Source organism: Aeromonas sp. 25-248, assembly GCF_053005425.1.
On sequence record NZ_JBRKTB010000011.1, the window covers coordinates 1 to 55,807 of the forward strand.

Annotated in this window: 50 protein-coding genes and 1 riboswitch (1 of these 51 cut by a window edge); of the genes, 28 read left to right on the plus strand and 22 right to left on the minus strand. The window is 62.3% G+C overall.

Annotation, left to right across the window (positions count from 1 at the left end; translation table 11 throughout):
• Positions 1-376: 376 nt before the first annotated feature.
• The 4 genes from ACVDHI_RS14995 (at position 377) to ACVDHI_RS15010 (ending at position 5,451) form a co-directional block, all read left to right on the plus strand.
• The gene (locus tag ACVDHI_RS14995) at positions 377-829 is read left to right on the plus strand and encodes a pullulanase (protein ID WP_324063701.1); all 453 of its coding nucleotides are present in this window, start codon (positions 377-379) and stop codon (positions 827-829) included.
• A 204-nt stretch (positions 830-1,033) separates the two neighbouring features.
• Positions 1,034-3,181, plus strand: a complete 2,148-nt coding sequence (locus ACVDHI_RS15000; RefSeq protein WP_447212232.1) for an adenosylcobalamin-dependent ribonucleoside-diphosphate reductase — start codon at positions 1,034-1,036, stop codon at positions 3,179-3,181.
• Positions 3,182-3,190: 9 nt separating this feature from the next.
• Positions 3,191-3,874 (plus strand): TSCPD domain-containing protein, encoded by a 684-nt coding sequence (locus ACVDHI_RS15005; protein WP_010673144.1) that lies wholly within the window; start codon positions 3,191-3,193, stop codon positions 3,872-3,874.
• A gap of 206 nt (positions 3,875-4,080) precedes the next feature.
• Positions 4,081-5,451: a PhoH family protein gene (locus tag ACVDHI_RS15010; RefSeq protein ID WP_041214576.1), complete on the plus strand. Its 1,371-nt coding sequence runs from the start codon at positions 4,081-4,083 to the stop codon at positions 5,449-5,451.
• Positions 5,452-5,517: 66 nt separating this feature from the next.
• Here ACVDHI_RS15010 and ACVDHI_RS15015 read toward each other — a convergent pair whose 3' ends face one another.
• From ACVDHI_RS15015 to thiB, 4 genes are all read right to left on the minus strand, one after another.
• Complete coding sequence (locus tag ACVDHI_RS15015; RefSeq protein ID WP_447212233.1) at positions 5,518-5,679, minus strand: hypothetical protein; 162 nt, start codon at positions 5,677-5,679, stop codon at positions 5,518-5,520.
• Between the two features lie 15 nt (positions 5,680-5,694).
• On the minus strand, positions 5,695-6,405 hold the full coding sequence (gene thiQ, locus ACVDHI_RS15020; protein ID WP_039041185.1) for a thiamine ABC transporter ATP-binding protein: 711 nt from the start codon (positions 6,403-6,405) through the stop codon (positions 5,695-5,697).
• 141 nt (positions 6,406-6,546) lie between these two features.
• Positions 6,547-8,175: a thiamine/thiamine pyrophosphate ABC transporter permease gene (gene thiP / locus ACVDHI_RS15025; protein WP_319893479.1), complete on the minus strand. Its 1,629-nt coding sequence runs from the start codon at positions 8,173-8,175 to the stop codon at positions 6,547-6,549.
• Positions 8,151-9,131: a thiamine ABC transporter substrate binding subunit gene (gene thiB / locus ACVDHI_RS15030; protein ID WP_253585495.1), complete on the minus strand. Its 981-nt coding sequence runs from the start codon at positions 9,129-9,131 to the stop codon at positions 8,151-8,153. Before thiB ends, thiP begins: the two co-directional genes overlap by 25 nt.
• 83 nt (positions 9,132-9,214) lie before the next feature.
• Positions 9,215-9,305: riboswitch (TPP riboswitch) on the minus strand.
• A 91-nt stretch (positions 9,306-9,396) separates the two neighbouring features.
• Between thiB and ACVDHI_RS15035 the strand changes: the two genes are divergently transcribed.
• Positions 9,397-9,687: a PilZ domain-containing protein gene (locus ACVDHI_RS15035; protein WP_103857803.1), complete on the plus strand. Its 291-nt coding sequence runs from the start codon at positions 9,397-9,399 to the stop codon at positions 9,685-9,687.
• A gap of 51 nt (positions 9,688-9,738) precedes the next feature.
• On the opposite strand, the gene ACVDHI_RS15040 is transcribed toward ACVDHI_RS15035, so the two are convergent.
• The 5 genes from ACVDHI_RS15040 to leuA all read right to left on the minus strand — a co-directional run bounded on the left by ACVDHI_RS15040 (position 9,739) and on the right by leuA (position 15,580).
• Positions 9,739-10,668 carry a hypothetical protein gene (locus tag ACVDHI_RS15040; protein WP_103261504.1) on the minus strand — a complete coding sequence of 310 codons (930 nt, stop codon included), beginning with the start codon at positions 10,666-10,668 and terminating at the stop codon, positions 9,739-9,741.
• Between the two features lie 112 nt (positions 10,669-10,780).
• Positions 10,781-11,380, minus strand: a complete 600-nt coding sequence (leuD, locus tag ACVDHI_RS15045; protein WP_219603987.1) for a 3-isopropylmalate dehydratase small subunit — start codon at positions 11,378-11,380, stop codon at positions 10,781-10,783.
• Positions 11,381-11,392: 12 nt separating this feature from the next.
• On the minus strand, positions 11,393-12,790 hold the full coding sequence (leuC, locus tag ACVDHI_RS15050; protein WP_041211113.1) for a 3-isopropylmalate dehydratase large subunit: 1,398 nt from the start codon (positions 12,788-12,790) through the stop codon (positions 11,393-11,395).
• Positions 12,791-12,822: 32 nt separating this feature from the next.
• Positions 12,823-13,908 (minus strand): 3-isopropylmalate dehydrogenase, encoded by a 1,086-nt coding sequence (leuB, locus tag ACVDHI_RS15055; protein WP_041211114.1) that lies wholly within the window; start codon positions 13,906-13,908, stop codon positions 12,823-12,825.
• Between the two features lie 109 nt (positions 13,909-14,017).
• Positions 14,018-15,580: a 2-isopropylmalate synthase gene (gene leuA, locus ACVDHI_RS15060; protein ID WP_103260766.1), complete on the minus strand. Its 1,563-nt coding sequence runs from the start codon at positions 15,578-15,580 to the stop codon at positions 14,018-14,020.
• Positions 15,581-15,985: 405 nt separating this feature from the next.
• Here leuA and ACVDHI_RS15065 point away from each other — a divergent pair, with 405 nt between their 5' ends.
• The 6 genes from ACVDHI_RS15065 to ilvN all read left to right on the plus strand — a co-directional run bounded on the left by ACVDHI_RS15065 (position 15,986) and on the right by ilvN (position 21,135).
• Complete coding sequence (locus tag ACVDHI_RS15065) at positions 15,986-16,609, plus strand: TetR/AcrR family transcriptional regulator (RefSeq protein WP_010673155.1); 624 nt, start codon at positions 15,986-15,988, stop codon at positions 16,607-16,609.
• A 125-nt stretch (positions 16,610-16,734) separates the two neighbouring features.
• A complete protein-coding gene (locus ACVDHI_RS15070; protein ID WP_039041177.1) occupies positions 16,735-17,238 on the plus strand; it encodes a phosphatase PAP2 family protein in 504 nt (167 codons plus the stop codon).
• A complete protein-coding gene (locus ACVDHI_RS15075) occupies positions 17,235-18,344 on the plus strand; it encodes an MJ1255/VC2487 family glycosyltransferase (protein WP_324062718.1) in 1,110 nt (369 codons plus the stop codon). Before ACVDHI_RS15070 ends, ACVDHI_RS15075 begins: the two co-directional genes overlap by 4 nt.
• A 35-nt stretch (positions 18,345-18,379) precedes the next feature.
• Positions 18,380-18,532: a hypothetical protein gene (locus tag ACVDHI_RS15080; RefSeq protein WP_010673158.1), complete on the plus strand. Its 153-nt coding sequence runs from the start codon at positions 18,380-18,382 to the stop codon at positions 18,530-18,532.
• A gap of 390 nt (positions 18,533-18,922) precedes the next feature.
• Positions 18,923-20,641 (plus strand): acetolactate synthase 3 large subunit, encoded by a 1,719-nt coding sequence (locus tag ACVDHI_RS15085; protein WP_182935841.1) that lies wholly within the window; start codon positions 18,923-18,925, stop codon positions 20,639-20,641.
• Entirely contained in the window at positions 20,641-21,135 is a 495-nt protein-coding gene (ilvN, locus tag ACVDHI_RS15090) for an acetolactate synthase small subunit (protein ID WP_010673160.1), read from the plus strand. Before ACVDHI_RS15085 ends, ilvN begins: the two co-directional genes overlap by 1 nt.
• A gap of 478 nt (positions 21,136-21,613) precedes the next feature.
• Here ilvN and pta read toward each other — a convergent pair whose 3' ends face one another.
• Positions 21,614-23,767: a phosphate acetyltransferase gene (gene pta / locus ACVDHI_RS15095; protein WP_041211116.1), complete on the minus strand. Its 2,154-nt coding sequence runs from the start codon at positions 23,765-23,767 to the stop codon at positions 21,614-21,616.
• A 70-nt stretch (positions 23,768-23,837) separates the two neighbouring features.
• Entirely contained in the window at positions 23,838-25,040 is a 1,203-nt protein-coding gene (locus tag ACVDHI_RS15100; RefSeq protein WP_010673162.1) for an acetate kinase, read from the minus strand.
• A gap of 301 nt (positions 25,041-25,341) precedes the next feature.
• On the opposite strand from ACVDHI_RS15100, the gene yfbV reads away from it, so the two are divergent.
• Positions 25,342-25,782 carry a terminus macrodomain insulation protein YfbV gene (gene yfbV, locus ACVDHI_RS15105; RefSeq protein ID WP_039040944.1) on the plus strand — a complete coding sequence of 147 codons (441 nt, stop codon included), beginning with the start codon at positions 25,342-25,344 and terminating at the stop codon, positions 25,780-25,782.
• A 52-nt stretch (positions 25,783-25,834) separates the two neighbouring features.
• Here yfbV and ACVDHI_RS15110 read toward each other — a convergent pair whose 3' ends face one another.
• The 3 genes from ACVDHI_RS15110 to ACVDHI_RS15120 form a co-directional block, all read right to left on the minus strand.
• A complete protein-coding gene (locus ACVDHI_RS15110) occupies positions 25,835-26,335 on the minus strand; it encodes a YfbU family protein (RefSeq protein ID WP_039040945.1) in 501 nt (166 codons plus the stop codon).
• A 195-nt stretch (positions 26,336-26,530) separates the two neighbouring features.
• Positions 26,531-26,995, minus strand: a complete 465-nt coding sequence (bcp, locus tag ACVDHI_RS15115) for a thioredoxin-dependent thiol peroxidase (protein WP_010673165.1) — start codon at positions 26,993-26,995, stop codon at positions 26,531-26,533.
• Between the two features lie 23 nt (positions 26,996-27,018).
• Positions 27,019-27,552, minus strand: a complete 534-nt coding sequence (locus tag ACVDHI_RS15120; protein WP_010673166.1) for a glycine cleavage system protein R — start codon at positions 27,550-27,552, stop codon at positions 27,019-27,021.
• Between the two features lie 188 nt (positions 27,553-27,740).
• Between ACVDHI_RS15120 and dapA the strand changes: the two genes are divergently transcribed.
• From dapA to ACVDHI_RS15135, 3 genes are all read left to right on the plus strand, one after another.
• Entirely contained in the window at positions 27,741-28,628 is an 888-nt protein-coding gene (gene dapA, locus ACVDHI_RS15125) for a 4-hydroxy-tetrahydrodipicolinate synthase (protein WP_029313831.1), read from the plus strand.
• Complete coding sequence (gene bamC, locus ACVDHI_RS15130) at positions 28,621-29,739, plus strand: outer membrane protein assembly factor BamC (RefSeq protein ID WP_029313833.1); 1,119 nt, start codon at positions 28,621-28,623, stop codon at positions 29,737-29,739. The genes dapA and bamC overlap by 8 nt, the downstream gene beginning before the upstream one ends.
• Before the next feature lie 169 nt (positions 29,740-29,908).
• Positions 29,909-31,012: a phosphoribosylaminoimidazolesuccinocarboxamide synthase gene (locus tag ACVDHI_RS15135; RefSeq protein ID WP_447212234.1), complete on the plus strand. Its 1,104-nt coding sequence runs from the start codon at positions 29,909-29,911 to the stop codon at positions 31,010-31,012.
• 123 nt (positions 31,013-31,135) lie between these two features.
• Here the strand turns inward: ACVDHI_RS15135 and ACVDHI_RS15140 are convergent, their stop codons facing one another.
• Entirely contained in the window at positions 31,136-31,738 is a 603-nt protein-coding gene (locus ACVDHI_RS15140; RefSeq protein WP_041211120.1) for a short chain dehydrogenase, read from the minus strand.
• Positions 31,739-31,835: 97 nt separating this feature from the next.
• Here ACVDHI_RS15140 and ACVDHI_RS15145 point away from each other — a divergent pair, with 97 nt between their 5' ends.
• The 4 genes from ACVDHI_RS15145 (at position 31,836) to ACVDHI_RS15160 (ending at position 34,767) form a co-directional block, all read left to right on the plus strand.
• Complete coding sequence (locus ACVDHI_RS15145) at positions 31,836-32,738, plus strand: LysR family transcriptional regulator (RefSeq protein ID WP_042016837.1); 903 nt, start codon at positions 31,836-31,838, stop codon at positions 32,736-32,738.
• A 74-nt stretch (positions 32,739-32,812) separates the two neighbouring features.
• Positions 32,813-33,436, plus strand: a complete 624-nt coding sequence (locus ACVDHI_RS15150) for a DUF2057 domain-containing protein (RefSeq protein WP_324062725.1) — start codon at positions 32,813-32,815, stop codon at positions 33,434-33,436.
• Between the two features lie 73 nt (positions 33,437-33,509).
• Positions 33,510-33,956, plus strand: a complete 447-nt coding sequence (locus ACVDHI_RS15155) for an HIT domain-containing protein (RefSeq protein WP_039040966.1) — start codon at positions 33,510-33,512, stop codon at positions 33,954-33,956.
• Between the two features lie 118 nt (positions 33,957-34,074).
• Entirely contained in the window at positions 34,075-34,767 is a 693-nt protein-coding gene (locus tag ACVDHI_RS15160) for a DUF3334 family protein (protein WP_029313837.1), read from the plus strand.
• Between the two features lie 61 nt (positions 34,768-34,828).
• On the opposite strand, the gene ACVDHI_RS15165 is transcribed toward ACVDHI_RS15160, so the two are convergent.
• Positions 34,829-35,827 carry a DUF2860 family protein gene (locus ACVDHI_RS15165; protein WP_039040951.1) on the minus strand — a complete coding sequence of 333 codons (999 nt, stop codon included), beginning with the start codon at positions 35,825-35,827 and terminating at the stop codon, positions 34,829-34,831.
• 202 nt (positions 35,828-36,029) lie between these two features.
• On the opposite strand from ACVDHI_RS15165, the gene arcB reads away from it, so the two are divergent.
• The 6 genes from arcB to ACVDHI_RS15195 all read left to right on the plus strand — a co-directional run bounded on the left by arcB (position 36,030) and on the right by ACVDHI_RS15195 (position 47,882).
• On the plus strand, positions 36,030-38,342 hold the full coding sequence (arcB, locus tag ACVDHI_RS15170; protein WP_447212235.1) for an aerobic respiration two-component sensor histidine kinase ArcB: 2,313 nt from the start codon (positions 36,030-36,032) through the stop codon (positions 38,340-38,342).
• Positions 38,343-38,371: 29 nt separating this feature from the next.
• Complete coding sequence (dgt, locus tag ACVDHI_RS15175) at positions 38,372-39,748, plus strand: dGTPase (RefSeq protein ID WP_447212236.1); 1,377 nt, start codon at positions 38,372-38,374, stop codon at positions 39,746-39,748.
• Between the two features lie 293 nt (positions 39,749-40,041).
• Positions 40,042-40,245: a hypothetical protein gene (locus ACVDHI_RS15180; protein WP_041211124.1), complete on the plus strand. Its 204-nt coding sequence runs from the start codon at positions 40,042-40,044 to the stop codon at positions 40,243-40,245.
• 144 nt (positions 40,246-40,389) lie between these two features.
• Entirely contained in the window at positions 40,390-44,664 is a 4,275-nt protein-coding gene (locus ACVDHI_RS15185; protein ID WP_447212237.1) for a transporter substrate-binding domain-containing protein, read from the plus strand.
• Positions 44,657-45,868 (plus strand): EAL domain-containing response regulator, encoded by a 1,212-nt coding sequence (locus tag ACVDHI_RS15190; protein ID WP_041214588.1) that lies wholly within the window; start codon positions 44,657-44,659, stop codon positions 45,866-45,868. The genes ACVDHI_RS15185 and ACVDHI_RS15190 overlap by 8 nt, the downstream gene beginning before the upstream one ends.
• Before the next feature lie 37 nt (positions 45,869-45,905).
• A complete protein-coding gene (locus tag ACVDHI_RS15195) occupies positions 45,906-47,882 on the plus strand; it encodes a methyl-accepting chemotaxis protein (protein WP_447212238.1) in 1,977 nt (658 codons plus the stop codon).
• Positions 47,883-48,049: 167 nt separating this feature from the next.
• On the opposite strand, the gene rfaH is transcribed toward ACVDHI_RS15195, so the two are convergent.
• The 4 genes from rfaH to metN form a co-directional block, all read right to left on the minus strand.
• The gene (gene rfaH / locus ACVDHI_RS15200; RefSeq protein ID WP_010673182.1) at positions 48,050-48,550 is read right to left on the minus strand and encodes a transcription/translation regulatory transformer protein RfaH; all 501 of its coding nucleotides are present in this window, start codon (positions 48,548-48,550) and stop codon (positions 48,050-48,052) included.
• A gap of 97 nt (positions 48,551-48,647) precedes the next feature.
• Entirely contained in the window at positions 48,648-49,448 is an 801-nt protein-coding gene (gene metQ, locus ACVDHI_RS15205; protein ID WP_010673183.1) for a methionine ABC transporter substrate-binding lipoprotein MetQ, read from the minus strand.
• 26 nt (positions 49,449-49,474) lie between these two features.
• Complete coding sequence (locus tag ACVDHI_RS15210; protein WP_029313844.1) at positions 49,475-50,128, minus strand: methionine ABC transporter permease; 654 nt, start codon at positions 50,126-50,128, stop codon at positions 49,475-49,477.
• Complete coding sequence (gene metN / locus ACVDHI_RS15215) at positions 50,109-51,152, minus strand: methionine ABC transporter ATP-binding protein MetN (protein ID WP_039040957.1); 1,044 nt, start codon at positions 51,150-51,152, stop codon at positions 50,109-50,111. Before metN ends, ACVDHI_RS15210 begins: the two co-directional genes overlap by 20 nt.
• A gap of 471 nt (positions 51,153-51,623) precedes the next feature.
• On the opposite strand from metN, the gene ACVDHI_RS15220 reads away from it, so the two are divergent.
• Positions 51,624-52,079, plus strand: a complete 456-nt coding sequence (locus ACVDHI_RS15220; RefSeq protein ID WP_039040959.1) for a hypothetical protein — start codon at positions 51,624-51,626, stop codon at positions 52,077-52,079.
• Positions 52,080-52,131: 52 nt separating this feature from the next.
• Here the strand turns inward: ACVDHI_RS15220 and ppgK are convergent, their stop codons facing one another.
• Together ppgK and queG are read right to left on the minus strand one after the other, a co-directional pair.
• Positions 52,132-52,875: a polyphosphate--glucose phosphotransferase gene (gene ppgK, locus ACVDHI_RS15225; protein ID WP_010673187.1), complete on the minus strand. Its 744-nt coding sequence runs from the start codon at positions 52,873-52,875 to the stop codon at positions 52,132-52,134.
• 83 nt (positions 52,876-52,958) lie between these two features.
• Positions 52,959-54,113, minus strand: a complete 1,155-nt coding sequence (gene queG / locus ACVDHI_RS15230; RefSeq protein ID WP_447212239.1) for a tRNA epoxyqueuosine(34) reductase QueG — start codon at positions 54,111-54,113, stop codon at positions 52,959-52,961.
• A gap of 99 nt (positions 54,114-54,212) precedes the next feature.
• Here queG and ACVDHI_RS15235 point away from each other — a divergent pair, with 99 nt between their 5' ends.
• On the plus strand, positions 54,213-55,715 hold the full coding sequence (locus tag ACVDHI_RS15235; protein WP_439838251.1) for an NAD(P)H-hydrate dehydratase: 1,503 nt from the start codon (positions 54,213-54,215) through the stop codon (positions 55,713-55,715).
• Between the two features lie 17 nt (positions 55,716-55,732).
• A protein-coding gene (gene tsaE, locus ACVDHI_RS15240; RefSeq protein WP_029313846.1) for a tRNA (adenosine(37)-N6)-threonylcarbamoyltransferase complex ATPase subunit type 1 TsaE crosses the window boundary here: on the plus strand, positions 55,733-55,807 show its 5' portion. The gene runs 399 nt beyond the window's last position; only the first 75 of its 474 coding nucleotides appear in the window; it begins with the start codon at positions 55,733-55,735; its stop codon lies off the right edge, out of view.

A 55,807-nucleotide genomic window follows, 5' to 3' on the forward strand; every position in this document is an offset into this window, starting at 1 on the left:
GAAGTGAAACGCTGTAGCGCCGATGGTAGTGTGGCATTCGCCATGCGAGAGTAGGACACTGCCAGGCACCCAATACATGAAACCCCGCTCACTCGAGCGGGGTTTTTTATTGCCTGAAATTCAGCCCTCACTGGAGGGCAAACGGGCACTATGGTGCTGTTTCCCGCCGTGTTTTCTGATACTCGCATTCATCATCCCAGCCAATATCGACTTGTTTGCGGCCTGTATCTGTTCAATATCTATTCGAAAGCCTGCATTCTGGATATAAAAAGCACAGAATGTGATGCTTCTACCTTTCTTGTCATGCCTGCTCTGGTTTAATTCCCGGGTCCACATCGATGGACCAAGGAATCACAATAATTTGAGGAATGGACACATGTTCAAAAGAACAGTAACGATGATGCTGGCGGCGGGAACCCTGGTATTAGGCGGTTGCGCATCCAATGGTGGTGCAGAGCAGGCAGCGGCGGACAACAGTGACTTCGGCGGCAAGTCCATCTACCTGCGTGGTGAGATGAACGACTGGATGGCCACCGACGAAAGCAAGGCCGTCAAGGTTGCCGACAAGCTCTACATGGCCAAGGGGACGCTCAAGAAAGAGTGGGCTCCTTACAAGTTCAAGTTTGCCGACTCCGGCTGGAGTTGTGGCACCAACTTCGGTTACAAGAGCCCGAGCGATGGCGTTGCCGTGCTCGGCGGGGAACCTGTACCAGTCAACCCGTGCTCCAAGTATGAGGACATGAAGTTCTCGCCCGAGGCGGATGGCGTCTATGAGTTCTATCTGAATATGGCGGGTGAGACACCGAGCGTATACGTCAAGAAACCCTGAGATAGTCTCTCGCTTTAAATCTCTCGGAAATTGAACCGGTTAAATGCCCTGGCCCAGAAATCTGCTGGCCGGGGCATTTTTTTAGGATAAAATCGGCGCCCTTACGACGGATAAATCACAATATATTGTGTTTTAAGTTCTTAAATTTACTACTGGTAGTATTCTTGTCACGATATTGTCCCATTCACAGGAGGTTGATTGACCATGGCTAAATCCATTCCGGTACTGGAGGGCGTCACCGCCAGCCGCCAGATCCCTCTGCAGGAGACGTCTCTCGAGATCTGGGACAGCAAGTATCGTCTCAAGAGCAAGGATGGCGCCCCCATCGACGGAACCATCGACGAGACCTACCAGCGTGTCGCTCGCGCGCTGGCTGCGCAGGAGCGCGAACCCGACACCTGGTATGAACCCTTCCTGTGGGCCCTGCGCAATGGTGCCATTCCGGCGGGCCGTATCACCTCCAACGCCGGGGCGTTTGAGCACAAGCCGGCGACCTCCACCATCAACTGCACCGTCTCCGGCACCATCGAGGATTCGATGGACGATATCCTCGGCAAGGTGCACGAGGCGGGGCTGACCCTGAAGGCAGGTTGCGGCATCGGTTACGACTTCTCGACCCTGCGACCGCGCGGGGCCTTCGTCTCGGGAGCGGGGGCCTATACCTCCGGGCCGCTCTCCTTCATGGATATCTACGACAAGATGTGTTTTACCGTCTCCTCTGCCGGTGGCCGTCGCGGCGCCCAGATGGGCACCATGGATATCCGTCACCCCGATGTCGTCGAGTTCATCCAGGCCAAGCGGGAGGATGGTCGCCTGCGTCAATTCAACCTCTCCCTGCTCATCACCGAAGAGTTCGTCAGTGCGGTGAAGGAGGATGCCCCCTGGCAACTGATCTTCCCCTACACCGCCAAGGAGGTGGAGCAGGATGGCATCGCGCTGGATGACCCAGCGAGGGTGGTCTGGGCGGACTGGCCCAACAAGGAGGGGGTGGTGATCAACGAGCTGGGCCAGGTGGCCTGCAAGGTCTACAAGACCCTGCCCGCGCGCAAGCTGTGGAACGTCATCATGACCTCTACCTACGACTATGCGGAGCCCGGTTTCATCCTGATCGACAAGGTGAACCAGATGAACAACAACTGGTTCTGCGAAGAGATCCGTGCCACCAACCCCTGCGGTGAACAGCCTCTGCCGCCCTATGGGGCCTGTCTGCTGGGCTCGGTCAACCTGACCACCTTCGTGCGCGATCCCTTCACCGAGCAGGCCGCCTTCGACTGGCCCGCGTTTCGCAAGGTGGTGGCCATCTTCACCCGTATGCTCGACAACGTGGTGGAGATAAACCAGCTGCCGCTGGCCAAGCAGCGCGAGGAGATTACCGCCAAGCGTCGCCACGGCATGGGCTTCCTGGGGCTGGGCTCGACCCTCACCATGCTGCGCATCAAGTACGGCTCTGCGGCCTCCGTCGCCTTCACCGAACAGGTCTCCCAGGAGCTGGCGATGACCGGCTGGCAGGAGTCTCTGCGTCTGGCGAAGGAGAAGGGGCCGGCCCCCATCATGGAGCAGGAGTTCGAAGTCACCGGCAAGATGCTGCGTCTGCGCCCCGAAATGGCGGCAGATGGCATCAAGCTCGGCGACAAGGTGAAGGGCAAGGTGTTGCATGCCCGCTACAGCCGCTACATGCAGCAGGTGGCCGAGGTGGATCCCGCTCTGGTGGCCGAGCTGGCTGAGGTGGGTGGACGCTTCACCCATCACAGCAGCATAGCGCCGACCGGTACCATCTCCCTGTCGCTCGCCAACAACGCCAGCAACGGCATCGAGCCGAGCTTTGCCCACCACTACAGCCGCAATGTCATCAAGCCGGGCAAGAAGAGCAAGGAGAGCGTGGATGTCTACTCCTTCGAGCTGCTGGCCTATCGCGAGCTGGTGAACCCGGCCGCCATGCCCTATGCCGAGGAGGAGGGTAGCCGCCTGCCGGATTACTTCATCACCGCGGACGACGTCACGCCGACCGGGCACGTGGAGATCCAGGCGGCGGCCCAGCGCTGGATCGACTCCTCCATCTCCAAGACCGCCAACGTGCCGACCGATTTTCCGTTCGAGCAGTTCAAGGATATCTACCTCTATGCCTCGGACTCCGGCCTCAAGGGCTGTACCACCTTCCGCTTCAACCCGGCCGCCTTCCAGGGCGTGCTGGTGAAGGAGAAGGATCTGGAGAACACCAGTTACGAGTTTACCCTGGAAGATGGCACCGTCATCACGGCGAAGGGGAACGAGGAGATCGAATACGATGGCGAGCTGCACACCGCCGCCAACCTCTATGACGCCTTGAAAGAAGGCTATTACGGCAAGTTCTGAGGACGAGACATGGTCAAGAAGATCGACAGAAAAATCGTCGCCTACAAGGTAAAAACCCGGGATGAGCCGCAAGATGCGCCGACGCCCCAGGATGACGTGGTGCACATGCATGAAACCGTGCTGCGCCCGGAACGGTTGATGGGCACCACCTACAAGCTGAAGACGCCGGAGCACGTCTCCGAGCACTCGCTGTTCATCACCATCAACGACATCATTCTCAACGAGGGCACGGTGCACGAGACCCGGCGCCCGTTCGAGATTTTCATCAACTCCAAGAGCCTGGAGCACTATCAGTGGATAGTGGCGCTGACCCGCATCATCTCGGCGGTGTTTCGCAAGGGAGGGGACGTCACCTTTCTGGTGGAGGAGTTGCGCTCCGTGTTCGATCCCAAGGGGGGCTACTGGAACAAGGGCAAGTACGTGCCTTCGCTCATCGCCGAAATTGGCAACGTGATCGAAACCCATCTCACCGAGATCGGCATGCTCAAGGTGCCCGGGCTGGACGAGCACCAGCAGGCGTTCCTGGCCGAGAAGCAGGCGCAATTGCAGGCACAGCAACAGGCAGAAGAGCAGCCGGCGGGCAGCGGTTTCCCACCCAGTGCCGCGCTCTGCTACAAGTGCCACACCAAGGCGCTGGTGCAAAAGGATGGCTGCATGACCTGTCTCAACTGCGGGGATTCCAAGTGCGGTTGAGGGGCTGATTGCCACCAAAGGCCGGCGACATGCCGGCCTTTTCGTTGCTGATTTTATGTTCGAACGACGCCCATGATGGCAGCGATTTGTTGCGCACCGGTAAATTCGGGCGTAGCGTTGGGGGTAATAAAACTGTCACGGCCGTGTGGTTTCAATGACATCTGAGATTCACACACGTGGCACCTTCAGTGCCAAGGAGGATGCTTATGGACAACACGGACCGAAAGCTGTTTATCCTGGATACCAACGTTCTGCTTCACGAACCCCTCGCCATCTACTCCTTCAAAGAGCACGACGTGCTCATCCCCATGACGGTGCTCGAAGAGCTCGACAACATCAAGGATCGCCAGAAGGACGTCAGCCGTGATGCCCGCATCGCCATCCGTGCCCTGGAAGATGTGTTCCGCGATGCGACTCCGGAGCAGATAGTGCAAGGAGTGGCGCTGGCCGGCGAGGCGAGCGGCCATATCTCCATCTTCAGCGACCACCATCTGCCCCAGGATGCCGAGGTGTTCACCGACAAGGAGGCGGACAACCGCATCATCAACGCCGCCCTCTACCTGCAAAAGCACGAGATGAAGCGTCAGGTGGTGCTGGTCACCAAAGACATCAACATGCGCCTCAAGGCCAAGGGAGCAGGTCTTGCCCATGTGGAGGATTACCGCAGCGACCAGCTCATCGACGACATCCGCCTGCTCGCCAAGGGCTTCCAGGTGGTGCCCGGCAGCTTCTGGGAGCGGGTCGGTGAGTGCGACAGCGAAACCCATGGCCGCGATACGGTCCACGTCATCGATGCCAACCTGCTGGAGGGAGTCCACGTCAACCAGTACCTGCTGGACGAGGAGAACTTCTTTGCCGCGCGGGTGCTGAGCCACGACGGCAACAAGATCCGCCTGAAAGATCTCGGCCGCGAGCGGCTGATGTCCCGCAAGGCCTGGGGGGTGCATCCCAAGAACGTCTATCAGGGCATGGCGTTGGATGCCCTGCTGGATCCGCACATCGACCTGGTGATCCTGACCGGCCCGGCGGGCTGCGGCAAGACCCTGCTCGCCATGGCGGCGGCGCTGGAGCTGGTGATCGAGAAGGGGATCTACGAGAAGGTGATCGTCACCCGCAATACCCCGGAAATCGCCGAGAGCATCGGCTTCCTGCCCGGCACCGAAGAAGAGAAGATGATGCCCTGGCTGGCGGCGGTCACCGACACCCTGGAGGTGCTGCACAAGCAGGACGAGAACATGAGCGGGTCCCTCAGCTACATCATGGAGAAGGCCAACATCCAGTTCAAATCGGTCAACTTCATGCGCGGGCGCAGCATCCAGAACACCTTCGTGCTGCTGGATGAGTGCCAGAACCTGACCGCCTCCCAGATCAAGACCATCATCACCCGCTGCGGGGAGGGGACCAAGATCGTCTGCTCCGGCAACCTGGCTCAAATAGACTCCAACTACCTGAGCCCGGTGACCTCGGGTCTGACCTACATCGTCGAGCGGTTCAAGGACTTCGACGGCAGTGCCAACATCTTCCTGAACGGGGTGGTGCGCAGCCGGCTGGCTTCGTTCGCCGAGGAAAATCTCTGATTTGACGTGACCTCTGAATGAGAAAGGGGAAGCCGGACGGCTTCCCCTTTTTTGATCCAGCCTATCTCATGCCTCTCTCGGTCGGCCCAGGTAGCGCAGCAGCCCGGGGTGATCGCTGCTGTGCAGGATATCCGGCTTGCCCTGCAAGGCGATGGGTCCCGTGTCGATGAAGAGCACCTGATCGGCGATGAGCTGGGCATCGTCCTGGGAACGACAGGGAGAGACCATCAGCTTGTCAGCCCTTCACTGTGGCGCCAGAGCGCGGCCCAGGTAGCGCAGCAGCCCGGGGTGATCGCTGCTGTGCAGGATATCCGGCTTGCCCTGCAAGGCGATGCGTCCCGCGTCGATGAAGAGCACCTGATCGGCGATGAGCTGGGCATCCTCGGGGTTGTGAGAGACCATCAGCACGGTGATGCCCTGCTCGCAGGCGAGGCGGGCGACCTCCGCCAGCATCTCCCGCCGCAGGGCCGGATCGAGGGCCGAGAAGGGCTCGTCCAGCAGCAGCAGCGGCCTGCCCCGCACCAGGGCGCGGGCCAGCCCCACCCGCTGCTGCTGGCCGCCGGAGAGCTGCTCCGGCAGGCGCGTCAGCATCTCCCCCAGGCCCACCTTGTCAGCGGCCTCCTGCACCAGCCTTTTTTGGGCCGGATTCAAGCGCAGGCCGGGATGCAGGCCGATGGCGATGTTGTCGAACACCGACAGGTGCAGGAAGAGGTTGTGATCCTGGAACAGGGTGGTGACCGGGCGCTCGGCGGGGCCCAGTGACAGCAGATCCTGGCCGTCGAAGGTGAGGGTGCCCGACTCCACCGGCACGAAGCCCGCGATCATGCCGAGCAGGGTGGACTTGCCGGCGCCGCTCGGACCGATGAGGGCGGTGATCTCCCCTTTGGGCAAGGTCGCACTGAAGGTCACCTGCCAGTCGGGATAACTGGTGACCAGTTCCTCAATTACCAGCATGTTTGGCTCCTGAATGTCGTTTTATAGAACAACAAGTAAGAAAAATTGATGAAAGGCAGCGTGAGTGACTGCCCCAAGGGGCGCCCCAGGGACGTGCCCAGCCGGATCCTGGGGGCGGGGTGGCGGCAATGCCGCCGGGGATCAGTGATCCACATGCCTGCCTCCCAGTCCCCGCTCCACCAGCCAGAACAGGGAGAAGCAGAGGGTGAGCAGCAGCAGGGCGGTGGCGGCCGCCTCGGTCAGCCGGTAGCTGCCGAGCTGCTGATAGAGCAGCCAGGGCAGGGTAGTGAGGGTCTGGCTGCCGAACATGGCGATGGCCCCGAGATCCCCTAGGGACAATATCATCGAGAGCGCCATGGCCAGGGCCAGCGGACGGCGCAGCAGGGGCCACTCCACCAGGCGCAGGCGATGCAGGCCGCGCACCCCCAGGCTGTCCGCCAGCCTATCGTACTGGCGCACCACCAGTTGCATGGGGGCCGAGAGGGTGCGCAGCACATAGGGCAGCGCCATCAGGGCGTTGACCAGCACCACCAGCCAGGGGCCCAGGGCAAAGACGTCGGTGAAAGGCATGAACAGGATGAAGAGGCCGGTGGAGAGCACCACCGCCGGGATCATCAGGATCATGGAGCCGCTGGCCTCCCACAGGGCGGCGGCCCGCCGTTTGCGATCCCGCACCCTCAGATGTCGGCTGGTGAGCAGCAGCCCGGCGCCGAGCAAAGTGGCCAGGGAGCCCGCCGCCAGGGCTATGCCCAGGGACTGCCCCCCTGCCTGCCACAGCCGGGGTGAGCCGAGCGCCGCCAGCAGACCGGGGTTGAACCCGGCGACCACGATGGCCAGCAGGGGCGGCAGGAAGATGGCGAGCCCCATGGTCAGGGCCAGTCCATCCACCAGCGCGCTGCCCTTCTGGTGTCTGTCGGGACGCAGGCAGGGGCGACGGCTGGTGAGGCGACTGGCCGGGGTGGTCTGCAGCTTGTGTTGCAGCAGGAGCAGGGCCAGGGTCAGCAGCAGTTGCACCAGGGCGAGCCCGCCAGCGGTGGCGAGATCGAAGTCAAAGCGCAGCGCCTGGTAGACAGCCACCTCCAGTGTGGTGGACTTGGGGCCGCCCCCGAGCGCCAGCACTGTGGTGAAGCTGGTGAAGCAGAGCATGAAGATGAGGCTGGCGAGCCCCGGCAAGATGCTGCGGATGAGCGGCCACTCCAGCAGCCGGAAGATGTGGGAGGAGCGCATGCCGAGCTGGCTGGCGAGGCGCCAGGAGGACTCGGGGATGCTCTCTATGCTCTGCAGGATGAGGCGGGCGGCCAGCGGCATGTTGAAGAAGACATGGGCCAGCAGGATGCCGAACAGGCCGTAGAGATAGTTGCCGGGATCCAGGCCCAGGCCGTGCAGCAGTTGCGGCAGCCAGCCCTGACGACCGTGCACCGCCACCATGCCGAAGATGGCGATGATGACCGGCAACACCAGGGAGAGACCGAACAGCTTGAGCAGCAGGCGGCGTCCGGTGAAACGGCGTCGCGCCAGGGCTCTGGCCACCGGGATGGCAAGCCCCAGGCTCAGCAGGGTGGAGAGCAGTGCCTGCCAGAGGCTGAAACCCAGCACGTGGCGCAGGTAGGGATCGCCTAGCAGGGCGCGGGGGGAGAGGGCCCCCGCCTGCCACAACAGGGCGACCAGCGGCCCAATGGAGAGCAGCAGGATGACCAGGGTGGCTGCACTGCCGGGCAGCCACCAGAGGGTGCGACGACCTGAACTCACTGGGTGACGGCTTGCAGCCATTCGCGGATCCACCCCTTGCGGTTGGCGGCTACCTCGTCAGAGCTGAAGGTGAGTGGCTTAGCTACGGTGATCATCTGTTCGAACCCCTTGGGCAGCGCCACGTTTGTCACCGGATACATCCAGTTGCCGCCGGGGATCTCGTTCTGGAAGGCGGGGCTCACCATGAATTGCAGGAACTGGTCAGCCAGTTTGCCCTGTGTGGCGCCCTTGAGCTTGGCTGCTACTTCCACCTGGCGGTAGTGACCCTCCTCGAACGCGGCCGCCCGGTACTGGGGTTTGCTCTCGGCAATCAGGTGATAGGCGGGGGAGGTGGTGTAGGAGAGCACCATGTCCGCCTCGCCGTCGAGGAACATGCCGTAGGCCTCTGACCACCCCTTGGTGACGGTGACCGTCTTTTTGGCCAGTTGCGCCCAGGCGGTCGGTGCCTCATCCCCGTAGACCGACTTCATCCAGAGCATCAGCCCCTGACCCGGGGTGGAGGTGCGGGGATCCTGATAGATCACCTTGATATCGGGGCGAGCCACCAGCTCCTTCAGGCTCTTGGGGGGCTGCTTGAGCTTGTTGCTGTCATAGACGAAGGCGAAGTAGCCGTAGTCATAGGGGACAAAGGTGTCGTCTTGCCAGCCACCCGGTACCTTGAGGCCATCGAGCCTGGTGGAATGAGGGGCGAACAGGCCGCTCTGTTTGGCCTCGCTGATGAGGGCATCGTCCAGCCCCAGCACCATGTCGGCCTTGCTGTGCTGGCCTTCCAGCCGCAGCCGGTTGAGGATGGCGACGCCATCCTCGAGGGGCACCAGATTGAGGGTGCAGCCGCACTCCTTCTCGAAGGCCTGCTTGATCTTGGGGCCCGGCCCCCATTCGGCGGCGAAGGAGCCGTAGGTGTAGACGGTGAGGGTGTCGGCGGCAAACGCCTGGGCAGAGAGCAGGCTGGTGGCGATCAGCAGCAGGGTCTTCATCAATGGCACTCCTGTGGGTGTCGGGGTGCTCATCAATGGCACCTCGCGTGTGGTGAGCGCCGGCGGATGAGGGCACAAAAAACGCGCGCCATGCCTCAAATTCCTCCGCCAGCATTATCTGGATCAGGTTCACGGGTATAATCTCAGCGGTAAACCGCACCCCGTTTGAGTAACGCATCGCATTGTATTGGCGTTCCTGGGGGGAGGCCAGCACTATGTTTCACGGGCCGCATCGTGCGAGCCACCACCAAGGAGGAAGTCCCCAGTGATCACCAGCACCAAGGAAAGACGTGCCTTCCAGCGCATGGTCATCAATGCCCCCGTCACCCTGTTCCAGCATCAGCAGGTGCTGGAGGGGATCTGCCGGGATCTCAGCGCCAACGGCATGGGCGTCGAGGTGAACAAGCACGCGTTCGATCTGGCCCAGCCCATCCGGGTGAGCCTGGCGACCAGCAGCAATCTTCTGCCTCCCTTCGAGGCCCAGGCTCGCATCGTGCGGGTGCTGGAGGAAGAAGACGGTCTCCTGCTGGCGCTGGAGTTTCTCTCCCTCACCTGAGACCCGGGCGCCCGTCCTCCTCGAGACAGGCCAGCCATGGGCTGGCCTGTCTCATTTCCCCTCATCCTGCACCGGTTGCACGCTCAACTGGCCGCTGTCGACCAGCGTCTTGCTGGTGGGCGCGAGCTGGCCCATGGGCAGCTGGGCCGGGCCGGTCGGCTCCATCAGGAGGTAGGTCTCCCCCGCCCGGCTCAAGGTGGCCTCCCCCGGTTTGGCTGGCAGGGCCACCCCCAGCAGGGCATGTCCCGGCACGAACACCATGGCCTGCTTGAGATCGGGATACCCCTGGGCCAGCAGGGCGGCCATCAGGGTCACCTTGCTGTCGCAATCCCCCCGGTTCTGCTCCAGCACCTGGCGCGGGCTCAGAAACCCCTTGCCAGAGCGGCCCGACTGGCTGTCGAGCAGTTGATAGGGGATGGCCTGGATGAAGTCGAGCATGTGGGCCACCGTCTTCTGGCGCGCCTCGGTCTCGGTGGCCCCTTCCTGCTTGAGCTGCTCCATCAACGGGGCCAGTTCGTCCCGGCTCTCCAGGGCGATGCGCACATGATCCTGCTTGATGGCGGGAGCGCCGTCGGGGGCAGTGAAGGGCTGGAAGTAGTGCTGCGTGAGCCAGGCGGCCTCCAGTTTGGCCTGCTCGGGCTTGACCCATTGGGAGGCTTCCCGCGCCTTGTCGGCGTTGCGGCTCTTGATGCTGAGGCTCATGGCGGGGCGAACGAGGGAGAACTGCACCTCGGGGAACGCCAGGGGGGCCTGTTGCAGCAAGCTTTGCAGTACGTCTTCCTGCATCCTGGCCGGACGGTAAGCGATGAGAGGGGGCAGCTTGCCCGCCTCCAGCCGGTAGCTGAGCTGCTGCGCCTTGCCCTCTTTGTCCTGCCAGCCGACGTTGAGCTGACCGCCACTGTTGGTGAAAGAGGTCTGCCCGCCCAGGGCCGGGAGGCTGAGCAGCAGGCAGAGCAATGAAAGGGCGCCCCTTGCGGACATAGGTGTCTCCTGTCGGACATGCAGAGGTGGCGGGTTTTGTACAGCGACCCGACAATAAAACAGGGAGCCTCGGCTCCCTGTTGATTCTACTCGCTTTCTTGTCGCAGGCTCGTCAAATCCAGCTTGGCTGCTTCGCCTCGAAGGCGCTGATGGCGGCCTCGTGCTGCAGGGTCAGACCGATGGCATCCAGCCCGTTGAGCAGACAGTAGCGACGGAACTCGTCGATTTCGAAGCCAAACGTGAGGCTGCCTGCACGCACCTGGTTGGCCTCCAGATCCACTTCGATCTCGATGCCCGGCTGGGCGGCGACCAGCTGGAACAGGGCGTCGACCTCCTCCTCCTTCAGACGAACCGGCACCATGCCGTTGTTGATGGCGTTGCCGTAGAAGATGTCGGCAAAGCTCGGGGCGATCAGGGTCTTGAAGCCGTAGTCCGCCAGCGCCCAGGGGGCGTGCTCGCGACTCGAGCCGCAGCCGAAGTTCTCGCGGGCCAGCAGGATGCTGGCACCGGCGAATTGCGGCTTGTTCAGCACGAACTCCGGGTTGGGCTGCTCCCCTGCATCGTCCAGGAAGCGCCAGTCGTGGAACAGGTGCTTGCCAAAGCCGATGCGGTTCACTTTCTGCAGGAACTGCTTGGGAATGATGGCGTCGGTGTCGACGTTGGCGCTGTCGAGGGGAACGACGATCCCTTTATGCTGTTTGAAACCTGTCATGTACGTTCCCTCTTACAGTGCGCGAATGTCGGCGAAGCGGCCGGTGACGGCGGCGGCGGCGGCCATGGCCGGGCTCACCAGGTGGGTGCGACCGGCACGACCCTGACGCCCCTCGAAGTTGCGGTTGCTGGTGGAGGCGCAGCGCTCCCCCGGTTGCAGCCGGTCGTTGTTCATGGCCAGACACATGGAGCAGCCGGGCAAGCGCCACTCAAAGCCTGCCTCGATGAAGATCTTGTCCAGCCCCTCGGCCTCGGCCTGGGCCTTCACCTGCTCGGAGCCCGGCACCACCAGGGCCTGTACCCCTGCGGCGACCTTGCGACCGCGGGCGATGGCGGCGGCAGCGCGCAGATCCTCGATGCGGCTGTTGGTGCACGAACCGATGAACACCTTGTCGATGGCCACGTCGGAGAGCTTCTGACCCGGTTGCAGGTCCATGTAGGCGAGGGCCTTGCGGGCGGACTGCTGCTCCACCGGATCGGCGAAGGATTCCGGTGCCGGGATGGGCTCATTGACGGCGATCACCTGGCCCGGGTTGGTGCCCCAGGTCACTTGCGGGGCGATGTCGGCGGCGTCGAGCACCACTTCGGCGTCGAAGTGGGCACCTTCGTCGCTCTTGAGGGTCAGCCAGTAGGCGATGGCCTGTTCCAGCGCCTCCCCCTTGGGAGCGAACTCCTTGCCACGGATGTAGTCGATGGTGGTCTGGTCGGGGGCAATCATGCCCGCTTTGGCGCCGAGCTCGATGGCCATGTTGCACACCGTCATGCGCCCTTCCATGGTGAGCCCCTCGATGGCTTCACCGGCGAACTCCACCACGTAGCCGGTCCCGCCTGCATGACCCACCTTGCCGATGATGGCGAGCACCACGTCTTTGGCGCTGATGCCTGCGGCCAGCTTGCCGTTGACAGAGATACGCATGGTCCTGGCGCGGCCCTGTTTCAGGGTCTGGGTGGCCATCACGTGTTCCACTTCGGAGGTGCCGATACCGAATGCGAGCGAGCCGAAGGCGCCGTGGGTGGCGGTGTGGGAGTCACCGCAGACGATGGTGGTGCCGGGCAATGTGATGCCGAGCTCGGGGCCCATCACGTGGACGATGCCCTGGTATTTGTGGTTCAAGTCATAGAGACGAACCCCGAACGCCTTGCAGTTGGCGGCGAGCGTCTCCATCTGGATGCGGGCCATCTCACCGGAGGCGGCGATGTCCTTGGTGGTAGTGGAGACGTTGTGATCCATGGTGGCCCAGGTCAGATCCGGGCGACGCAGCTGGCGGTTCATGGCGCGCAGGCCGTCGAATGCCTGGGGGCTGGTCACTTCATGCACCAGATGACGGTCGATGTAGATGAGAGGTGTTTCCCCTTCCACTTCCCGCACCACGTGGGCGTCGAACACTTTCTGATAGAGGGTCTTGGACATTGCTCGGTTTCCTTGTTATCGATGCCGTGGGATCAGATGCGCGCGGCGATCTGGCTGCCCATGTCGGCCGTGCTCTGCACCGGGTGTGTGGCGCTGGCCTGATGCAGGTCGGCGGTGAAATAGCCTTCTGCCAGGGTCTGGGCCACGGCCTGCTCTATGGCCTGGGCGGCGGCTTCCTGGCCGAGACTGTAACGCAGCATCAGGGCGGCGGAGAGGATCTGGGCGATGGGATTCGCAATCCCCTTGCCGGCGATATCCGGGGCCGAGCCACCGGCCGGCTCGAACAGACCGAAGCCGGATTCGTTGAGGCTGGCGGAGGGGAGCAGGCCCATGGAGCCAGTGATCATGGCGCACTCGTCGGAGAGGATGTCACCGAACAGGTTGGAGCAGAGCAGCACGTCGAACTGGGACGGATCCTTGATGAGCTGCATGGTGGCGTTGTCGATGTACATGTGGTTCAGGGCCACATCCGGGTAGGACTTGGCGACCTCGGTCACCACCTCGCGCCACAGGATGGAGGAGGCGAGCACGTTGGCCTTGTCGATGGAGGTGACCCTGGCCTTGCGCACTCGGGCCGATTCAAACGCTATCTTGGCGATGCGCTCGATCTCGAAGCGGTGGTACACCTCGGTGTCGAAGGCCTTCTCGGTGGCGCCTTCCCCTTCACGCCCCTTGGGCTGGCCGAAATAGATGCCGCCGGTCAGCTCGCGCACGCAGGCAATGTCAAAACCGCGATCCGAGATGTCGGCACGCAGCGGGGAGAACTGCTCCAGACCGGTGTAGATGCGGGCCGGGCGCAGGTTGCAGAACAGTTTGAAGTGGGCACGCAGGGGCAGCAGGGCACCGCGTTCCGGCTGGTCGTTGGGCGGCAGGTGTTCCCACTTGGGGCCACCTACCGATCCGAACAGCACCGCATCGGCCGCTTCGCAGCCTTTGATCGTGCTCTGGGGCAGCGGTGTGCCGTGGTTGTCGATGGCGATGCCGCCGACGTCGTGACGGTCATAGTCGAGGGAGAAGCCGAATTTGGTCTGCACCTTTTCCAGTACCTTGATGGCCTCTGCCATCACTTCCGGGCCAATGCCGTCACCCGGCAATACTGCGATCCGATAACTGCTCATACTCTCTCCGTCTTGATAGTGTGATTCCGTTTCATCCGGGAGGCCGGTCCGGGCCACTGCCCTGGCCCCGGTCTCCCCATGTCATGCTGTCATCTTGTCCGCGGCGGGCTCAGACGGTTTCCGATTTGATGGGGTTGTTGCGCTCCATCTGCTCGGCCACCTGATCCGCGCGCCAGATGCTGTTGATCACGTGGACCAGGGCCTGGGCCGAGGATTCGATGATGTCGGTGGCCAGCCCCATGCCGTGGAACTTGCGCCCCTTGTATTCGGCGACGATGTCCACCTGGCCGAGGGCGTTCTTGCCCTCGCCCTTGCCCTTGAGTTCGTATTTGTCGATGCGGATCTCGTAGCCGGTGATGCGGTTGATGCACTGGTAGACCGCATCGACCGGGCCGTTGCCGGTGGCGGCCTCGCACACCAGATCCTGGCCTACCTTGAGCTTGACCGAGGCGGTGGCGAGCACCGAGCTGCCGCTCTGCACGCCGAGGTACTCCAGCTTGAAGTGCTCAGGCTCCTCGTGGATCTGGCTGAAGAAGGCGAGGGCCTCCAGGTCGTAGTCGAACACCTGGCCCTTCTTGTCGGCCAGGGTGAGGAACTTGGCGTAGAGATCGTCGAGATCGTAGCTGCTCTCGGCGTAGCCCATGGACTCCATCCGGTGCTTGATGACGTGGCGGCCGGAGCGGGAGGTCATGTTGAGGTTGTTCTGGGTGAGACCGATGCTCTCGGGGGTGATGATTTCATAGGTATTCTTCGCCTTGAGCACCCCGTCCTGGTGGATGCCTGAGCTGTGGGAGAAGGCATTGGCGCCGACGATGGCCTTGTTGGGCTGCACCGGCATGTTGCAGATTTGACTGACGAGGGTGCTGGTGCGGTGGATCTCGCTGTGGCGAATGTTGGTGTGTACTCCGAGCAGGTCGGCGCGGGTCTTCAGGATCATCGCGACTTCTTCCAGGGAGCAGTTGCCAGCACGCTCGCCGATGCCGTTGATGGTGCACTCGATCTGGCGGGCCCCCATCTGCACGGCACTGATGGAGTTGGCCACCGAGAGGCCCAGATCGTCGTGGCAGTGCACCGAGATGATGGCCTTGTCGATGTTGGGTACCCGGTTGAACAGGGTGTGGATGATGCCGGAGAATTCGGTCGGCACCGTGTAGCCCACGGTGTCAGGAATGTTGATGGTGCGGGCGCCGGCCTTGATGGCGGCTTCCACCATGCGGCACAGGTTGTCTATCGGGGTGCGGCCCGCATCTTCGCAGGAGAACTCCACGTCATCGGTGTACCGCAAGGCGTGCTTGATGGCGCCGACCCCCATCTCCAGCACGTCTTCGAAGCTCTTTTTCAGCTTGCTCTCCACGTGGATGGAGGAGGTGGAGATGAAGGTGTGGATGCGAAACGCCTCTGCCACTTTCAAGGCTTCGCCAGCGGCATCGATATCTTTTTGCAGGGCGCGAGCCAGGGCGCAGACCCGGCTGTTCTTGATGTGGCGGGCGATGGTCTGAACCGATTGAAAATCGCCGGGGGAGGAGACGGGGAAACCCACTTCCATGATATCGACACCGAGCCGCTCCAGCGCCTGGGCGATCTGCAGCTTCTCCTTGACCGTCAAGCTGGCCGACAGCGCCTGCTCACCATCACGCAAGGTGGTGTCGAATATGATGACCCGATCTGACATGTGACTTCCCTCTTCCTAAGTTCGCTGCGTGCATCCTGCATGGCATAAAAAAACCCGTGCGGGGTGCACGGGTTTCTGTAAATTCCGGCTATGCCTTAGCCCGGCTACAAGGATCCCGCGCGAGGAGTCGCGATTAGGGAGAGCAGTAGTAGCGGAGCGGCAATACGCATGATGTCTCAATCCTTCCAGTCGATAACGCTACTACCAATAACGAGATTTTTATGCTGTGTCAACCGGAATGGACAGGTTCAATCCACTGGTTTATTTAATCGGATTGTAAAGGAGTGCAAATTCTCTTGTCCCATATTCGGTTCATGCCTGATTATCTGGTCATTCCTGCTGTACTCGATCACCCGCACAATCAGATCGACTTATCAGCCCTTGCTGAATTATCTGAGGTATTCCATGGAAAAACGCAGACCTGGCCGTCCAGTCGGACGTTCCGACATTCGTGACAAGCTGCTTGCCGCCGCACGCGAACGTTTTCTCAACACCCCCTACAGCAAGGTGACGACCCGCGAGATTGCCGAGCTGGCAGGCTCCAATCTGGCGATGATCCACTACTACTTCGGCAGCAAGGAAGGCCTCTACAAGGCGGTGCTGGGGGATGTGGCCGAGCCCCTTGAGCAAGCCTGGCACGACGAGAGCAGCAACCGCAGCCTGACCGATCTGCTCAACACCTACTATCAGGTGATGGCGCCCAACAGCGAGCTGACCTCCGCCATCTCCAGCGCATTGTCCACCGAAAAGAGCCCGGGGCGTGATTTTGTGCTGAGCCGCCTGCTGGATCGCCAACTTCCCCAGTTCGATGCCCTGCTCGAATCCATGCGCTCCAACGGCCAGCTGGCGGACAACCTGGACCCCGAGATGCTGAAGATCTCTTTCCTCAGCATGATGTGGCAGCCTTTCGTGATGAAGGATCTCTACGAACAGGTGTTTGGTCTGACGGTGGACGAGCACTTCATGAGCCGCCTCGCGGCCCACAACTGCCGCCTGATGGAAAACGGCCTGCGCGGTGCCCTGAACTGACTTTTTCGGGATGACGGATGAAAAAGGGCCCCTGGGCCCTTTTTTTCATCAATCTGTTATCTGGGCGTCAACGAAGTGTCATGCCGCCCTCCTAGTCTGCACTCAGGATGCAAGGGAGGGCCGTGATGAACAAGATCCAGCAATGGGACCTGCGGGTGTGCCGTGTCTGCCTGCTCCACCCCTACAATCAGCCGCAGGCCAGGATAAGCCGGCTTGTCTCCCGTACCGGTGACGGCCCCCTCTATGCCGTGGCGGCCTGCCTGCTCTGGTGGCAGGGGAGCGCCGGGCAGGAGGCGGTCAGGGTGGCGCTCTGGGCGTTTGCCCTCGAGTTGCCGCTCTACCTGCTGCTCAAGAATGCCCTCAAACGCCAGCGCCCGGCAGGGCTGCCTGTCTTCATCACCCCGTCGGATCGTTACAGCCTGCCCTCGGGCCATACCGCGGCCGCCTTTCTGATGGCGACCGTACTGGCCGCCAGTTTCCCGCTCTGGGCACCGCTGCTGTTTGTCTGGGCCGCGCTGGTGGGGGCGTCCCGCCTGCTGCTCGGGGTGCATTATCTGAGCGATCTGGTGGCCGGGGCGCTGCTTGGCGGTGGTTGCGCCCTCTGGGCGCTGGGTTGGAGCCAGGGATGAGGATACTGTTCGGCGTTCAGGGGACCGGCAACGGCCACATCAGTCGTAGCCGGACCCTGGCGCGCGCATTGAAGAGCAGGGGCGTGGCGGTGGACTATCTGTTCAGCGGGCGCGCCGCCGACGGCTACTTCGAGATGGGGGAGTTCGGGGATTATCGCACCTTCCCCGGTATCACTTTCGCCAGCCATCAGGGGCGAATCTCGGGCTGGCGCACCCTCAAGGGACTCTCTCCCCTGCGTTTCTGGCAAGATCTGCGTGCCCTCGATTGTCGCGAGTACGATCTGGTCATCAGCGACTTCGAGCCGCTCAGTGCCCATGCTGCTCGCCGCTGGGGCAAACCCAGCCTCACCATCAGCCATCAGGCGAGCTTCGACTGGCCGATCCCGCGCTGGGGGGAGAGCGGCTTCAACCGCCAGCTGATGCGCCATTTTGCGCCGGTACGCCAGTCCCTGGGACTGCACTGGTTCCATTTCGGCCAGCCCTTGCTGCCTCCCATCGTCGATCCCCTCGAGCCGGTGCCGGACAACCAGCAGATCCTGGTCTATCTGCCATTCGAGCAGACAGAGACGATCGCGGCCCTGTTGTCGCGTTTCAGCCCGCAGTCGTTCATCTGCTTCCATCCCGAGGTGCGCAAGCTCAGCGAGTGGCGCAACATCCGCTTTGAACCTCAGGCCAGAGAGGGGTTCAAGCTGGCGCTGGCCGGTTGTCGCGGGGTCATCAGCAATGCGGGATTCGAGCTTGCCTCCGAGGCGCTCTCCCTTGGCAAGAAGCTGCTGGTCAAACCCCTGGGTGGCCAGTTCGAGCAGTTGACCAACGGCAGGACCCTGGAGCTGATGGGGCTGGCCCAGTTGATGGACAGCCTGGATGCCAATGCGGTGCGAAGCTGGCTGGAGGCCCCTTCTCCTGGCAGAGTACGCTATCCCGATGTGGCAGGAGAGCTGGCCGACTGGTTGCTGGCCGGTGCCGGGGAGGAGGTGGGGGCGCTCTCCCGCCGCCTCTGGGGCAGGACTCTCTTTCCGGAGGAGGTGTGTGACAGCCTGGGGGAGCTTGCCAGCCGTACCGGCCAGGAGCGTCCCTGGTTATCCCAACTCAGCGCCTTTGACTAAACTGAGTCGATCCCACCACGGAGAGGACGGACACCATGCGCTTTACCAATGAAAACGGCGACACCATGACTCTGGCAGACAATCTCACCCTGCATGAGCTGCTCGACATGGGTGTCAGCATTTCGGTCTGCGAAGAGACGGATCCGGATCAGCAGATCTGGCTGGCAGAACCCGAAGACGAGCAGTGAAACCAGCCAGTTTTTGACGGCCCACCCCCTCGGGGTGGGCCGTTTATTTTGTTCCTCACCGACGCGGGCAGCATGATCCGCTGGTTGTTCCCCCCAGGGCCCCTCTTTGTTGCCCGTCTGGTGGCCAAGTCACTGAATGTTAATAGCTGTTTGAAATTTATGACTGTTATGGCCAGACAAAGCCGTGGACAAGCGTTCACGGGCGGGTTAAGTTGGTTTTTCACCCGCTTTTCGGGTGAATGATGGAAAACCCCTATTTTTCTACTATCGACGGCTCCGAACTCGCCTGATCTGCCTGCAGACAACAACAAGACTCGGATCGGCGCTGCCGGGAAGCAGCGGACTGTCGATAGCTTTCGCTTAACGGAGCAAAGCCTGGAGGGCTTTATCATGGAGATGTTATCAGGCGCCCAGATGGTGGTTAGAGCGCTGGAAGATCAGGGAGTGGAACACGTTTTCGGCTACCCTGGTGGCTCAGTGCTCGACATCTATGACGCTCTCTTCGAAAACGGCAAGATGGAGCATGTCCTGGTGCGGCATGAGCAGGCCGCAGTGCACATGGCGGACGGTTACGCCCGCTCCACCGGCAAGGTGGGCACTGTGCTGGTGACCTCGGGTCCCGGCGCCACCAACTGCATCACGGGGATCGCCACCGCCTACATGGATTCCATTCCCCTGGTGATCCTGTCCGGCCAGGTGCCGACCAGCATGATCGGGGAGGATGCGTTCCAGGAGACCGACATGATCGGCATCTCCCGCCCGGTGGTGAAGCACAGCTTCCTGTGCAAGAAAGCCAGCGACATTCCCGAGGCCATCAAGAAGGCCTATTACATTGCCGCCAGTGGCCGCCCGGGGCCCGTGGTGGTGGATCTGCCCAAAGACGTGCAGAATCCGAAAGAGAAGTTCCCCTATCAGTATCCCGAGTCCGTTTCCCTGCGCTCCTACAATCCGACCAAGGCCGGACACAAGGGCCAGATCAAGCGGGCTGCCAAGCTGCTGACCGAGGCGAGCCGCCCGGTCATGTACGTGGGTGGCGGCGCCATCAACGCCAATGCGGATCACCTGGTGACCAAGCTGGCGGAGCTGCTGAACCTGCCGGTGACTACCACGCTCATGGGGCTGGGCGCCTTCTCCGGCACCCATCCGCAGTTTATCGGTATGTTGGGGATGCACGGTACCTTCGAAGCGAACAAGAGCATGCACAACGCGGATCTCATCTTCGCAGTGGGTGCCCGCTTCGATGATCGCGTGACCAACAACGTAGCCAAGTTCTGCCCCAACGCTACCATAGTCCACATCGACATCGACCCCACCTCCATCTCCAAGACGGTACAGGCCCATGTGCCCATCGTCGGCTCGGTGGAAACCGTGCTGGAACAGATGCTGGAAGTGATCCGCGAGTGTGGTTTCGACAACGACAAGCAGGCGCTGGCGGACTGGTGGGAGCAGATCAACCAGTGGCGCTCCCGCAACTGCCTGGCCTACGAAACCCATCCCACCCTGATCAAGCCGCAGCAGGTCATCGAGACTCTCTACAAGGTGACCAAGGGGGAGGCGTTCGTCGCCTCCGACGTGGGCCAGCATCAGATGTTTGCCGCCCTCTACTACCCGTTTGCCAAACCGCGCCAGTGGATCAACTCCGGCGGCCTCGGCACCATGGGCTTTGGCATTCCCGCCGCCATGGGGGCCCAGTTTGCCAACCCGGAAGCCGTGGTCTGCTGCGTCACCGGCGACGGCTCGGTGCAGATGAACATCCAGGAGCTCTCCACCTGCATGCAGTACGGGGTGCCCATCAAGATCATCTCCATCAACAACCGTGCGCTGGGCATGGTCAAGCAGTGGCAGAAGATGTTCTACGGTGGCCGCCACAGCCACTCCTACATGGAATCCCTGCCTGACTTCGTCAAGCTGGCGGAAGCCTATGGCCACGTCGGCATCGCGGTGAGCGATCCGTCGGAACTGGAGAGCGCCATGGAGAAGGCCTTTGCCATGAAGGACAGACTGGTGTTCATGGACATCTCGGTCGATCCGGACGAGCACGTCTATCCGATGCAAATCAAATTTGGTGCCATGGACGAGATGTGGCTGAGCAAGACGGAGAGAACCTGATGAGACATATAATTTCCGTTCTGCTGGAGAACGAATCCGGCGCCCTGAGCCGGGTGGTGGGCCTCTTCTCCCAGCGCGGCTACAACATCGAGACCCTGACGGTGGCCCCCACCGAGGATCCCACCCTGTCCCGCATGACCATCGTCACCATGGGGGATGAGCGGGTACTGGAGCAGATCCAGAAGCAGCTGCACAAGCTGGTGGACGTGCTCAAGGTGTGCGATCTCAGCGAAGGGGAGCACATCGAGCGGGAGATCGCGCTGGTCAAGGCGCGCGCCGCCGGTGGTGCCCGTGACGAACTGAAGCGGCTGGCGGACATCTTCCGTGGCCAGATCGTCGACGTCACCCCCGAGCTCTACACGGTGCAGCTCGTCGGGACCAGCGAAAAGCTGGACGCCTTCATCAAGACGGCTGCCCAGACCAACGAGATCATCGAAGTGGTGCGCTCCGGTGTCTGCGGCATCTCCCGGGCGGACAAATCCCTGCGTCCCTGATGTGGCCGGATGAGAAAATTGCTGTTCAAGGGCTCTTCGGAGCCCTTTTTCGTGTCTGGCAGCGTTGCGGGCAAGTGGGGGCGCCGGTAGGGATGCAGTCCACAGCATCAGGGGGCTATCGAGGGGGTGAAAGAGAAGGGGGAAGGGAGGGTCTTCACCTGTCATTTTCTTTCAAATGATCGGTAAACTATCCACAAAAGCTGTGGAAAACTCTGTAGATTAGCGGTGTGTCTGGCGTTAGTCGCATGATCTTAAAGGGATATTTCAATTTGATCCTGGCTGGATCGCATTTGTGCAATCCCCTGGCGAGGGTGTGAGCGTTTGCTTATCCCTCGAGCCTTGCCAAGGGCGGAACGCGGATCTGTCCGTGGATCCGGACGGGATCCCGATCTGATCTTGCGGATCAACATTTCTGGGCGCGAGCCATAAAAAAACCCGCCTCTCGGCGGGTTTTTCATTGCATCGGACTGCGGGTCGATTACTCGGCCTGGGCTGCCTGGATGCCGGTCAGGGCGATGGTGTAGACGATGTCGTCAACCAGGGCGCCACGGGAGAGGTCGTTGACCGGCTTGCGCATGCCTTGCAGCATGGGGCCGATGGAGACCAGCTCGGCGGAGCGCTGTACCGCCTTGTAGGTGGTGTTGCCGGTGTTCAGATCCGGGAACACGAACACGGTGGCCTTGCCGGCAACCGGGGAGTTCGGTGCCTTGGACTTGGCGACGTTCTCCATGATGGCCGCATCGTACTGCAGCGGGCCGTCGATGATGAGGTCGGGACGCTTGGCCTTGGCCAGCTCGGTCGCTTCACGCACTTTCTCCACATCCGCGCCGGCGCCGGAGGTGCCGGTGGAGTAGGAGATCATGGCCACGCGCGGCTCGATGCCGAAGGCGGCAGCGGAGTCGGCGGACTGGATGGCGATCTCGGCCAGTTGCTCGGCGGTGGGATCCGGGTTGATGGCGCAGTCACCGTAGACCAGCACCTGATCCGGCAGCAGCATGAAGAAGATGGAGGAGATCAGGGAAGAGCCCGGGGCGGTCTTGATGATCTGCATCGGCGGACGGATGGTGTTGGCAGTGGTGTGCACCGCACCGGATACCAGACCGTCGACCTCGTTGCGCTCCAGCATCATGGTACCCAGTACCACGTTGTCTTCCAGCTGCTCGCGGGCAACCACTTCGGTCATGCCCTTGTTCTTGCGCAGCTCGACCAGACGGGCCACATAACGCTCGCGTACGGCAACGGGATCGATGATCTCGACGCGGTCGGTCAGGATCACGCCCTGCTGTTCAGCGACGCGGCGGATCTCGTCCGGGTTGCCCAGCAGCACCGGACGGGCGATACCGCGCTCGGCACAGATGGCGGCCGCCTTGATGGTGCGCGGCTCTTCCCCTTCCGGCAGCACGACGCGCTTGTTGGCCTGACGGGCCAGCTCGGTCAGCTGATAGCGGAAGGCCGGCGGGCTCAGGCGACGGGAGCGGGTGGACTTGGCGGAGAGAGACTCGATCCAGTGCTTGTCGATGTGACCAGCAACGTAGTCCTGCACCAGCTCGATACGCTCGCGGTCATCTTCCGGGATGTCGACGTTGAAGTTCTGCAGGCTGACGGCGGTCTGCCAGGTGTTGGTGCCGGTGATCATGATCGGCAGACCGGTGGCCATGGCCTGTTGGCACAGGGCCATCACCTGGGGTTCCGGATGGTAGTTGCCGGTCAGCAGCAAGGCACCCAGCTTGACGCCGTTCATGGCGGAGAGGCAGGCGGAGACGATGACGTCGGAGCGGTCGCCGGAAGTCACCAGCAGGCTGCCTGGACGGAAGTGCTCGATCATGTTGTGGATGGAGCGGGCGCAGAAGGTCACGGTCTGCAGGCGGCGGCTTTCCAGCTCACCCTTGTTGATGATCTTGGCGGCCAGGTGCTTGGCGAGATCCTTGGCGCGCGGGGCGATCAGCTGGGTGTTCCAGGGGATGCAGCCGAGGATGCGCAGCGGGCTCTTGCCGAAGACCTGCAACACTTCCAGGTTGTGGCCGGTATCGGCGCCGTGGTGGTGCGCTTCGAACATCTCGGTCAGGTCGGGACGGGTCACGCCGTGCTCGTCAACCGGGGCACCCACCTTGTTGATGACGCAGCCCACGATGCGCGGGTTGTTGACGCCACCGAAGTTGGAGCAGGCCAGCTCGATGCGCTCTTTGAGCTTCTGGCTGGAGTCGTTGCCCGGATGGGTCACGAACACCATGTCGGCGTCCAGCGCCTTGGCGACGTCGTAGTTCAGCTTGTTGGCAAAGGGTTGCTTGTCGGTCGGAACCAGGCCCTCGATCACCACCACTTCGGCACCGCTGGTCTTCACGTGCTCTTCGAAGCGGGCCACGATCTCTTCCAGCAGGATGTCGGTGTTGCTGGAGGTGATCATGTTCTCGGCGTAGGAGAGGGCGAACGGCTCGGGCGGGTTGATGTTGGCAGCGGCGCGGATCACGGCGGTGGAGCGCTCGGTACCGGTTTCACCCGGACGCGGCTGGGCGACCGGTTTGAAGAAGCTGACATTGACACCGTGACGTTCCATGGCGCGAACGACGCCAAGACTCACGGAGGTTACGCCGACACCAGTGCCGACCGGGATGAGCATAATAGTGCGTGCCACTTATTACCCCTTGTTCATTTTTTGGGATCAGGAAAAGGCCGCCCTGGGGCGGCCTTGCTCTACAGCTAATTTATGCGCCGACCAGTTCCAGCGCGTCGTGGGCGATGACCCACTCTTCGTTGGTCGGGATAACCAGGGCCTTGGTGGAACCAGCCTTGGTGATCTCGCCGCCCTTGCCGAAGCGAGCCTTCAGGTTGGCGTCGTGGTCGACGTCAAAGCCCAGCAGGCCCAGCTTGTTCAGGGTGATCTCACGGATCGGGGCGGAGTTCTCGCCGATGCCACCGGTGAAGACCACGGCATCCAGACGACCGTCCATGGCGGCGGCGTAGGCACCGATGTACTTGGCCAGACGGTAGCAGTACACGTCCATGGCGCGCTTGGCTTCTTCCTTGCTGTCGTAGTTGTCTTCAACGAAACGGCAGTCGGAGGTGACTTCGGTCAGACCCTGCAGGCCGGATTCCTTGGTCAGCATGGTGTTGATTTCGGCAACGCTCATGCCCAGCTTGTCGTGCAGGAAGAAGATGATGGCCGGATCGATGTCACCGGAACGGGTACCCATCACCAGGCCTTCCAGCGGGGTCAGGCCCATGGAAGTGTCGACGGACTGGCCGTTCTTGATGGCGCAGACGGAGCCGCCGTTGCCCAGGTGGCAGTTGATGATGTTGAGCTCTTCCACCGGCTTGTTCAGCTGCTTGGCCGCTTCCAGGCTGATGTAGTAGTGGCTGGTGCCGTGGGCGCCGTAGCGACGGATGCCGTTCTCTTTGTAGAGCTTGTACGGCAGGGCGTACAGGAAGGCTTCTTCCGGCATGGTCTGGTGGAAGGCGGTGTCGAACACGGCGACGTTCTTCTCGGCCAGTTCCGGGAAGACCTTCAGGGCGGCACGGATACCGATCAGGTGAGCCGGGTTGTGCAGCGGTGCGTAAGGAATGGCGGCTTCGATGCCGGCAATGACGTCATCACAGATGCGAACGGAGGAGGTGAAACGCTCGCCGCCGTGTACCACGCGGTGGCCGATGGCGATCAGGTTCTTGGACAGTTCCGGGTTGAGCGGCAGGATCTTGTGAACGATGAAGTCCAGCGCTTCCTGGTGAGCGGCACCGGCACCCAGATCAGCGTTGCCTTTCTCGCCGTTCAGCTTCCACTTGATGCGGGCGTCGTCGAGGTTGAAGCATTCGGCCAGGCCGGACAGCAGGTCATCACCGGTGGTTGCGTCAATGACAGCAAACTTCAGGGACGAGCTGCCACAGTTAAGAACAAGAACCAGCTTACTCATGAATAAATCCTATCGCAGATTGGGTTGGGTTGGAGGATGCGCCGGACGCGGTGCGTCCAAAAACTATCAACTTATCCTTATGAGGGTTGGCAATCTGTTGCTTGCCCCTTGTATAGTGATACAAGACCCGAAATTCAGACGTCCCTGACTGGTCAGTGGCCGTGCCCCAGCGTAAAAATGGGCGTACAAAGGATAACCTGATTGTTGAAAAATAACAAAGTCATCCTCAACCTTTGTTATTGCCTCTCAAATATTGTCGAGGTTTTGCCGTTAATGCGTTCGAAAAGAGCTCGGAGGTAGCATGAGCATGAACATTTTTGGAACTAAATTACAGCAAGGCCGTCATTATATGACTCTTTGGCCGCGCCGTCCCGAGCTTAATTCCATGTTCCCGGAGAATCGGGTGATCAGGGCCACCGAATTCGCCCTCAAGGTGATCCCGGCACTGGCGGTGCTCAGCGTCATGGTGCAGTTCCAGTTTGGCGAGCTTCATTACTGGCCCTCCGTGATGGCGTCCGTGCTCTTCCTGCTCAGCCTGCCGCTGCAAGGTTACTACTGGCTCGGCCAGCGCGCCGATACCCGGCTGCCCCCCTCCCTCGCCACCTGGTATCGGGAGATAAACGGCAAGATGAACGAGCAGGGCGGTCAACGTCAGCTGGTGGCCCGTCCCCGCTACGAAGAGCTGGCCGATACCCTCAACGCCGCCTTCAAGCAGCTGGACAAATCCTTCCTCTACGAATGACTTTCCGAAGTCAGACTGACGACAAAGGCGCCCTCAGGCGCCTTTTTCACATTCAGGCGGCCAGCACCTTGCTGATCTCCTGGATGGAGAGCTTGTACTGACGGGGGCACTGACGCCAGACCGCCAGCATGCGCTGGTACTTGTCCCGCATGGCGATGTCGCTGGAGAGCTCGTCACAGGGGCAGGGCAGTTCGGGGAAGCGCTTGTCCACTTCCAGCAGGAAGCAGACGTAATCCGCCAGTTCCCGCTCCTGGCTGCGGCTGTAGCCGTTGAAGGCAAGGCGGCTCTCGTTGACATCGGCCCGGGCGCTGGCATCCAGGTTGCCCCAGGAGATGGCCAGTGCATGGTGCAGCTCCAGGGTGTCCAGCACCTCCTGGCAGGTGGCGAGATCCAGATGGCCGAAGCTCTTCTCCAGCTCGAGGATCTGCAGGCAGTAGCCGCGCTCGACGATGGTGCTGGCACGCTGGTAAAACGCCGCCTTTTCCGGATTGAGTTTGGCCAGGATCTCGTACTGGTTGCTCAGGATCAGGCGTTCGGTGTGGCTCATGTTCATGGGCTGTCTCGCTGGAAAATGAATCTGGGGTCACGTTAACCCATATCCAGGATGAATTTTTTGATCTGAGAGGGGAGGTTGGCGAGAAAAGGGGGGAAGAGGCGCCCTGGTGAGCTGCCAGAGAGTGGGGGCTGATGCCGTGGTGAAACGAGCAGGGCCCGCCATGGCGAGCCCTGCAACAATGCCGCTGGTGGCTTAGCCCTTGACGAGGTCGAGCACCACCTGATGGTGATCGCTGGTCTTGAACTTGTCGAAGCGATGGGCAACCTTGCCCTCTTCATCGATGAGGAAGCTCAGGCGATGAATGCCGTCATACTCCTTGCCCATGAACTTCTTCGGGCCCCAGACGCCAAAGGCATCGGCCACCGCGTGATCCTCATCGGCCAGCAGGCGGAAGTTTAGGTTGTCGCGCTCCTCGAACTTTTTCAGGCGCTTAGCGCTGTCCGGGCTGATGCCGAGCACCACCACATTGAGGGCTGCCAGCTCGCTATTGACGTCGCGCAGACCGCAGGCCTGGGTGGTGCAACCCGGGGTCATCGCCTTGGGGTAGAAATAGATCAGCACCTTCTTGCCGCGCAGGTCGGCGAGGCGAACCTGATTGCCGTCCTGATCGGAGAGGGAGAAATCGGGGGCCTGGGTACCAGCTTCTAGTGGTGACATGGGGTCTCCTCGGATAAACGCCGTCAGGCGTACTTGTGATTGACGATGAATTCGAACGACTCGGCGCCCAGTCCACGACAGAAATCGGCGAAGGCTGTCTTCGAGCCAGGCTCTTCTCCCTGCTTGGAGAGATTCAACTGAAAGTTCGCCTTGAGCAGGTTGAAGGGCTGCTGTTCCAGGGTGATGGTCTGCATGGCCTGGATGTCCCAGCCGTGATCGCTGAAGAACTGGGTGCACTGACTTACGATGCCCGGCTGATCCCGGATCAGCACCTCTGCGCTGGCGCTGATGTCATATTGCAGGGAGTGGTGGCGCTCGGTGCGTTTCATCATGGTGATGAGATCCCACTCCTGGCTGCGCAGTGGGAGGCTTATTTCCAGTTGCATCAGGCTGTTCCAGTCACCGGACAGCAGCATGATGAAGGTGAATTCGTTGCCGAAGATGCCAAGACGGCTGTCGACAATGTTGCAACCGCAGCCACTGACGTGACGGGTCACCTCATTGACGATGCCAGGCCTGTCCGTGCCGATGGCCGTTACGACCAGGTAGTGAGTCATAAATCGTCTCTCGTCCATTATTGAGAATGCGTTGACCGCGGGTGCCGGCACCCTGCCGGGAGGCCTCTTGTGCGCGCGTGCATTCATACGTTTTGTGCCGGATGGTAACACGGCTTGTCCCGTGCCTCCCTTGTTTTTCAAAAGGGGCAGCTTTACCATTACGCCCCTGAAAATCGGGAGAATTATCCATGTTACGCGGTAGTATTGTTGCGCTCGTTACCCCCATGCTGCCTTCGGGCGACATCGATTGGGTCAGTCTGGCAGCGCTGGTGGAATATCATGTGGATGCCGGGACCAGCGCCATCGTCGCCGTGGGAACCACGGGAGAGTCGGTCACCCTGAGCGAGCAGGAACATATCGCCGTGGTTGAGAAGACGGTGGAATACGCCGCCGGACGCATTCCCGTCATCGCGGGCTGCGGCTCCAACAATACTGCTCACGCCATCGCCCTTTCCCGGCGTTTCGCCACCATGGGCGTGGTGGCGGGTCTCTCGGTGACCCCCTATTACAACAAACCCACCCAGGAAGGCCTCTATCGTCACTATTGTGCGATCGCCGAGGCTAGTGGTCTGCCTCAAATTCTCTATAATGTGCCCGGTCGCACCTGCTGTGACCTCAAACCCGAGACGGTGGCCCGTCTGGCCAAGGTGCCCGGCATCATAGGTTTGAAAGAAGCGACTGGCGATCTTGGCCGTACCCCGCTGCTGCGCGAACTGTGCGGGCCGGATTTTGCGCTTTATAGTGGCGATGACGCCAGCGGATGTGATTTTATGCTGCAAGGGGGCGATGGTGTCATTTCGGTCACCACCAATATTGCGGCGCCCCAGATGGCCGACATGTGTCGTGCTGCCCTGGCCGGTGATGCCGGGCAGGCTCATGACATCAACAATCGATTGATGCCGTTGCATCAGACTCTGTTCTGTGAACCGAGTCCCATTCCGGTGAAATGGGCCTGTGCCCGGCTGGGATTGATGGCGACGGCGACCTTGCGTCTGCCCCTGACCGATCTCACCCCCGAGGGGGAAGCGGCGATGGCGCGAGCACTGACGACTGCGGAGTTGATGGCGAGTGTTTAAAGCAAATGGAAAGGGAAATGCAGTGCGCCTGGTACTGAGTGTCGCGACGGTGGCCGTGCTGGCTGCCTGCAGCTCACCCCAGGAACGCAAAATGGCCAACCGTGGCTTCGAGTATGAAGAGAGCCGCCTCGAAGGCCGTGCCTTCCTTGTGCCCGCCGGGTTGAGTACCCCCGCCTTTAACAGCAATTTCGACATTCCGGCCCTGCCCGAGAGCAGCCGTGAGGGCGCCCTCGGGGCCAAGGTGGACGTGCGTCCGCCCGCCCAGTTGCTCACCGTGGTGCCCGGCAGCCAGGTGGTGGCCAATGCCAGCGAGCCGACCGTCGCCTTCTATGCCCTCAGCACCTCCCAGAGCGTGGAGCGCGATACCTGGGCCTTCCTGATGAACTTCCTGGCCGAACACAAGGTCACCACCGAGAAGCTGGACCAGCAGGACGGCGTCTTGCAGACCGGCTGGTTTGACAACTCAGCGGTGCTCGATGGCTGGGCGGAAGATGACGATGACTTCAAGATCCGTCAGCGTTACCAGTTCACCTTGCGCAACGATGTGCAGCGCCACGCCATCAAGATGTCGGTACGGGTGCTGGATCACGAAGAGACCATCGACGGCGAGACCAGCACTGTGCTGACGCCGGCGGACGCCCAGCGTTATGCTACCCGCGCCCTGAACCAGTTCTCCCTCTATTACGACAAGCAGCTCAAGGCCCGTGAACAGCACAAGTCCAGCGATGGCATGGGGCTGGAGCTGGGTCTGGACAACAACGAGCTGAGCGCCTGGATTGCCGAAGGGTCGTTTGACCAGGTGTGGCGCCGCCTCAATCAGGTGCTGCCTGCCTATGGTTTCACCATCAAGGACACCCAGCAGTCCCTGGGCTGGATCGACGTGGAGTACGACGAGCCGGACAGCGAGTTCTGGAAGGCCAAGGGAGCGGAACCGTTCAAGCTCGAGGAAGACAAGTATCGCTTCCAGCTCGGCGAGATGACGGGCGGCAAGACCTCCATCACCCTGTTCGACAAGGACAAGAAGCCTGTCGCATCCGGTGTCATCTCCCAGATGTACATCAGCCTGTCCGAGGCCTTTGCCAAGGGCTTGGCCGATCAGGGGGCGAAGTAAGCATGGAAACAGGGGCCTCGCGCCCCTGTTTTGTTATGTCCGGGTTGCCGCAGGGCCCGCGTGCCGAGCCGGTTGCCCCGGGCCTGAGTACCTGATGATGTGAATCCCCCACAGACAGGGGTCTGGTGCCCCTGCCTAACTAGTCCCACAACAGGAAGTGTTATTAGCCATGAGTTTTGCAGATCAAGTATTGGCGGTGAACGACGATTTGCCGATCCGTACCGATAAACCTGTCCATTCCGGCAAAGTGCGCAGCGTCTACTGGTTGACCCCGGCAGACAGTGCCCGGCTCATTCGGGAGAAAGGCTATGATGTGCCGGCCGATACGCCCCTGGCCCTCATGGTGATCAGTGATCGCATCTCGGCTTTCGACTGCATCTGGCAAGGGGTGGACGGTCTGAACGGCGTGCCGGGCAAGGGTGCGGCGCTCAATGCCATCTCCAGCCACTGGTTCAAGCTGTTCAAGGAGCAGGGGCTGGCGGACAGCCACATCCTGGACATCCCGCACCCCTTCGTCTGGATCGTGCAAAAAGCCCGTCCCGTGATGATCGAGGCCATTGCCCGCCAGTACATCACCGGCTCCATGTGGCGTGCCTACAAGGATGGTGAGCGGGAATTCTGCGGCATCACCCTGCCGGAAGGGCTCAAGAAGGATCAGAAGCTGCCCGAGATCCTCATTACCCCGTCCACCAAGGGGATCCTCAAAGGGCTGGATGGCGTGCCGGAAGCGGACGACGTCAACGTCTCCCGCGGCGACATCGAGCGCCACCATCAGGCCTTCGGCTTCCGCTCCCCGGCGGACATCGACCGCTACGAGGCGCTGCTCAAAGAGGGCTTCAACGTCATCAGCGAGGCGCTGGCTGCCCTGGATCAGGTCTTCGTCGACACCAAGTTCGAGTTCGGTTACGTGACCGATGCCGCCGGTCGCGAGAAGCTCATCTACATGGATGAAGTGGGCACCCCCGACAGCTCCCGCATCTGGGACGGCGCAGCCCTTCGCGGCGGCGAGATCATCGAGAAGTCCAAAGAGGGCTTCCGCCAGTGGCTGCTGAACCACTTCCCGGATCCGGACATCCTGCTCAACAAGAACCGCATGCCCGAGCGCTTCGCCCTGGCCCGTGACAACAAACTGCCCACCGAGGTGATGATGGATATCTCCCGTACCTATGTGGGGATCGCCGAGAAGATCATCGGTCAGCCGCTGGTACGCAGTGCCAATCCGAAGCAGGAGATCATCGAGATGCTGCGGGAGCAGTACGGCCTGATCGACTGAGGCCGACCGCTTTTTTTGCCGCAGGCGAACAAACGTTTGCCGGTGACAGGTGAGGCGCTTGCAACGCAGATGACAAAACGGGCCCCATGACGGGGCCCGTTTTCATTGGGTTGTCCGGAGCGCTCAGCCATTGACCCGAAAGATCTGACCGGTCTGTACCCCCAGTACCGATTTCTTGTAGGCCTGGGCCACCCGGGCGGCGGGTACCGGCACGAAGCCCGGGAAGAAGTCGGCATACTTGCCCATGGACTCTTCCAGCACGGTGGGGCTGACCACGTTGATGCGAATGCCCCTTGGCAGCTCGCAGGCGGCACCTTTCACGAAGTGCTCGATGGCACCGTTGATGGTGGTGGCGCTCACCCCCCAGTGGATGGGCTCCTCGCTCAGAATGCCGCTGATGAGGGTGATGGAGCCACGGTCGCTCAGGTGGGCAATGGCGGCCCGGGTCAGGTTTATCTGGCCCATCAGCTTGCTCTGAAGCCCCACCTGCCACTGCTCGTCCGTCATCTCGGTCAGGGCATTGAAGGCGACGCTGCCGCTGGCGACCACCAGGGCATCGAAGGATCCGACCTGCTCGAAGAGCGCCCGGATGGAAGCGGGGTCGCGCATGTCCACTCTGGCATCCCCCTGGCTGTGACCGACCCGGATCACCTGGTGATCCTGGGCAAGCAGTTCGCTGACGGCGGCGCCAATGGTGCCGGAGGCACCCACAATCACAATCTTCATATCTATCGCTCCTGGTTGAGATGAGTTGATGATAGCGGGATAAAAAGGGAGAAAAAGCGCTTATGATGAACCCATTGTTTCCATATTGGTGCTAATGATGGATATCACCCACCTGGCCAGTTTCTATGAAGTGGTGCAGCGGGGCAGTTTCTCCGCCGCTGCCGATGCCCTGGGGGTGAGCAAGGGGATGCTGAGTCGCCATGTCAGCGCCCTGGAGTCCGCCCTCAATGCCCAACTGCTCCAGCGCACGACCCGCAGACTCAGCCTGACCGAGGCGGGGCGGGTGCTTCACCAGCAGGCCGGCGAGATCTTCGCCCTGGCCCGGGAGGCGGAGGAGGGGATCCGCGCCCTGACCGAGGAGGACAGTGGCCGCCTGCGCTTCACCTGCCCGGTCAGCACGGGGGACCGCATGGTGAGCGAGCTGCTCGCCCGTTTTGCCGAGCTGTGCCCCGGCGTCCAGGTCGAGCTCAACTTCACCAATGCCATGATCGACATGAGCCAGGGGGAGAATGACATCGCTCTGCGGGCCATGGAGCTGATCCCCGACAACCTGGTGGCCCTGCCGCTCGGCAGGCTCAAGGATGTGGTGGTGGCAAGCCCCGCCCTGCTGGCGCGAGAGGGGATCCCCGCCACTCCCTATGAGCTGGGGGGGCGCTCCTGCCTGCTGCAGGGCCACAACCCGGACTGGGAGCAGTGGCACTTTCGCCAGGGGGAAGAGGAGGCGCACATCCTGGTGCAGGGGCGAGTGCGGGCCAACCACTACAGCACCCTGCTGCAACTGGCCCGAGCGGGCATGGGCTTTGCCAAGTGTCCACTGATGCTGGTGGAGGCCAGCTTGGCCCGAGGGGAGCTGGTGGCCGTGCTGACGGAGTGGCAGACCGGCCTGCACCCGATCCATGTGCTGCACGCCCAGCAGCGCCGGGTGCCGCGCAAGATCCGGCTGTTCAAGCAGGTGCTGGCCCAGTGGTTTGCCGAGCGGCCCCATTATCTGCTGGGGTGAGCCTGCATCCCGTTATTTTTCTGTCATCTGGGGCTGCTACCCTGCGCCCTTCATCGCGAAAGGAGAGTCAGGGAATGAAGCGTCATCAGGGTTGGGCAGGGGTTGCGCTGCTGTGCTGCGGCGGTGTGCAGGCCGAGGTCAGGGTCGAGGTGCCCCGGGATTTCCAGATCCTGGCGGTGAGCGCCGGCAAGGTGCAGGACGAGCAGCACGCCGTGCTGGCCGACGGGGAGCAGCAACTGCTGGTGCGCTACGAGGGGGTGATCCCGAGTCGCAACAGCAGCGACAACGATCGCCAGGTTCGCTCCGAGCCCCAGGTGCTTCGCTATGAAGCCCGCGGGCAGTCGGTGCACCTGCAGGCTCCCGTGCCTGCGGACGAGGCCGGGATGGAACGCTACGCCAGAGCCCCTGTCCTGGGCCTGGTGGCGGGGGGGCAGCCCCTCGAGGTGCGCCAGGATACGCTGATGGTGCAGGGGATGCAGATCGGCATGGACTGGCATGCCAGGCTGATGGAGTACAACCGTGGCGAGGGGCCTGCCGTGCTCGCCGGTGCGGCGGATGTGGCTGCGGCCGCCGTGGCGACGCCCCGGGCCTCCTCCGTGCCGGCCAGCGCCCTGGAAGGGCAGTTGCAACAGCTTTTCCTGCAGGCGGACCCCGCGCTTCGCAAGCGCTTCATCGGTTGGGCCGTGCCACGCCTTTAAGTTTGCTCCCCGTTGCAGTAACGTGGGCACATCTTTGATTCCCGATGTGCCCATGTTGATCAGCGAGGCCCCCATGTTTGAATTGCACCCCCGCCTTCAGGCGGATACCCGGATACTCGGGGATCTGCCCCTGTGCCGCGTCCTGCTGGCCAAAGACAGCCAGTATCCCTGGCTGATTCTGGTGCCCCGGGTCGCCAACCTGCGGGAGATCCATCATCTGGCCCCCGAGCAGCAACAGCAGTTGATGCAGGAGTCCTGCGCCGTCGCCACCCTGATGGAGCGGGCACTCGGCCCGGACAAGATCAACGTGGCGGCCCTCGGCAATCTGGTGCCTCAGCTGCACCTGCACCACGTGGCCCGCTTCAGCTCGGATGCGGCCTGGCCCGGTCCCATCTGGGGTGCCTGTCCCGCCATTCCCTATGAGGAGCAGGCCTTGCAAGGGGCGGCTGCCAGTTGGCAAACCCGTCTGGCTACCCTGGATGGATTTCAGCCATTTCTGACTGATAATCCAGTCAAGTGAGAGGTGGCTCGCGCTTTGGGCACTGGGATCACGCAATCTGTTAGCGTATCGCGCCGGTGCATGGTGACATGGGCGACACGAGTGACAGCCCCATTATTTCGATCAGCAGGAAGGTTCCATGATAGTGACAAGATCCGAGGATGATGCCGTATTGACCACAGAGGACGTACTGCTGAGCCTGTGCAATTCGGTGACGAGCGTATTGAGTGCGGCGACCCAGACCCAGGTGCGCTTCTCCGGCATGGTGCAGCGGATCAGCAAGACCTGCCTCAAGCCTGACATCGGCTGTTTCGTGCTGTTTGACGGCGGCTTCTCCGGGCTGGTGGTGATCAACTTCTCCGCCGCCGCGGCCATGGAGCTCTACCAGAGCTACATGCTGAGCATGGGGCTCTCCAAGGAGGATCTTGCCATCTCCCACACCTCGGACGAGGTGAGCAACGTCATGGGCGAGCTGATGAACCAGATCGTCGGCAGCTTCACCACCAAGGTGGGGCGCGAGCTGCAGACCCACATCACCCAGAACCAGCCCAAGATGCTGGCGCTCAACAAGCAGGTGATGCTGAGCGTCGACACCAACCTCGACAATCCCGAGACCCGCCGGGTGACCTTCTTCACCGCCAGCAACAACATCTTCTATCTGGAGCTGGCCATGGACAAGACGGAGTTTATCCGGATCCATGATGGCGGCGTGCAGGAGGAGGTGGATCCCGACGAGCTGATCGCCCAGGCCAAGCAGTCAGCCAAACCGGCACCTGCGGCCGCGCCGGCGAGCAACGAGCACGACGATCTGCTGGATTCCCTCGGCATCTGATGGTCGAGGGTTGTGCAAATGAAGAGGCCACCCCGGGGGTGGCCTCCTTGCTTGGGGCGGGTCAGAAGTTGTAAAGCAGCCCGGTACTGAAGCGAAGCGCCTCGGCATCGTAGAAGTCGATGTCGGAGTCGGCGCTGGAGTAGGCCGCGGTGAAGGTGGCGGCAAGGGGTTTGATGCCGAACAGGTTGTGCCAGAAGAAGGTGCCATTGAGGGCGAACTCGCTGGCATCGGCGCGCTGGCCGAACAGGGGATTCGCCTCGTCATACTTGCGCTTGCCGGCGTAGAGGTTGCTCACGATGGACCACTGGGAGGCACGCTTGGCATAGGTCAGCTGCAGACCGGTGTTCTTGAAGCTCTCCGCGCTCCCGTCCAGGCGGGCCTCCTTGTAGAGGAAGGCGGGCTCCAGCAGCTGGTCGCCGCCGAAATGGTACTGGTAGGAGAGTGCCAGGTCGTGGACCTTGCCGTTGCGGCTCAGCATGGAGGCGTAGTGGGTGCCGTGGGTCAGGTCATATTGCTGGCCACTGCGCTCCTCGTCGAGCTCCACTTCCCGGCTGGTCAGGGTGGCGTAGACGTTGCTGCCCCAGATCCTGTCCCAGGCAAAGCGCACCCCTTTCGAGGTGAGATCGGTGGCGCTGCGGTCCACGCCGGTGGCGAAGGGATCGCTCCACACTTCCACCGGCATGAGGTTGAACACCAGGGAGGTGGCGACGATACCCTTGTCGCCCATCTCCTGGCGCAGACCGAGTTGCTGGGTAAAGTCGAAGCGCACCGCGTCCTGGATGAGGTTGCCGAGGAAGACCTGGGTGCGGGTATCGGCGAAGGTGTAGCGGATATCGGCATTGAGCAGCGGGCTCAGACCGCTTTCGCGGCCGGGGGAGCCCAGATCATCGATACGGCTGTTGCTGTCGTCACCGGCATAGAAGTTGGACTTGTGGCTGCCGGCATTGACCCCGCCCAGCAGAAAACCGGACCAGCCGGTCTGGCGGGGGATCTCCCCCAGATCGGCGTGGGCGGTGGTGGCGACCAGCAGGCCAAGGCTCAACAGAACATGATTTCGCATCGGGTATGCTCCTGACATAACGAATGAGAAGGGTGACAGTGCGCCCCGGTATTCCGGTGGAACCGGTGCTGACTGAGGCATGGCAGGCATGCTACCCCAGCCGGAGTGTGACGTTAATCAATAATTGAATACGCGACGGACAAGAGTTCATGGCGCCGTACTGGTATCCTGTTTGCGCAAGAAAAGGGGAGAAAACAACGAGATGAAGCAGATCAAATCCTGGGCGCAATATTACGTCGACCTGATGACCAAGCTGGGACTGGTGCGCTTCAGCATGTTCCTGGCCACCGCCATCATAGTGCTGGCCGTGTCGATCCAGATGGGGGTGACCCTGTTTTTGCGCGGCACCGTGGACATCGTCGACCTGGTGCGCTCTGTCTTCTTCGGTCTGCTGGTGACCCCCTGGGCCGTCTATTTTCTCTCCATCGTGGTGGATCAGCTGGAAGACTCCCGCCAGCGGCTGACCCGGATGGTGCGCAAGTTGCAAGACATGCGCGAACGGGATCTCGAGCTCAACAGCCAGTTGCAGGAGAACATCAGCCGGCTCAACGCCCAGATCGCCGAGACCAACCGGGCCGAGACCCTGCGCCAGCAAGCCATCGAGGATCTCGAAAACGAAGTGTTCCAGCGGGAGAAGGCCCAGCTGCATCTGGGGGAGCGTACCGCCCTCTTGCGCTCCTTCATCGACTGCTCCCCCGATCTGGTCTATTACCGCAACGAGGACGAGCAGTTCTCCGGTTGCAACCGCGCCATGGAGGAGCTCACCGGCAAGGTGGAAGCGGAACTCATCGGCCTGACCCCGTTCGATGTCTACAAGCACGACATCGCCAGCAAGGTGGTGGAGACCGACAAGCAGGTCTTCGCCCAGAACGAGCCGCTCACCTATGAGCAGTGGCTGGAGTATCCCGATGGCCGCAAGGCCTACTTCGAGCTGCGCAAGGTGCCCTTCTTCGACCGCTTCGGCAAGCGACTCGGCCTGCTCGGCTTTGGTCGCGACATCACCGAGCGCAAGCAGTACCAGGACAAGCTGGAGAAGGCGAGTCGGGACAAGACCACCTTCATCTCCACCATCAGCCACGAGCTGCGCACCCCGCTCAATGGCATCGTGGGCCTGAGCCGGATGCTGATGGATACGCCCCTCGATGCCAGACAGCGGCAGCAGCTCAAGACCATCCACCTGAGCGCGGTGACGCTCGGCAACATCTTCAACGACATCATCGATCTGGACAAGCTCGACCGTCGTCGGCTGGAGATTGCGCCGGCTCCGCTGGATTTGCCCGCCTTCCTCGACGAGCTGGAGACGCTGTCGCGCATCCAGGCGGAGCAGAAGGGGCTCTACCTGCACTTCGACCGGGACGGCGACATGCCCCAGTTCGTGATGGCGGACGGCACCCGGCTGCGTCAGGTGCTGTGGAACCTGGTGGGCAATGCGGTCAAGTTCACCGATGAAGGGGGCGTCACCATACGCTGTCTCGCCCACGCCGCTGATGAACCGGGCAAGCTGGCGCTGCACTTCGAGGTGGAAGACACCGGGGTGGGCATTCCCCGTGCCCAGCAGGAGAAGATCTTCGCCATGTACTATCAGGTGCAGGGCAAGAAGCACGCCACCGGTACCGGCATCGGTCTTGCGGTCTCCCGCCAGCTGGTGCAGGCCATGGGCGGCCAACTCTATGTGGACAGCGACCCGGGCGAAGGCGCCTGCTTCACCGCCGAGCTGGAGGTGGACTGCGTCGAGCCCAGGGCCGCGGCCCCGGAGCCCGAGATGCCCTCCCTCGACATCCTGCTGGTGGAGGATGTGGAGCTCAACGTGACTGTGGCCTGCGCCCTGCTGAACAAGCTCGGCCATCAGGTCAAGGTGGCGCGGGATGGTGCAGAGGCGCTGGCCATGGCCAACCCGGATGATTTCGACTTGATCCTGCTCGACATCCAGCTGCCGGACATGACGGGGTTCGATGTGGCGGAGCAACTGCTCGCGCGCTACGGCGACAGCCTGCCCCCCATGGTGGCGCTCACCGCCAATGCCACTGGCGATCGCCAGTACTACCGGGATCACGGCATGCAGGATGTGATCAACAAGCCGCTGGGCTCCAAGGCGGTGCGGGAGGTGATAGGCCACCTGTTTGCGGATCTCGCCGGGGACGAGGCGGACGAGCAGGACGATGTCCACCATCAGGATGCCCTGCTGGATCTGCCCTTCCTCACCGATTACGCCAGCACGGTCGGCAAGCCGGTGCTGCTCTCCAGCGTCGAGCTGTTCGAGAAGATGATGCCGGACTACATGGCGGTGCTCGACTCCAACATGATTGCCAGGGATCAGGCCGGTGTGGTGGAGGAGGCCCACAAGATCAAGGGGGCGGCGGGCTCCATCGGCCTGCGCCGGTTGCAGCAGACGGCCCAGCTTATCCAGAGCCCGGATCACCCCGCCTGGTGGGAGAACGTGGAAGACTGGATTGAAACCCTGCGCCGGGAATACCCGGGTGACATCGCCCGCCTGCGGCGCTGGCTGCTCTCGTAGACACGACGCCTCAGGCAAGGAGCCACGACATGTATGACCGTTTGATCCCCCCCGAGCGCATTCACCCCTGGGGAGACGAAGACCTGCTGGAGGCGACGGAGCAGGACCGCACCCGCATCGTGCAGGCGGCGCCGGTGCGTCGGTTGCAGCAGAAGACCCAGGTCTTCCCGCTCGATGTGAAAGCCTCGGTGCGCAGCCGCCTCACCCATTCGCTGGAGGTGCAGGAGACCGGTCGCCAGATCAGTCGCCGCATCCTGGCGGCGCTGCCGGCCGGAGCGGTGTGCGAGGGGGCCTTCATCAATCTGGTGGAGATGTCCTGCCTGTTGCACGATGTTGGCAACCCGCCGTTTGGCCATTTCGGCGAGCAGGTGATGAGTCAGTGGCTTGCCCAGGAGCTGGACGGCCTCTTCGCCCGTGCCCACGACCAGTTGCCGAGCCCCCAGTGGGCAACCCTTCGCCAGGATCTGCTGGTGTTTGACGGCAATGCCCAGAGCCTGCGACTGGTGCACAGCCTCCATGAGCTGAACCTCACCCTGGGGCAGCTGGCGGCGCTGTGCAAATACCCGCAGCAGCCCCTGCCGGGCCTGCACCATCCCCAGGGCTATGGTCAGCACCACGGCTGGACCAGCAAGCGCGGCATCTTCTTCAGCGAACAACCCCTCTATCGTGCCCTCGGCCAGAGCCTGGGGCTGGCCGAGGGGTGCCGTCATCCGCTGGTCTACATCATGGAGGCGGCGGACGACATCTCTTACTGCATCGCCGATCTCGAGGATGCGGTGGACAGGCGCATCCTCACCCAGAGCGAGCTGCTGGCAGCCCTGCGCGAGGCGGACGAGGGCGGTTACATGGCCGACCTGCTCGATGAGGCGCTTGCCTCCGGTCGGGGGTTCTTCCCCCATTTTCGCCAGCATCTGACCCGGGATCTGGTGGCGCTGGCCGCCCATACCTATGTGGCCGAGCACGATCAGATCCTGAGCGGGGCCTATCCCCAGGCGCTGCTGCACGGTCAGGCTCCGGCAGCCCGGGTACTCGATACCCTCAAGCGGGTGGCTCGCGAGCTGGTGTTCATGCGCCCGGAGGTGGAGGCGCTGGAGCTGGAAGGCTATGCCGCCCTGCGCGGGGTGCTCTCCACCTACGCCTGCCTGCTGGCCCTGCCCGCCAGCCAGTTCGAGCGGCTGCTCGCAGGCAACGGCGGGAGCGAGATCTTCTTTGCCCGGCGGCTGTTCCACCGCCTCTCTGCCCGCCACCTCAAGGCGTACCGGCTGGCGGTGGCGAGCCGGGATCCCCGTTTCGAAAAGGAGAGCGAGCAGGAGTGGTACTACCGGGTGCGGCTGCTGCTCGATTATGTGAGCGGCATGACGGATACCTATGCGCTGGAGGAGTTCCGGCTGTTGTCAGGGATTTGACTGAACCTCTTTTTGGCCGCATTCCACCCATATGGGTGGGAGAGATATTGCGTAAAATTCGGTGTTTTTTTACACTGCGGCAACTTGTTCAACTTTCACACGGTAAGGAGACGACCATGCAACATTCCATGTTCAACGTTGCGTTCGATCGCTGCTCTGGCAGCGCGAAGACTCGTGCTCTTTATTTGCCGCGTGGAGGGGACAGGTAACACCTGCTTTTTTCATCACCCGCGGTTGTCCCGCAGGGTGATCACCTCTCTCCGGGGGAACCGCACGTTCAACTGGAGAATATTATGTCTATCGAACTCGCCCTGCTGCGCCACGTAGAGACCCTGGTTCAAAAAAGGATCACCCGGCTGGAGCGTCGCGTCAGCTACCTGCATCTTTCACCTGCCCTGCTCAAAGACATCGGGCTGGAAGGCAAGGAAGTGCAGATCGCCCATATCCGTGAGCGGGAGTTTCAAACCGGTTTCCGGCTCGGGAACCGAATAACCTGAGGGGAGGGGGCCCGGCCCCCGACCTGGTGGATGGCAGGCCTGGGCCTGCCATTTTTCTTTCCTGATGAGCATTGTCTCAATTTAGTTGTCGCACATTGCGCCAAACACTCTATGATCCCCCTCCGTTTCGTATGGGAGTTGATAATGTTCCGCCGCTGCTGTCGTCTCATCCTGCTATGTGGTCTGGCTTTCTGGAGCCTGATGGTTGCGGCTGCGCCGGCGCAACTGGACCAGAGCAACTTCACCCTGGACGAACTGCACTGGCTTGCCACCCATGATGAACTGGTCGTCGGCATGCCTTCGGCGGCCTGGCCACCCTATGTCTATACCGATGGGCGCGGCAACTTCACCGGCCCCCTGGATGAGTTCGCCTCCCAGATTGCAGCCAGGCTGGGGGTGAGCCTTCGCTACCGTGCCTATGCCAACAATGCGGCGGTCCAGCAGGCCTTGCTGGATGGCAAGGTCGACATGTTGATCGGGGTGGCTCCGAGCCCGACCCGCACCCTGCAGATGCAATTTACCTCCGAGCTGATGGCACTGCCCCGGGCCGTGCTGCTGACGGGGGGGAGGGAGAGCCTCTCCCTGGAGGAGGCCTATGGGGTGCGCTGGGTCTGCGTCTTCGGTGTCAGCGCCTGCGATGAGCTGCTGCGCCTTGGGATCTCGAACCTGATCACGGCCGACAGCCGTGACGAGGCGATCTTCATGCTCAAGGAGGGCAAGGCGGATGCCTACCTGGCCGAGCTGCCCATGCTGAACAGGCTGCAAGCCATGGCGGGCATGGCGCTGGCCAGGATCGACTGGATGAGGGATACCTCCCTCGCCATGGCCGTGGCACCCGGGAATGATGTCTTGCAGGGATTGCTGGAGCGGGCCCTCGAGGATATCTCTCCCCTCGAGCGTCGCGCCATTCTGGAGGCGGGGGACATCCTCGACTATGCCCTGGTGAAAAGGAGCAGGGAGATCGTTTTCAATCCGCAGGAGCAGGCGTGGTTGCAAGCACATCCGGTCATCCGCTACGGGGTTGCCCCGGATTGGCCCGGGATGAGCGAGGTGGACGACAGGGGGCGGCTCAAGGGGCTCATTGCCGATCTGCTGACACTGATGAGCCAGCGTGCCGGGCTCCAGTTCACCCTGGTGCCGACCCGGAGCTGGGCCCAGAGCATGGCGCTCTTCCAGGATCGCAAGCTGGATCTCATCCCGGCCATGACTCCCACCGCGGAGCGTCAGCAGTTTGCCCGGTTTACCCCCAACTACGCTTCGATCAACCGGGTGGTCGTGGCGAGGCAGGGGATGGCCGAGCTCACCGCCGCCAGGGCACTGAAAGGGCACAGGGTGGGCATGGTGGGGGGCTCGGTGGAGCAGGTCTTGCTGAGCGAGGTGGGGGCCATCGCCGTGCCGGTGGCCAGCGATGCCGAATTGCTGCCCCTGCTGGACCAGCAGAAGGTCGACTATGTGCTGATGAGCACCACCACCCTGGAGCAGTCGCTGCAAAAGGGATTCAGCGACCGCTACCAGGTGGTCTTCTCCGGCAGCGACCTGCGGGTACCCATCGCCATGGCGACCCAGTTGCAGGACCCCATGCTGCAGCAGATCCTCACCAAGGTGCTGATCGCCATTCCCCCCGACGAGCTCTCCGCCCTGGAGAAAAAGTGGCTCTCCCTGACCATACAGACGGGACTGGATCCGAAGACGGTGCTGCTCTGGTCCTCCCTCGGCGGCGGCATTTTCCTGCTCTGCCTCTTGCTGTTCATGGGCTGGAACCGGACGTTGCGCCGCCAGATCAGCCAGCGGCGGGAGGCCGAGCGGCGGCTCGAGGAGCAGCTGGTGTTTGTCCAGATGATGCTGGATGCCCTGCCCAACCAGGTGGTGCTGACCAACGAGCGCTATGAAGTGGCAATGACGAACCGGGCGTACCGGCAGATGTTTCTCGGCGGGGAGAACCTGACGGGCTCCTATGAGCGGTTGCTCCAGGATCGATTGCCCGAGTCGATCCGCGCCAGGGTGATGGAGGAGGATGCCAGCGTCTGGGAGAGCGGAGAGGAGCTTCATGGTCGGGGCGAGATCCGGTTTGATGACGATCGCCTGCACCAGATGATCTACACCAAGCGGCTCTTTGCTGGGCCCGATGACAAGCGGCTCGGGATCCTGACCGTGCTGACCGACGTGACCGAGCTGGAGCAGGCACGGTTTGCGGCCCAGGAGGCGCAGACCCGGCTGACCCAGATCACCGACAGCATGCCGGGTCTGGTCTATCAGTATCACTGGCTTGGGCCGGGCAAGGGGCACTTCCTCTACACCTCGCAAGGGGTCAGGGAGATGGTGGGGGTGGAAGAGGACCTGGTCGGCATGGCGGTCACCGGTGCCTCCATCCTGGGGCTGACAGGCAAGGCGCACCAGGACTTCGTGGCCACGGTGGATCGTCATGCCCTGAGCATGCAGCCGCTGGATCTCGAGGTGGAGATCAGGCGCCAGGGGGAGGCGGGCTATTTGCAGATCCGTGGTCATTTCGTTCACCAGGAGGGGCTTGAAGGGATCATATTGAACGGCGTGGTGCAGGACATCACCAAGCTCAAGCGCCAGGAGCTGGAGCTGCGCCAGGCCAGGCGGGTGGCGGAGGAGGCGACCCAGGCGCGCAGCCGCTTCCTCGCCACCATGAGTCATGAGCTTCGCACTCCCATCTCCGGCATGCACGGCATGCTGGAGCTGCTGCAAATGAGTGCGCTGGACGACGATCAGCGCTACATGTTGCGCAATATCTCGACCTCCACCAACCACCTGCTCTATCTGGTGAACGACATCCTGGACTTCTCCAAGATGGAAGCCGGGCAGTTGCAACTGCACCCCCATCACTGCCGCCTGACCTCGGTGATTTGCGATGTCATCCGGGGACATGCGGCCCTGGCCTATGGCAAGGGACTCATTGTGACGCTGCGGTGGGGGAAGACGGTGCCGGATCTGGCCTGCATCGACGGGATCAGGGTGGGGCAGGTGATCTCCAATCTGTTGAACAACGCGGTGAAGTTCACCGAGGCGGGGGCGATCGCCATCCAGGTGGATTATGAAGACGACCGGCTGGCCTTCCGGGTCCGGGATACCGGGATAGGCATCGCCCTGGAGCAGCAGCGCACCCTCTTCATCCCGTTCAAGCAGGTGGAGTCCGACACCAACCGCCGGTTTGGCGGCACCGGGCTTGGGCTTGCCATCTGTCATCAACTCACCCAGAAAATGGGGGGGAGCCTGACCCTGGAAAGTACCCCTGGAATGGGCACCTGCGTGACCTTCACGCTGCCCCTGGCCGAGTGCCAGTGGGAAGCGCCGCCCCTGACCGGTCAGGTATGGTGGTGGTTTGGGGAGGATGAGGGGCTGGAATCGGTGATGGCCAGGCTGGGCGCCAGACTGGTACGCATGGAGGCACACCATTGGCAGCAGCCCCTCGAGGGGCATCTGCTGGCGCAGGAGAATCACCTGGAGCAGGCCCTTGGCAGTGACTGGCTGGCCTGTTTGCAGCGTTCGAACCTCAAGGGCATAGTACTCTCTCCCCATGAGGCCCTGCGGGGGCGCATGGGGGGCAACGCCTGGTGGCGACTGGGACAATCGCCTCTCTACCCCGATCTGTTGCTGGAAACCTGCCAGTCACTGTTCAACCAGCAGGCGAGCCAGTCGATGGGGATGGAGGGGGAGAAGCTCAGGGGGCGGGTGCTGGTGGCGGATGATCACCCCGTCAACCGGGCATTGCTGACGAGGCAGCTCGCTATCCTGGGGCTCGAGTCCGAGGTGGTGGAAGATGGCGAGGAGGCGCTGCGCGCCTGGCAGGGGCAGGACTTCGCCCTGCTGCTGACCGACTGCCACATGCCGGTGATGGATGGCTATGCCCTCACGCGAGCCTTGCGGGATGCCGGGGACAGTGCTCCCATTATCGGGGTGACGGCCGATACCTCTGAGGAGGCGAGCCAACAGATGCGTGATGCCGGCATGAACGACATGCTGTTCAAGCCCTACAGCCTGGATGCCCTGAGCCAGACCCTGGGACGCTGGTTGCCGACTCAGGAAGAACAGCTCGCCTCGGAGGCGCCCCGGCAAGCCAGGGTTCAGCTGCCAGGCATAAGCTGGTTGACCCTGTTCGGGGATGAGGCGGTGGCTCGCAGCATGGCCAGCGAATACCTGGAAGCCAACGAGCAGGATGGCGAGGACATGAGGCTGGCGCTGGCCAGCCAGGATACCCAGGCGCTGGTGGAGACGGCACATCGCATCAAGGGGGCCGCGCGCATGGTAGGACAGCAGGCATTGGCAGAGGAGGCGGCCCGGCTGGAGGCGGCGGCCAGATTGAAACAACTGGACAAGCTCGATGACCTGGCCAGGGCGGTACAGGCATTGATGGACTCTATCAGAGGTGAAACGGGGTTATGGCTCGATGAATAGCGCACGGCATGAGTTGGCGATCATGGTGGTGGAGGATCACAACTTCCAGCGCAAGGCCCTGATGCACCAGATCCGCGGACTGGGCTACGGCAACCTGCTGGAGGCGCAGGACGGGGAGGAGGCGCTGGCACAGTGCCAGCACCACAGGGTCGACATCCTGTTCTGCGATCTGCGCATGCCGGGCATGGATGGCATGGCGCTGCTGCGCCGCCTCTCCCTTGGCGGGTTCCGCGGTGGCATCGTGCTGTGCAGCGCCCTGGAGGATGACGTGGTCGATGCCGTGCTGCGCATGAGCCGGGCCTATGGCCTGCAGGTGCTGGGGCGCATCGAGAAACCCGCGTCTCCCCAGCAGATCGCGCAGCTCATCGGTGCCTGGCGGCCCCAGCAGGTGCGTAGCCAGGAAGAGGATGGTTATCACCTGACCCTGGATGAGCTGCGCCGGGCGTTGGATCAGGACCAGTTGCTGCCCTGGTATCAACCCAAGGTGGGATTTCACAACGGGGAGTGGCTCGGCATGGAGGCGCTTGCCCGCTGGCAGCACCCCGAATATGGCCTGATCTCGCCGGCCCGTTTCATTCCGCTGGCGGAGCACAACGGGCTCATCGACCCGCTCACCGAGGTGATCATCGGCAAGGCGCTGCGGGACGGGCACCTGTGGGAGAAGACCGGGCTCTCCCTGAACCTGTCGATGAACCTCTCCACCACCTCCCTCATCGAGGGGGATCTGTGCAACACCCTGCTCAGCCACTGCCAGCGCTGGAGCATCAACCCCGAGCTCATCACCCTCGAAGTGACCGAGAGCGCCTTCGTCAAGGATCTCGGCAAGTCGCTGGAGGTGCTGACCCGCTTGCGGATGCACGGTTTTGGTCTCTCCATCGATGATTTCGGGACCGGCTACTCCTCCATGCAGCAGCTCGCCCTGCTCCCCTTTACCGAGTTGAAACTGGACAGATCCTTCGTGGATCGCTGCTATGAAGATCCCTCTCGCCTAGCCATAATCGAGTCCAGCATCGAGCTGGCTCGCAAGTTGGGCTTGAAATCGGTGGCCGAGGGGGTCGAAGATGAGGCGACCTGGCAATTGCTGGCGAAGCTGGGGTGCGATCAATGCCAGGGCTTCTTCTCCGCCCGTCCCATGCCCCGCGAGGAGCTGATGGGATGGCATCAGGGTTGGCAGGCTCGTTTGCCCGCGCTCATCAGACGCTAATCCCGGGCAGGATGCCCGACGAATTCCAAGGATGGCCATGAAAATATCAAGCAAGTTGTTGTTGAGCTTCTGTTTTATCAACCTGCTCATCATTCTCTCCTCCGCCCTTGTCTATCATCAGCTCGGCCGGATCGAAGGCTCGCAAGATGCCTTGCTGGCTCAGGCCCTGCCCGCCCTGCAGCGGGACGAGGCGAGCCAGAAAGCCCTGATTGCCACCGTCTCCTCCCTGCGGGCCTATCTCATCCTCGGCAAGGATCCGGCACAGGGTGATCGCATCAAGCAGGAGTGGGAAGAGGCCTGGCACGCCATCGAGCGCCAGCGTTTCACTCCCGACCTGACCCGGGCACTCAAGGATTTCAAGGGGGCACAGTCACAGGTGTGGGCCCTGGCTCACACCGAAGAGAACCTGCCCGCCCACACCCTGATGCTGCTGGAGGCCGGCCCCCTGGCGGAGTCGGCCCTCGATCAGTTGCAGTCTTTTGCCAATGAAGAGGTGGCGACGCCCCAAGCGACGTTGCCCGGTGACAGGCGCCTGCTGCTCAAGCAGGTGGGGGATGCCTACAACAGCCTGGGCAATGCGCTCTCCGCCCTGCGGGATTTCCTCATCTCGGGGGAGAAGGAGTACCTGGACAAGTACCGGGACTACTACCAGTTCCACCAGCAGCGGGTGGCCGAGCTGAAACAGCAGGAGGCCAACTTCACCGAGGCACAAAAGGGGCTCTGGACGCTCTTTGAAGAGATGTCAGCCCCCTTTGCCGAGCTGGTCGGCCAGGTGATCGAGAAGCGCCAGGCCCCGGACTGGGACAGGGCCAACCACCTGATGGCCACCGAGATAGAGCCCGCCCTGACCCGGCTGGCGGATCAGCTGGCGACCCAGGTGACCCATACCCGTGCCGAGGTGGACAAGATGGCAGGGGAGATGGCGGCCGCCAGTCAGGCCATTCACCGCACCCTGCTGCTGGCCACCACCAGCGTCATCCTGCTGGGCACCCTGGTGGCCCTGCTGTTCAGCCGGCGCCTGACCCGGGACATCGCCAGCCTGGTGAAACGGGCGGGCCTGGTGGCCGATGGCCGCCTCCCCGTCACCCCCTTGCCCGTGCTTCGTCAGGATGAGCTGGGAGGGCTCACGGGCTCCATCAACCGGATGTCGGCACAGTTGCGCGAGCTGGTGGGGGAGATCCAGGGGGCGGTCGGTCAGGTGGAAGGGGCTGGCCGCGAGGTGGGCCAGACCACCAATGCCATCGTGGATGATCTGGCAAGCCAGAATCAGCGGCTCGATGCGGTGGCAGCCGCCATCGAGCAGATGTCGGTCAGTACCCGGGATGTGGCGGGCAACATTGCGGACGCGGCGGGAGCGGCTCGCCAGACCGAGCAACAGGCAAGGGAGGGGGAGCAGGCCCTCGCCCGTATGGGGACCACCATGGCGCAGATTGGTGCCATGATTACCCAGGCAAACCAGGCGATGACGCAGCTCAGCAGCCAGAGCGAGCAAGTGGGGAGGGTCACCGAAGTGATAGCCACCATCGCCGAGCAGACCAACCTGCTGGCACTCAATGCGGCCATCGAGGCGGCGCGGGCCGGTGAGCAGGGACGGGGATTTGCCGTGGTGGCCGATGAAGTGAGGCAGTTGGCCAGCCGCACCAGCGCATCGACCATGGAGATCAACCAGACCATTGCCAGCATCCAGCAGCAGACCCGGGAGACCGCGGATACCGTGGGCAGCGGCACCCTGCTGGTGGAGCAGGGGCGTAGCGCCGTGGCCTCGGTGACCGAGACCCTGGAGTCGATGGCGACGCTGGTGCAGGATCTCAGCGGCCAGCTTGCCGCCATCGCCACCGCCACCGAGCAGCAGTCAAGGGCGGCGCAGGAGGTGGCGGGCACGGTGGAGGAGATTGCCGGGCTCAGCCATCAGTCCAGCGAGCATGGCCAGCAGGGGGAGCAGATCGCCGCCCGCCTGACCCGGGAGACGGGGAGACTGACATCGGCCATCAGCCGCTTCGAACTGGATGCCTGACGCAAGGGAGAGAAAAACGGGGCAGACCTCTGGGTCTGCCCCGTTTTTTTCGGCCCGACAACCTGGTGGTGGAAGGATGCACGACGCAGGTGTGGTCCTGACCGTTCGGAAGCAGGGGGATGGTGTCTTGTGTACTGCCCTGTGGCTCTTTCTGCCGACAGGACGGGTCACTCCAGGCGGCGGAAGGCCTGGTTTTCGAAGCTGCTGCAGGTCTCCTGGTTGAGCAGGTTGACCAGCAGGATGGCCCGCTTTTCGCCATCCGGCTCCAGATAGATGGCTTCAAACCCGGCGAGGGGGCCGGATTCGATAAGTACCTTGTCTCCCTGGGTCGGCAGACGGGCATAGCTGGCGCGCGCCTCGTCGCTGTCGTCCCGGCTCATGAGCCGGTAGATCAGCTGGCTGCTGACGGGGGTCCACTCCTTGCCGAAGTGGATGATGCGACTGATGCCCCGGGTCGATTTCAGGGTGACCGGGGTGACCTCTTCCAGATCCACGTAGATGAAGAGGTAGTTGGGGAACATGGGCTCGCGCTGGGGCACGCGCTTGCCTCGCCGCAGTTTTTCAATCTCGACCATGGGGTAATAGGATTCAACGCCCTGGGCTGCCAGATGGGCGCGGGCGCGGGCCTCTTCCTTGGGTTTGCAGTAGGCCAGATACCATTTCTTCATTGTTGTTCTGTTTTTCGTGTTGCCGTGCTTGCGGCTATCATAACGGGGGTAAAAAAAAAGGCCACGCTTGACGTGGCCTTTTTTCCAGAGTGAGTGATTACCAACCTTTCACCAGACCGCCCTTGAACAGCTCGGTCCCCTTCTTGAAGACCTCGTCGGTCTGGAAGGACTGGACGAACTCCTTGACCTTCTCGTCGTCCTTGTTGTTCTCGCGAGCAACGATCAGGTTGACGTAGGGGGACTCCTTGTCTTCGACAAACAGGCCGTTCTCGGTCGGGGTCAGACCAATCTGACCGGCGAAGGTGTTGTTGATGATGGCCAAGTCCACGTCTTCCAGGGAGCGCGGCAGTTGTGCGGCTTCCAGCTCGACGATCTTGAAGTTGCGCGGGTTGCTGGCGATGTCCAGTACGGTCGCTTCTAGACCGGCACCCTCTTTCAGCTTCAGCAGGCCCTGCTTCTCCAGCAGGATCAGGGAACGACCCAGGTTGGTCGGATCGTTCGGCACCGCTATCTGGGCACCGTCTTTCAGCTCGGACAGGGCCTTGACCTTCTTGGAGTAACCGGCGATCGGGTAGACGAAGGTGTTGCCGACCGGCACCAGCTTGAAGCCGCGATCACGGATCTGGGCATCCAGGTAGGGTTTGTGCTGGAAGGCGTTGACGTCGACGCTGCCGTCGTTCAGGGCCACGTTCGGGGTGACGTAGTCGGAGAAGGTGACCACTTCGACGGTCAGGCCGTATTTTTCCTTGGCAACCTTGGCCGCGGTCTCAACCAGCTCGGTCTCGGGACCGGCGATGGCGCCCACCTTCAGGGTCTTGTTCTCTTCCTTCTGGCCGCAGCCGACCAGTACCAGGGTTGCCAGCAGCGCAGCTGCTGCGGATTTGATGCCCAATTTCATAAAAACCTCCTGTCAGAAATCGACGATTAACGATGATCACATTGTTTGACCAGGCGCTCACCCGCGCTCTGGATGAGTTGAACCAGCACCACCAGAATGACCACGGTGACCAGCATGACGGTGGGATCGAAACGCTGGTAGCCGTAGCGAATACCCACATCACCGAGACCACCGCCTCCGATGGCACCTGCCATGGCGGAGTAGTTCACCAGGGTGACGAGGGTGATGATGACGCTGTTGAGGATCCCCGGCAGGGCCTCGGGCAGCAGCACCTTGGCGATGATTTGCAGGGGCTTGGCCCCCATGGCCTTGGCCGCTTCCAGCAGACCGTCAGGCACCTCCATCAGGGCCCCTTCCACCAGGCGGGCGATGAAGGGAATGCAGCCCACGGTCAGCGGCACGATGGCGGCGATGGTGCCGATGCTGGTGCCGACGATGAAGCGGGTCAACGGAATGATGGCGACCAGCAGAATGATGAAGGGCACCGAGCGACCGACGTTGACGATGACGCCCAGGACCTTGTTGAGCAGCGGATTGGCCAGGATCTGGCCCGCCTTGGTCACGTGCAGCGCCACGCCGAGCGGCAGGCCGAGCAGGCAGCCGAACAGGGCGGAGGCAAACACCATGATGAGGGTGTCGCCCAGAGCCGAAATCAGCAGATTAATCATTGCTTCGGACATAACCCATTACCTCCAGCTGAATGTGGTTGTCGATGAGGAACTGTTGGGTGGCCTCGCACTGGGCCTCGTCCCCGAACAGTTCCGCCAGCAGGAAGCCGAACTTGACGCCACCGGCGTATTCGATGTCTGCGCTCAGGATGCTGATGTCGATGTTGAAACGGCGGCTCGCCTCGGAAATCAGCGGCGAATCCACCGTGGTCCCGGTAAAGCCGAGCTTCACCAGGGGATAGCTGCCGGGCACCCGGTCGCTACTCATCCGATCCTGATACTCCTGGGGCACTTCCAGGTGGATGGTGGAGTGGATGAAATCCCGGGCCAGCTGGGTCTTGGCATTGCTGAAGAACCAGGCCACTTCCCCCTGCTCGATGAGACGGCCGTCGCTGATGATGGCCACTTCGTCGCAGATCCCCTTCACCACGTCCATTTCGTGGGTGATGAGCAGTATGGTGAGCCCCAGCTTGACGTTGATCTCCTTGAGCAGGGTCAGGATCGAGCGGGTTGTCTGCGGGTCGAGGGCCGAGGTGGCCTCGTCACACAGCAGAACCTTGGGAGCCGGTGCCAGGGCACGGGCGATGGCGACGCGCTGCTTCTGGCCGCCGGAGAGCTCGGACGGATAGGCGTGGGCACGGGCTTCCAGCCCGACCAGGGCCAGCAGTTCGCTGACCCGGCTCTGGATCTTGTCCTTGCTCCAGCCCGCCAGCTCCAGCGGGAAGGCGATGTTGGCGGAGACGGTGCGAGAGGCCAGCAGGTTGAAGTGCTGGAAGATCATGCCGATCTGGCGGCGAGCCTGAGTCAGATCCCGCTCGCTGAGGGCGACCAGGTCCTGGCCATCGACGATGACCTGCCCCTCGGTGGGGCGCTCCAGCAGATTGACGCAGCGGATGAGGGTACTCTTGCCGGCACCGGAGGCACCGATCACCCCGAAGATCTTGCCTTGGGGCACATGCAGGCTCACGTCACGCAGGGCGTGCACGGCATCACTGCCTTTACCGTAGACTTTGTTGAGACCGATCAACTTAATCATGGATTCTTCCGTGCTAACAGCCTTAAAGCACAGGGCGCTACAGGCGGGTAAATTGGGCAGAGGTTTCACTGGGTAGCTCTGTCATCATGGAGGATGATGCTAAGATGTCCGGATGGCTGTGTCAACGCATGTTTTTACGTCTAGACGTCTAAAAAATGGATAAGGATTCCCGCCATTTGACTATGGTGTGGAGGTATCACCACCAGCATCAATATTAGATTCCGATTTGGTGACTTTAGTCCGAATATAAGCTGGTAAATATCTTTTATGTCGTCGATTTGATGCCTCCCTTCGGGCAAGGTGCCCGGTTGTCCGGGCAGCATCGCTGCCGGTTTCCCTTTCCTCCTGCTGTCTCTTTTTCTGCTTTCTTTTCCATCTCCTTGATGCAGAACAATAAATGACCAGTTCGTGGCCGTGTCGACATGCCAGCTCCCTATACTGGCTGCAGGTGGATGCTAGGAGGGAGGCGAGATGCGATTCCAACAGATCAAGGACCTGATGCTCTATCTCGAGGAGCTTCATCATCGGCAAGGGCGCATTTACGGGCGCCAGATCCCCCGGGTGGATGCTGAGCGCAGCAGGATGTTGCTGGCCTATCTGCAAGGGCGGGAGGATGCCGCGGCGGCTCATCTGCACGATTATCGCGAGCAGATGGGAAGCGCGGTGAAGGAGACCTGGCTGGATCAGGGGTTTGGCGAGGATCTGCTGGCCGAGGGGGATCGTCTGGCGCTGCCCGCAACAACCCAGCCCGCGGAGATAGTGGCCCTGGTGTCACGCCAGGAGGAGAGGCTCATCGGCGAGCTGGAACGCCTGGCCCGGGAGTGCCCCACGCCCGATACGGCGGCGCTGCTGAAAGCCCTGGCCTCCATGGCCCAATCCCGCCTGACCCGTCTGGTACACGGTGCTCATCGCCTCGACGATCTCTGAGCCCGGATGGGAGAGACCCGGCACGGGCCGGGTCTTCTGATGTTGCTGGCGGTCAGCCCCCTTGCCGGGCCGCGCCATAGAGGGCGGCGCCTATGATGCCGGCCTGGTTGAGGTTCGCGGCCGCCACCAGGGGAGCCCGGGTCTCAATCTTGTCGATGAACTTGTCGAGCTTGGCGGCGCTGCCGCCCCCCAGGATGAAGAGGTCGGGGGAGAACAGAAACTCCAGGCGAGCCAGGTATTTGTTGAAACGTTTGCCCCAGCGGCCCCAGGAAAGATCCTCGCGCTTGCGCACCGCATCGGAGCAATAGTGTTCGGCCACCATGCCTTCCAGCATCAGGTGACCCAGTTCGGTATTGGGCAGCAACTGGCCATTGACGAAGACGGCGGTACCGATGCCGGTGCCGACGGTGATGAGAATGATGACCCCCTGGCGATCCTGCCCGGTGCCAAAGCGCATCTCCGCCAGACCGGCCGCATCGGCGTCGTTCAGGACATGGCAGGGCAGGCCGGTCACATCGGCAAACAGGTGGGCGGCATCGGTCTCAATCCAGCTCTTGTCGATGTTGGAGGCATTCTTGGCGATGCCGTTGTGGATGGTGGCGGGAAAACCGCACCCCACGGGACCCTTCCATTGGAAGTGTTCGACCAGCGCCTTGAGGGTGTGTGCCACGGCGGCCGGGGTTGCCGGTTGCGGTGTGGCGATGCGGTGGCGTTCGCCAATCAGCTCCCCGGTTTCGGTGTCGACCAGGCAGCCCTTGATCCCGGACCCCCCAATATCTACTCCCAGCATCTGCATCAGAATCTTCCTTTTATTGTGCCGATGTTCAATGGTCGGCAGAGCATGAAAAAATGGCTGCGATCCGGCAAGTGCCAGATCACTTATGCGTGATCCGGCAGACCTTTTTCGATGCAGCGGATCAGCAATCGCGTCTTTTTATTCTCTTCCTGCTGACGCCTGGCCAGGGTCGCCAGCGCCCACTCGATATGCTCGGCCACCATGGACGCCGCCTCAGGCAGCGCCTGTTGCAGGGCGGCCAGGACCTCGCTGCTGGCCGGTCCGTTGCCAAGGGCCACCGCTAGGTTGCGACGCCAGCGCTGATAGCCGATGCGGCGGATGGGGCTGCCTTCCGTGTGCTTGAGAAATTCGGCTTCGCTCCAGCGCCACAGCACCAGCAGGGGAGGGCGATGCAGGTCGGGACGGGGACTGAAATCGGGTTCGGGGCTGGCATCGGCATAGCGGTTCCAGGGGCAGATGAGCTGGCAGTCGTCACAGCCATAGATGCGATTGCCCATGAGCGGCCTGAACTCCTCGGGAATGGGGCCGTCGTTCTCGATGGTGAGATAGGAGATGCAGCGCCGTCCGTCTACCACATAGGGGGCGATGATGGCACCGGTGGGGCAGATATTGATGCAGGCCACGCACTTGCCACACAGCTCCTTCTCCACCGGGGTATCCACGGGCAGCGGCAGGGCGATGAGCAATTCTCCCAGAAAGAAGAAGGAGCCGGCGGACTCGTTGATCAGCAGCGAGTGCTTGCCCACCCAGCCAAGGCCCGCCTTGGCCGCTAGCGGCCTTTCCAGAATAGGGGCCGAGTCGACGAAGGGGCGCCACTCGCCCAGGGTTTGTCCCGCCGCCTGCAACAGGGTGTCGCACCGCAGCTCGATGCGCTCCCCCAACTGTTTGAGCCGGTTGCGCAGCACCTTGTGGTAGTCGCGGCCGAGGGCATAGCGGCTGATGTAGCCGAGGGTGGGATCGCGCAGGGTGGCGGCAAAGCCCGCCTCGAACGGGAGGTAGTTCATCCGCACCGAGATGACCCGCAAGGTGCCCGGCAACAGCTCGTGGGGGCGGGCCCTCATCATGCCGTGGCGCGCCATGTAGTCCATGGTCCCGTGATAACCGGCATCCAGCCAGGCCTGCAACCTTGGCTCTTCCAGAGTGAGGTCGGTGTCGGCGATGCCGACCTGGTCAAATCCTAGCTCCCTTGCCCAGAGCTTGATATCGTGGGCCAGTTGCGCAAGTTCGGCAGCCGTCATGCAGCATCCTCCCTCTGCCTGCAGGAGTGTGGCAGGCGCAGGGCGGCAATATGGCGTGCCAGTTGCCAGGTCATGGGATGATGAAACGTGGGGGCCGTCATGGTAGAGGTGTTCGGGGACGCTATCCGCAAAAATGAGTGGGAGAGTCTAGCACAACCCCTGTGGCGGGCCGAGCAGATCCGCAGCATGGAACTGCGCTGGGCCGAGCAGGAGGGGTTGCCCCTCTATGTGCTGATGGAGCGGGCCGGGAGTGCGCTGTGCAACTATGCCTGTCACCACTGGCCCGACAGCCGCCAGTGGTGGATCTTCGTCGGCCCTGGCAACAACGGTGGGGATGGCTACGTGCTGGCCCGCCTTGCCCGGCGCATCGGCCTCGAGCCTTTGGTGATTGCCGCCCGGGCTCCCGGCCTGCTGAGGGGAGATGCCAGGCGGGCTGCCGAAGAGTGGCTCGCATCGGGGGGGAGCGTGACCATGGCCGAGGATCTGCTGCCCGCCACGCTGCCGCCGCCGGATCTGGTCATAGACGCACTGCTCGGTACCGGCGTCCAGCTTCCCCTCTCCTCGTCAATGACAAAGATCGTCGCAACAATCAATGGCTTGAACGCGCCCGTGCTGGCGGTGGATCTCCCCTCCGGTCTCAATGCCGACACCGGCCGCGCCATGGGCGCACTGGTGCGTGCCACCCGCACCCTCACCTTCATCGGCATCAAGCAGGGCATGCTCACCGCCGACGGGGTAGACGGAGTCGGCCACCTCGACCGGGATCCTCTGGGAGTGACGCCGGGGGAGGAACGGGTTCCCGCTGCCGAGCGGATCGATTATCCCAGCCTCAAGGGGTTGCTGACCCCGCGCAGGCGCTCGGCTCACAAGGGACACAGCGGCAAGGTACTGCTGACGGGGGGGAACCTCGGCATGCAGGGAGCCCTCCTGCTGGCGGGTCAGGCCTGTCTGCGGGCGGGGGCGGGATTGGTACGCCTGCGCCAGCACCCTGATTGCCCGGCGGCCAGCTTGGTTCAACCCGAGCTGATGGGATGCCCGGCGGACATGGATGAAGGGTGGGCATCGGTGCAGGTACTGGGGCCCGGGCTCGGTCAGGATGGGTGGGGCCGGGCCCGGTTCGAACAGGGCATCGGAGCCGCCGTGCCACTGGTATTGGACGCCGATGGATTGAATTGGCTGGCGCAGGCCCCCCGTCATCAGGATAATTGGGTGCTCACGCCCCACCCCGGGGAGGCGGCTCGCCTGCTGGGTTGCTCCATCGCCGAGGTCGAGGGAGACAGGTTTGCGGCCGTCTCGCGACTGCAACAGCGCTACGGTGGTGTGGTGTTGCTCAAGGGGGCGGGGTCGCTCATCTGCGACGGCAGGCGCATTTCCCTGTGCGACGAGGGCAACCCCGGCATGGCCAGTGGCGGCATGGGTGACCTCTTGTCTGGTATAATCGCCGCCCTTCTGGCTCAGGGCTGGTCTGCGGGCATGGCCACCCGACTCGGGGCCGTGATCCACGCAGAGGCCGCCGATCTGGCCGCTGCCGAGGGTGAGAGGGGCATGCTGGCATCGGATCTGCTGCCCTGGATCCGTCGTCTGGTCAATCCGACACAGTAACAAGTAACAAGAAGAACATGGCAAAAACCTTGATGATGACACTGCCGGACGAGGCAGCAACAGTGGCGCTGGGTGGCCGTCTGGCAAAGGCG

What these genes read in the sequence shown, in the direction of transcription:
- ACVDHI_RS15185 (WP_447212237.1), top strand. Translation starts at nt 40,390, where the DNA reads ATGTTCCGCCGCTGCTGTCGTCTCATCCTGCTATGTGGTCTGGCTTTC.
- ACVDHI_RS15120 (WP_010673166.1), bottom strand. Translation starts at nt 27,552, where the DNA reads ATGACTCACTACCTGGTCGTAACGGCCATCGGCACGGACAGGCCTGGC.
- queG (WP_447212239.1), bottom strand. Translation starts at nt 54,113, where the DNA reads ATGACGGCTGCCGAACTTGCGCAACTGGCCCACGATATCAAGCTCTGG.
- metN (WP_039040957.1), bottom strand. Translation starts at nt 51,152, where the DNA reads ATGATTAAGTTGATCGGTCTCAACAAAGTCTACGGTAAAGGCAGTGAT.
- ACVDHI_RS15145 (WP_042016837.1), top strand. Translation starts at nt 31,836, where the DNA reads ATGGATATCACCCACCTGGCCAGTTTCTATGAAGTGGTGCAGCGGGGC.
- leuA (WP_103260766.1), bottom strand. Translation starts at nt 15,580, where the DNA reads ATGTCAGATCGGGTCATCATATTCGACACCACCTTGCGTGATGGTGAG.
- ACVDHI_RS15080 (WP_010673158.1), top strand. Translation starts at nt 18,380, where the DNA reads ATGCGCTTTACCAATGAAAACGGCGACACCATGACTCTGGCAGACAAT.
- ACVDHI_RS15085 (WP_182935841.1), top strand. Translation starts at nt 18,923, where the DNA reads ATGGAGATGTTATCAGGCGCCCAGATGGTGGTTAGAGCGCTGGAAGAT.
- ACVDHI_RS15160 (WP_029313837.1), top strand. Translation starts at nt 34,075, where the DNA reads ATGATAGTGACAAGATCCGAGGATGATGCCGTATTGACCACAGAGGAC.
- ACVDHI_RS15040 (WP_103261504.1), bottom strand. Translation starts at nt 10,668, where the DNA reads ATGTCCGCAAGGGGCGCCCTTTCATTGCTCTGCCTGCTGCTCAGCCTC.
- ACVDHI_RS15150 (WP_324062725.1), top strand. Translation starts at nt 32,813, where the DNA reads ATGAAGCGTCATCAGGGTTGGGCAGGGGTTGCGCTGCTGTGCTGCGGC.
- ACVDHI_RS15110 (WP_039040945.1), bottom strand. Translation starts at nt 26,335, where the DNA reads ATGAACATGAGCCACACCGAACGCCTGATCCTGAGCAACCAGTACGAG.
- thiQ (WP_039041185.1), bottom strand. Translation starts at nt 6,405, where the DNA reads ATGCTGGTAATTGAGGAACTGGTCACCAGTTATCCCGACTGGCAGGTG.
- ACVDHI_RS15070 (WP_039041177.1), top strand. Translation starts at nt 16,735, where the DNA reads ATGAACAAGATCCAGCAATGGGACCTGCGGGTGTGCCGTGTCTGCCTG.
- ppgK (WP_010673187.1), bottom strand. Translation starts at nt 52,875, where the DNA reads ATGCAGATGCTGGGAGTAGATATTGGGGGGTCCGGGATCAAGGGCTGC.
- arcB (WP_447212235.1), top strand. Translation starts at nt 36,030, where the DNA reads ATGAAGCAGATCAAATCCTGGGCGCAATATTACGTCGACCTGATGACC.
- leuC (WP_041211113.1), bottom strand. Translation starts at nt 12,790, where the DNA reads ATGTCCAAGACCCTCTATCAGAAAGTGTTCGACGCCCACGTGGTGCGG.
- ACVDHI_RS15195 (WP_447212238.1), top strand. Translation starts at nt 45,906, where the DNA reads ATGAAAATATCAAGCAAGTTGTTGTTGAGCTTCTGTTTTATCAACCTG.
- ACVDHI_RS15065 (WP_010673155.1), top strand. Translation starts at nt 15,986, where the DNA reads ATGGAAAAACGCAGACCTGGCCGTCCAGTCGGACGTTCCGACATTCGT.
- ACVDHI_RS15220 (WP_039040959.1), top strand. Translation starts at nt 51,624, where the DNA reads ATGCGATTCCAACAGATCAAGGACCTGATGCTCTATCTCGAGGAGCTT.
- ACVDHI_RS15155 (WP_039040966.1), top strand. Translation starts at nt 33,510, where the DNA reads ATGTTTGAATTGCACCCCCGCCTTCAGGCGGATACCCGGATACTCGGG.
- dgt (WP_447212236.1), top strand. Translation starts at nt 38,372, where the DNA reads ATGTATGACCGTTTGATCCCCCCCGAGCGCATTCACCCCTGGGGAGAC.
- ACVDHI_RS15190 (WP_041214588.1), top strand. Translation starts at nt 44,657, where the DNA reads ATGAATAGCGCACGGCATGAGTTGGCGATCATGGTGGTGGAGGATCAC.
- thiB (WP_253585495.1), bottom strand. Translation starts at nt 9,131, where the DNA reads ATGAAGACCCTGCTGCTGATCGCCACCAGCCTGCTCTCTGCCCAGGCG.
- bcp (WP_010673165.1), bottom strand. Translation starts at nt 26,995, where the DNA reads ATGTCACCACTAGAAGCTGGTACCCAGGCCCCCGATTTCTCCCTCTCC.
- dapA (WP_029313831.1), top strand. Translation starts at nt 27,741, where the DNA reads ATGTTACGCGGTAGTATTGTTGCGCTCGTTACCCCCATGCTGCCTTCG.
- ACVDHI_RS14995 (WP_324063701.1), top strand. Translation starts at nt 377, where the DNA reads ATGTTCAAAAGAACAGTAACGATGATGCTGGCGGCGGGAACCCTGGTA.
- ACVDHI_RS15015 (WP_447212233.1), bottom strand. Translation starts at nt 5,679, where the DNA reads ATGGTCTCTCCCTGTCGTTCCCAGGACGATGCCCAGCTCATCGCCGAT.
- leuB (WP_041211114.1), bottom strand. Translation starts at nt 13,908, where the DNA reads ATGAGCAGTTATCGGATCGCAGTATTGCCGGGTGACGGCATTGGCCCG.
- yfbV (WP_039040944.1), top strand. Translation starts at nt 25,342, where the DNA reads ATGAGCATGAACATTTTTGGAACTAAATTACAGCAAGGCCGTCATTAT.
- thiP (WP_319893479.1), bottom strand. Translation starts at nt 8,175, where the DNA reads ATGGCTGCAAGCCGTCACCCAGTGAGTTCAGGTCGTCGCACCCTCTGG.
- metQ (WP_010673183.1), bottom strand. Translation starts at nt 49,448, where the DNA reads ATGAAATTGGGCATCAAATCCGCAGCAGCTGCGCTGCTGGCAACCCTG.
- ACVDHI_RS15235 (WP_439838251.1), top strand. Translation starts at nt 54,213, where the DNA reads ATGGTAGAGGTGTTCGGGGACGCTATCCGCAAAAATGAGTGGGAGAGT.
- ACVDHI_RS15140 (WP_041211120.1), bottom strand. Translation starts at nt 31,738, where the DNA reads ATGAAGATTGTGATTGTGGGTGCCTCCGGCACCATTGGCGCCGCCGTC.
- ACVDHI_RS15000 (WP_447212232.1), top strand. Translation starts at nt 1,034, where the DNA reads ATGGCTAAATCCATTCCGGTACTGGAGGGCGTCACCGCCAGCCGCCAG.
- ACVDHI_RS15210 (WP_029313844.1), bottom strand. Translation starts at nt 50,128, where the DNA reads ATGTCCGAAGCAATGATTAATCTGCTGATTTCGGCTCTGGGCGACACC.
- ACVDHI_RS15010 (WP_041214576.1), top strand. Translation starts at nt 4,081, where the DNA reads ATGGACAACACGGACCGAAAGCTGTTTATCCTGGATACCAACGTTCTG.
- ACVDHI_RS15135 (WP_447212234.1), top strand. Translation starts at nt 29,909, where the DNA reads ATGAGTTTTGCAGATCAAGTATTGGCGGTGAACGACGATTTGCCGATC.
- rfaH (WP_010673182.1), bottom strand. Translation starts at nt 48,550, where the DNA reads ATGAAGAAATGGTATCTGGCCTACTGCAAACCCAAGGAAGAGGCCCGC.
- ACVDHI_RS15100 (WP_010673162.1), bottom strand. Translation starts at nt 25,040, where the DNA reads ATGAGTAAGCTGGTTCTTGTTCTTAACTGTGGCAGCTCGTCCCTGAAG.
- leuD (WP_219603987.1), bottom strand. Translation starts at nt 11,380, where the DNA reads ATGACAGGTTTCAAACAGCATAAAGGGATCGTCGTTCCCCTCGACAGC.
- ACVDHI_RS15005 (WP_010673144.1), top strand. Translation starts at nt 3,191, where the DNA reads ATGGTCAAGAAGATCGACAGAAAAATCGTCGCCTACAAGGTAAAAACC.
- ACVDHI_RS15165 (WP_039040951.1), bottom strand. Translation starts at nt 35,827, where the DNA reads ATGCGAAATCATGTTCTGTTGAGCCTTGGCCTGCTGGTCGCCACCACC.
- ACVDHI_RS15180 (WP_041211124.1), top strand. Translation starts at nt 40,042, where the DNA reads ATGTCTATCGAACTCGCCCTGCTGCGCCACGTAGAGACCCTGGTTCAA.
- ilvN (WP_010673160.1), top strand. Translation starts at nt 20,641, where the DNA reads ATGAGACATATAATTTCCGTTCTGCTGGAGAACGAATCCGGCGCCCTG.
- ACVDHI_RS15075 (WP_324062718.1), top strand. Translation starts at nt 17,235, where the DNA reads ATGAGGATACTGTTCGGCGTTCAGGGGACCGGCAACGGCCACATCAGT.